Below are 57671 nucleotides of genomic sequence, written 5' to 3' on the forward strand. Positions count from 1 at the left end.
TCCAGTTATCTGATTCTCTGATATCCCGATTTTCTATTTTCCAACTTTCAGTTTTCACCAGCGGAAACGTAAAAGAGATTCACGTACGGTTATAGGTGTGGAATTCACCTTTCCCTACTCGATTTTATAATTCAATGTTTGTTACTCTATAAGAAAAATATTTATCTATCAACTTCATTGCTACATTTGAAGGCATCAATTTAAAAGCTAAGTTTCTCAATGTAGTCAGGATTGGGTTCTCAAGTTGTCCCATTTTACCCAATCTTAAACTCTCATTTACAATGTTTTCAGAGCGGGGATATTGTAGTTCTTCATATCTTTCAAAAGCCTTTTCTGTTAAACCGTATTTTTGAATTGATTTGGCTAGAATGTAAGCCCCTTCGATCGCCATACACCCACCTTGTCCTAAGTTTGGAGTTGTGGGGTGTGCAGCATCTCCCAATAATGTAATATTCCCTTTTGTCCACCCTTTGCATGGTGTTCTGTCGATCAAACTGTTTTTTAAAATTATGTCGGTCTTGTTAATTAGTTCGGAAATGGGATGATGCCAATCACCAAACAACCGATTTAATTTTACTTTTGTGTCTTCTGGGCTGTCATCTTGCATATATGCTTCGTTGCAAGTTGCCCACCAACCATAAACACCTTCTTTAATTGGTACAATTCCCACTCTTTTTCCTTTCCCAAATGTTTCACTGGCGTATCCTATGTCGAAATTTGTCTTCACTACACCCCGCCAAATATTGTATCCCCTAAAAATGGGTTCTCCGTCATTAATGATGTGTTTTCGCACTACTGAGTGTACTCCGTCTGCTCCAATTACAGCATCAAACACTTTGTTTTCTTCATTTTCAAATGACAGGCTTATTTGTCCATTTTCGAGATGAGATAAATCCTTGAGGTTATAGTTGCTGTGAAGTTTTGCTTCTAAGTTGTTCAAAAGAATGGCGTGTAGGTCTGCTCTGTGTATGCAAATTACCGGGTAGTCACTCTTGGGCTCGGATTTACTTAAAATAGTTCCATTGTTGGTTTTTAGATATACCGTTTTAAATTGTCCACTATTGTTTAGTATTTCTTCTAACAACCCTAACTTATCCATTACACACAATGCGTTTGGAAAGACGCTGATTGCAGCTCCTATTTCTCCGAAATGTTCTTTTTTCTCAAAAACATCTATTTCATAATCTTCCGTTGTAAGGCAATGGGCAAAAGTCAATCCGGCAATGCCACCACCTATGATGGCTATTTTTTTCTTCTCCGTCATTTTTGTCTAATTATGAAAGGGTCTGTTTTTAAGTTTCTGACTATCACTTTGCCAAGTAGCGAAGTCAATGGATTAGCTGTATGGTAATTAACTGCCAACTTAGATATAAGTCCGTTAATCCCAGACTAATCCCTTAAATATAGGGAGGAACGACTAGTTTTCATAAAGCAGAATTTTGATTTAATGGATACTAGTTTCGGGTTACGATTTACAAATTGGAAATAGGGAATTACGAATTAGGGGGGGATTAAAAAATTAGGCATTGAGTTTTTTTCAGGTTGTCCTGTTGTCGAAGTCTCTACTTTCAGCTTTGAGCTTTGAACTTTCAGCTTTTTCTTTGTTGTCCAGTTATCTGATTCTCTGATATCCTGATTTTCTGTTATCTGTTTTCCAACTTTCAGCTTTTTTCAGGTTGTCATGTTGTCGGGTTGTCATGTTGTAGAGGTCCCTACTTTCAGCTTTCAGCTTTGAGCTTTTTTCAGTTGTCCAGTTATCTGATTCTCTGATATCCTTTGACATTTGTCATACACTTCCGCTATGATAGGACAGGCTGTGGGCTTATAGCTTATTGTCTTCTAATCAATTGCCCACAGTGCTTCGAGTTTTGCTGTTCAATAATCCTGAATTAAAACTTCAGTGGGTATTTTTAATTGTGCATTCAATTTTCTAATCATTTCTAAAGTCAGTTTTCGTTTTTTGTTCATTATTTCGCTTACTCGACTTTTAAATCCAATCATTTCTACCAGGTCTTTTTGTTTAAGTCCCATTTGTTCCATTCTGAAATTTATGGCTGAAATAGGGTCAGGCATTCCGATAGGGAAATTTTCACTCTCATAATTATCAATTAAAATCGATAAAATTTCAAGTTCATCACCTTCTTTTGTTCCTCGTTTGGCGTCAAAAATTAACGCTAAACGTTCAAGCGCCTTTTTGTAGTCAGCTTCGTTTCTTATCGGTTTTATTTCCATCTTAAATTTCGTTTGCATTAATTTTATCGTATTCAGCGTGAGTTCCAATAAACCGAATCCAAGCAAGTTGATATTCAAAGTTGAATTTTACAATTAGTCGGTAGTCGTTACCTTTGATGTTAAACACAATTCGATCATGCTTTAAAATACTTGCATTTGGAAATTCAATTTTGAGATCATTTATGGATTTCCAGTTTGACTTTTCAGTTTCACCATACCAAGTTTTAAGTTGTAACTCACAGTCCCCGTGTTTTTCCCAAAAATCTCGTAATGTTCCTCTCGAAAATATTTTCACACCAAATTATTTGATACAAACATAATCAAAAAGTTACCAATATGATAACTTTTTCGGGTGTTTCAGCAATTAGCGTTTTCACTGTTACCCAGTTATCTGATTCTCTGATATCCTGATATCCTGATTTTCTGTTTTCCAACTTTCAGCTATTTTCAGGTTGTCATGTTGTCGGGGTCCCTGCTTTCAGCTTTGAGCTTTGAACTTTCAGCTTTTTCTTTGTTGTCCAGTTATCTGTTTCTCTGATATCCTGATTTTCTGTTATCTGTTTTCCAATTTTCAGCTTTTTTCAGGTTGTGATGTTGTCGAGGTCCCTGCTTTCAGCTTTGAGCTTTGAACTTTCAGCTTTTTCTTTGTTGTCCAGTTATCTGATTCTCTGATATCCTGATATCCTGATTTTCTGTTTTCCAACTTTCAGCTTTTTTCAGGTTGTGATGTTGTCGAGGTCCCTGCTTTCAGCTTTGAGCTTTGAACTTTCAACTTTTTCTTTGTTGTCCAGTTATCTTTTTCTCTGATATCCTGATTTTCTGTTTTCCAACTTTCAGCTTTTTTCAGGTTGTGATGTTGTCGAGGGCCCTACTTTCAGCTTTGAGCTTTGAACTTTCAGCTTTTTCTCTGTTGTCCGGTTTTCTGATTCTCTGATATCCCGATATCCTGATTTTCTGTTTTCTGTTTTTCCACCTTCAACCTTCCACCTCACACTTTTTACTTCTTTGCCAACTGATACATTTTATCTATTTTTGCAGCTGTTATGGCGAAAACGGAACAAGTGGCGGAAAATGCCCAGCTCAAAGATATCATTGCCCATGCCAAAGAGTATGGTTTTGTCTACCCCTCATCCGAGATATATGATGGCTTGCAGGCTGTTTATGACTATGGTGCTTACGGAGTAGAACTGAAAAACAACCTGAAGAGACTGTGGTGGGAAACCATGACCCGCCTCAACAGCAACATTGTGGGCATAGATGCCTCTATCTTTATGCATCCTACCACCTGGAAAGCCTCAGGACATGTGGACAGCTTCAACGATCCCATGATCGACAACAAAGACAGCAAAAAGCGTTACCGCGCCGATGTCTTGGTAGAAGAACATGCCGCAAATATCGAAAATGCCGGTGATGTGGAAAGGGCCAATTCCCTTACTGCGGCCCTGGCAAGGTTGCTGGAAGCCGAAGACTTGGCGGGGGTAAGGGACCTGATCACCAATGAAGGCATCAAATGTCCCATCAGCGGCACAAGCAACTGGACAGATGTAAGGCAGTTTAATCTGATGTTTTCCACGCAGATAGGATCTGTATCAGAAGATGCTTCCACCATCTACCTGAGACCCGAAACCGCGCAGGGGATTTTTGTCAATTTCCTCAATGTGCAGAAAACCGCCCGCATGAAGGTGCCTTTCGGCATTGCCCAGATCGGTAAGGCCTTCCGAAACGAGATTGTCGCCCGTCAGTTTATTTTCCGGATGCGGGAGTTCGAACAGATGGAGATGCAGTTTTTTGTTCGCCCCGGTTCGGAACTGGAATGGTACAAGGAATGGTCTGAAACCCGCATGAAGTGGCACAGGGCCCTTGGTATTCCGGAAAATAAGCTGAGAAGACATGACCATGAAAAGCTGGCCCACTATGCCAATGCTGCCATGGACATCGAATATCAATTTCCATTTGGCTTTAAAGAAGTGGAGGGGATTCATTCCCGAACGGACTTCGACCTGAAAAGCCACCAAGAATTTTCCAAAAAGAAACAGCAATATTTTGATCCTGAAATCAACCAGAATTATATTCCATATGTAATAGAGACCTCTATTGGTGCCGACAGGCTTTTCCTGATGACCCTCTGCAATGCATATGTCGAGGAGGAAGTAGATGGCAAACAAAGGACCTACCTCAAGTTTCATCCAGCCATTGCCCCGGTGAAAGCAGCCATCCTGCCCTTGACCAAAAAGGATGGTTTGCCGGAAAAAGCCATGGAAATCGTGGAGAATCTCAAATATGATTTCAATATCATTTACGAAGAAGCAGCCTCAATCGGCAAGCGCTATACCCGTCAGGACCTGATAGGGACCCCTTACTGTATAGCTGTGGACCATCAAACTCTGGAAGACAACACCGTCACCATCCGTCACAGGGACACCACCGAACAGGAAAGGGTGGCGATCTCAGACTTACACGGCAGATTGACTCAGGAATGTAGTTTCCGGAGGATTTTCGAAAGAATTTGATCCGCTGGTACCAAGACTAAATTTGATCAACAAAAGAGCTCTTTTCAGGGCACTTTTTTTTTGTCCTAGTTTGGTTGGCTTTCTGATTTTTGATGGTTTTTTCACTTAGCATAACCTTACTTATTGAATTAAAGGTAGTTAACTGTTTTGCCTTTTTGATTTTGGCAAATTCACCTTACTTTTTATCTCCAATAAATTATGATTATACTCATATCCAACTAACCATTTCCTATTTTTGAAAGCACTAATTTTGTATTAATTACCAGCTGATTAGACGGGTAAAGATTTAATAAATTTTTAATTTATCGTTAATACATGGATTATATTTTTGCAATAGCTTGAATCATTTGTAATAATTTTATGCGTGTTTTCCTTCAAAAATTTTGTTTTTGAGAAATAATAAAAGAATATTACATATAAAATTTAGTCCATAGCTGGAACCTTAAAAATTGTTTTTTGAATGAAAATATTTCAAAGATATCTAAATGTTGTTTGCAATTTATAAAATGAATTTTGTAATTAGCGATTGCTCAATTTATCCTCCTATGAAGAGACTGTTACTTTGTCTATTATTCTTTTTTCTACTATCTACTTCTCATCTCTTCGCAACCAGTGACCATTTTGGCTTCATTGAACCGCCAGTGGTGACCAATACGCCCGGGAAAACTATTTTCGTCTCAGGAGTAGGGGGAGTGACCATAGATCCGGGTATCACGGTATCAGATCCCGATTCGGATAATGCCTCAATGGCTACCATTTTCCTTAGTAACAGGCCTGATGGTGGAGAGGAATTTTTGTTGATCAATCCTGCCTTTGTAAACCTGGCTTTGATCAATGGCATTACAGTGACCTATAACTTCACGAGCGGGGAGTTGACCTTGACAGGGGTAGCTCCGTTTTCTGTATATCAAACTTTACTTTCTTCCTTAATTTATAACAACGTCAAACCTGTCCCTGACACCCAGGATAGGTTGGTATATTTCACTGTTTTTGACGAAGACGGCAATGAAAGCAACCAAGGGTTAAAAGTGATTGAAATCACCAATGTGATTGCTGTGATCACAGATGTAGAGGTTCCTTTGGACGGACTATATGGAATTGATGATGTCTTGGATTTTAAGGTAACTTTCAGCAGACCGGTTATTGTAGCAGGTGGTACGCCTTTTATATTACTTAATATCGGTGGGACATTGGTACGTGCCGAATATGTATCAGGTTCCGGAACCAATGAATTGGTTTTCCGATACATAGTCGAAGAAGGGGTAATTGATCTGGATGGTATTTCCATTGAGGCATGGATTGATTTGGATGGTGCCACGATAAGAGATGAAGTAAATGATGATGCCAATCTTTCCCTTTCACCTTTACCCGATACTTCTGGTATTTTGGTAGATGGAATAAGACCTTTTGTTGAAAGCATAACTTTGCCGGCGGATGGGGTTTATGGTATCTGTGAGGACGAACCCCTTGTTTTCACGCTGAATCTCAATGAAAATGTCAGTGTGGATACTGGTGCGGGTACCATGGTGCTGGAGTTACAATTGGGTTCAGAAACAGTCAATGCGACTTATGACGCTGCAGCCAGCTCCTCCAATACCCTTGTCTTTGTTTACTTGATTCAAGAATCCGATCAGGATGGAGATGGGATACAAATCAATCAACTTTTATTGAATGGAACCTTAATTACCGATCAGGCCAACAATGAATTGGTAGATACTGGTTTTGACAATACGGAAGTCTTTGACCCAAGTGGGATCATCATCGACAATACCAAACCTGAATCTCCCAGCATTACGGGCATTACAGAAGATACTGGCGTTTCAGATGAGGATGGAATTACAAGTGACCAAACCCTCATCATCAGTGGCACAAGTCCTTCAGCAGGTACTGTGATAGTTTATTTAGATGGGGTTGAAATAGGGGAGACCGATGTAGCCGGAAGTGGACCTTGGTCTTTTGATTATTCTGGAACTTCCCTGGCCGAAGGGAATTATGAGCTTAGTGCCGCTTTGGTAGATGATAGATGTAATGAATCTGAATTAAGTGCGCCTTTTGAAATCACCATTGATGTGACTGCTCCTGAGGCCATAGGTGGAGATATTACGGTTGAATTGGGTGCAGGCGGTTTGGTCAGTATCAATCCTGAGGATTTGAATAACGGCTCCACGGATAATTTCACTGCAAATGCCGATCTGATTTTTGAAGCGGATATTACCCAGTTTTCCTGTGATCAGGTGGGAGACAATGAGGTAGTACTTACTGTTACCGATCAAGCAGGAAATTCAAGCACTACAACTGTAACAGTTACCGTAGTGGATACAAATGGGCCTGAAGCTATCACTCAAAACATCACTGTAACCTTGGACGAAAACGGTGAGGCCAGTATTCTACCTGAAGACATCGATGCAGGGTCTACGGCTACTTGTGATACGGAGGCAGATTTAATCCTTTCCTTGGATAAAGACTTCTTTACCTGTGCTGACTTGGGTGAAAATACCGTTCAACTCACTGCCACCGATCAAAACGGCAATTCAGTCTCTGCACCCGCTATCGTAACGGTGGTAGACAATTTGGCTCCAACTGCGGTAGTCCAAAATTTGACATTAACCTTGGATGCTGATGGATTGGTCACAGTCAATCCAGCTGATGTGGACAATGGTTCCAGTGATAACTGTACCCCACAGGATCAATTGCAATTTGAACTGAGCCAAAATGTATTTACCTGTGATGATGCAGGCACCAATACAGTGACTTTTACGGTTAGAGATCTTTCAGGCAATGAAAGTACCGCCCAGGTTACCATTATCATTCAGGATGATGTAGCCCCGGTTGCTATCGCCCAAAATATCACTGTAGAACTTGGCGCTGACGGTACTGTTTCCGTGACCCCGAATCAGGTGAACAATGGGTCTACAGACAATTGCAGTGATGCATTGGTATTCACTTTGGATGTGGACACCTTTACTTGTGATGACCTGGGAGAAAATCCAGTGGTCTTGACAGTAACAGACCCGTCCGGTAATTCAGACACAGCGAATGCCGTTGTCACGGTTGTCAACACCGCACCACCTGTTATCGATTTAGATCCGATTACGGTTTCATTGGATGCCAATGGACAAGCCTCGATCAGTGCTGAGGATATCTCTGCCGGGATTCAAGGGGCATGTGGAATCGATGACATCACACTCAGCCAGACGGAATTTGATTGCGGAGACATAGGAAACAATGCCATCACTGTAACAGTAACGGATCTGCAAGGCAATACCACCACCGCCACCATAACGGTAACTGTGGTGGATGAATCAGGCCCTGTCCTGTCCCAGTTACCTGGAGACCAAAATGTAACCGGAGACATAAGTGCCCAGTTTACCTTGCCGGATTATTTGGCTGATATTGTGGCCGTCGATAATTGCGGATTGGCATCCATCACCCAATCACCAGCCGCGGGAACCGTATTGACAGGCTTTGATCAACCTAACCCCATTACCATCACCGCCACTGATGTCAATGGCAATGTGACCACCTACACCTTCAACGTGACCATCATTGGAAGGATCATTGAAGAAGTGATCGAGCCTGCGGTGATTACCGTACCATGGGGAACACCGATCAATACCCTTCCCTTGCCAATTAGGGTTGATGTTCGTTTTGTTTCAGGTCAAATCAGGCCTTACGTGGTCAATTGGATCATCGACAATTATGATGAGCTTGTGCCAGGAATATACCAAAACTCGGGAACTTTGGTTTTGCCGGATGATGTATTGAATCCCAATAATCTTCAACCTGTCCTTACCATCATCGTGGAAGACAAACGGCCACCGGAAGACATTCTTTTGGACAACAATACATTTAAAGCGGCTATCAGCAACAACATCTTCGTAGGGACTTTCACCACGGTAGATCCGGATGACGACATCCACTTCTACGAATTGGTAGGTACCACAGGGGATAATCAATATTTCTCGATCATTGATGATCAATTGTTCTGGACTTCTGATGAGGTGCTACCGGGTAGAACTGATTTTACCATTACGGTAAGCAGCACAGACCGTACTGGGAATACCATCACCAAATCCTTTACCATTATTAGGGAAATTCCAGGGTTGGATGAGTTGAAAATTGTCAATGTGTTCAGTCCAAATGATGATGGTGTCAATGATGTGTGGAAGCTGGATGGCCTGAGGTTTTTCAATCAGGCCAGTGTAAGGGTATTTGAAAGAAGCGGCAAATTGATCTTCTCTTCTGATGAGACATCCTTCTCATGGGACGGAACTTACAATGGCAGAGAAATGGCTGCAGGAGCTTATTACTTCGTGATCGAACTTCCGGATACCGGTGAAAGATTAAGGGGTGTCCTGACTTTATTGAGGGATTAATTGGATATGATTGGTGAATTTAGGCAGATTGTTTTTATGAGATTTAAATTATTAGGTCAAATATGAGAAAGATTTTATGCATAGCTGCGTTGTTTTTAGGACTCTGGGGGGGAGAGGCTAAGGCACAAGGCAGAAAATACATCAGTCAGTTTGGCTTTTTTAAGAACTACTACAACCCCGGTCTTACAGCTTACGAAGGCAGTACGGTAAGGGGATTTACCAGAAACCAATGGAGTGGCTTCGAAGGTGCACCACAGACCTATTTTGTAGGAACAGAATTGGATATTTCCGAATTATTGGGTGATAGGGATCCTTATGTCATGGGAAGAAATGCCATTGGGCTCAATATCATGCATGATACTTATGGACCTTTCAGAGAAACAGAGGTCATGCTAAGTTATGCGAATAGAATTAGGTTGACAGAGGTCCATAACCTCCGTTTTGGCGTAGGCGTTTCTTATTCTGCCATTCGATTGGACGGCGCTTCTCTGACACCTGATGAAGAAAATGACCCTGTTTTGAACAAATACCTTGGTGGTTTTGCCAATATGAGCATGATGGATTTCAACTTTGGCATTGCCCTGACTCATGAATTGTATTACCTCGGCTATGCCATCCATAATGCCAGCCGGGGTGGAATTACATCAGGGGATGTTTTCTTTGATGATGTTCGGCCTCATTCTGTTTTTTCCGGTGGATTTCGTCAATTGCTCAATCCAAATATCAGCTTGGTTGTCAATGGCATGTACCGTACCCAAAATGACCTTCCTGGGAATATGGAATTCAATACCAAACTGCTGTTAATGGATTCTTTTTGGATAGGCGGAGGACATAGGTTCGATTATTCAACCAACCTTCAGGTAGGTTTTTTGGTGCTCAATGACATTCTAAGAGTGGGCTACATCTATGAATTTGGAACCGGTGCCGGGCAGTTTATGCAAGGGGTAACCAATGAATTCACAGTAACCTACAACATCTTCAGGGATTACAACAGGATCAGGCAAAAGGAAGTATTGATCTGGTAAGCAGACATAAAACGCCTTTTTCGAAAGGCTTTTTTTTTGTGTCTTCGGAATTTTTAAACGCGATGTATTTCAAGTTAAATTATGAAGCCCTATCTTCGGGGCATGAAATTTTTAATCACCGGAGCAGCAGGTTTTATCGGGTATCACCTGTCGGAAAAATTGCTTGATCGTGGAGATCAAGTCATAGGCCTTGACAACATCAATGACTATTATGACCCCAGTTTGAAAGAGGAAAGACTCAGGAATTTGGGGGTCTCAAGTGCCGATTTACCCTGGCATCAATTGACACCCTCATCAAAAAACAAGGGGTTTTCATTCTTCAGGTCTAATTTGGAAGACAAAGCCGAGTTGGACGCGCTTTTTGCACGCGAAAAATTTGATGTGGTCGTTAACCTGGCTGCACAGGCAGGGGTGAGGTACTCACTAGAAAACCCTAAGGCATATATTGATGCAAATATTGTGGGATTTCTCAATATCCTCGAAGCCTGCAGAAACCATCCTGTCAAGCACTTGGTGTATGCTTCATCCAGTTCGGTTTATGGCTCCAATACCTTGATGCCGTTTTCCACCGGGCACAATGTAGATCACCCGGTCAGCCTGTATGCTGCTACTAAGAAATCCAATGAACTGATGGCCCATACTTACAGCCATCTTTTTCAAATCCCAACTACTGGATTGCGGTTCTTTACAGTTTATGGGCCATGGGGGAGACCAGATATGGCTCTTTTTCTCTTTACCAAAGCCATCACGGAAGGAAAACCAATCAAGGTTTTTAATTTCGGAGAAATGAGAAGGGATTTTACTTACATCGATGACATCGTAGAAGGGATTATTCGGGTGGCTGACCGCCCTGCCAAAGGCAGTACCTCTTGGGATAGTTCCAGCCCCAGTCCGGATACCTCCTATGCCCCTTATAAAGTTTACAATATTGGCAACAGTTCTCCGGTAAGGCTGATGGATTTTATTCATGCCATTGAAGCGGCCCTTGGCAAGAAAGCCACATTAGATCTTCTTCCCCTTCAACCGGGTGATGTGCCAGCTTCACATGCCAATGTGGATGACTTGGTCAGAGATACCGGATACAAACCAGATACCCCTATTGAAAAAGGCGTGCAGGCCTTTATTGATTGGTACGTCAAATATTACAACCCTCAAGAAAAAAAGGCATGAAATCCATTCTGATAACCGGTGGCGCTGGATTCATAGGCTCCCACGTAGTAAAGCTTTTTGTCAGGAAATACCCTGATTATAGAATCATCAATTTGGATTGCCTGACCTACGCCGGGAATCTGGAAAATCTCAAAGAAGTGGAGCATGCTTCAAATTACCATTTCTCAAAAATCAATATTTTGGATGAGGATTCACTTAGAAAGGTTTTTAATGATTTTCAGATAACCGATGTGATCCATCTGGCAGCCGAATCCCACGTAGATCGTTCCATTACCGATCCGCTGGCTTTCGTAAGGACCAATGTCATTGGCACGGTAAACCTATTGAATGCAGCCAAAAGCTTCTGGAAAAATCCGGAAGGCCATCTGTTTTACCATGTTTCTACCGATGAGGTGTATGGCTCTCTGGATGATGGAGGTTTTTTCACAGAAACCACCCCATACGATCCGCAATCACCTTATTCTGCTTCAAAGGCAGCTTCAGACCATTTCGTCAGGGCCTATGCCAATACATATAAACTGAATATGGTGATCAGTAATTGTTCCAACAATTACGGACCCAATCAATTTCCTGAAAAATTGATTCCCTTGTGTATTCACAACATCAAACACAACAAACCGCTTCCGGTATACGGTAAAGGAGAAAATATCAGGGATTGGCTGTATGTGGAAGATCATGCGACGGCAATAGATAAAGTGTTTCACCATGGCAAATCGGGAGAAACCTACAACATAGGCGGTTTCAACGAATGGAAAAACATCGATATAGTCCACCTGCTTTGTCAAAAAATGGACGAAATCCTAGGCAGGGAATCAGGAACATCCGAAAAGTTGATCACGTTCGTCAAGGATCGAGCAGGTCATGATTTGAGGTATGCAATAGATGCAAGTAAAATACAGCAGGAATTGGGTTGGGAACCCTCATTGCAGTTTGAGGAGGGTATCCACAAAACCATTCTTTGGTATTTGGAAAATGAGACTTGGCTGGAACATGTTACCTCCGGAGATTACCAAAAATACTATGAGGCCCACTACGGCCATTAAGCCACAAAATTTTATGGTTTAGGTCTGTTCCGCATCAGCTGATTGATGGGACAAAATAAATTGGTTGTATTCCTTCAGTATGGCTTCATGCATGTCTTTGCGTTGGTATTTCTGAAGGACCTCCTGATGCAGCTTTTCTGACATTTCCATCATGACATCCCTTTTTATATAAGCAAACTCCAGCGCTTCCTGCAATACTTCCGTTTTCTTGACGGGAAATACCAGACCTGTTTTTTTCTGAACAATTAAGTCAGTATTTCCCGGTATGTCTGAACAGATAACAGGCAGCTGCATTGCACCTGCTTCTAGAATAACGTTGGGGAATCCTTCCCGATGAGAAGCATGGACCAAAACGTCCGCAATGGCCATGTAATGTTCCACATGATCCGTCCAGTCCAGCTGAATGATTTTAGGGTGGTCTTCAATTTTACGCTTGATCTCTCCTGAAATCGGATTGAGATCCTGTTCAAATGCACCGAGAAGAACCAGTTTGGATTTATTGACAATTTTGGACTTCAGAAAGGCATTGACGAGGTCTTCTATACCCTTGTCAAGAACCAGACGGCCTACAGCCAAGAGGATAAACTCGTTATCACCCGGCATTACCCGCATCATGGCGGCCACCAGGTGATTTTCCTTCAAGTTGTCCCGGTTGAATTTTTCACTGTTGACTCCGTTGGATGAACCGTTACCGATGACCCTAAGCTTCTCTGATTCACAAAGTTTTTCGGAAAGGATAAATTTTTCGAGAGAGGGTGCATTGGCCCATACCTGTGTGGCAAAGCGATAAGTCAGCTTTTCCATGGCTACCAAAAGTTTCTTTTTCTGTTTCTGGGATACCACGTAAGGAAGCCCGGCTACAGTATGAATACGGACCTTTACACCTGCCAATCTTGCTGCCAGCATAGAAAGTAGCCCTGCTTTAGGCGTGTGGGAATGGACAATGTCTGGTTTTTCTTTTACAAATAGCCTGTAAAGCAACCAAAGGCAATACAGGTCTTGGAAAGGGGTGATTTTTCGGGTGAATGGTATTACATGATGTTCACAGCCTTCTCTACGGGTAATTTCATTGATTTCCCTACCATCTGCACTGACCATGACCACATCCCAACCGGCCGACTTCATGAATTTCATCTGATCGGTCAACAATAATTTTAAGGAAAGGGGGACCGTAGTGACACGGATCAATTTTGGCATTGCTGTGTTTTCATTTACTTTAAACAAATATAGGTGTTAAGTCCAAGGATTAACCTGATTGATACGCAGAAAGAAGACATGTATTGGTTAATTTCTGTTTAAAGGCAATCTGCTCCCGGAACCCATTATCGTGTCGCTGTTGAGTTGGACTCTCTCCGCCACATCTTCATAGCCTCTTTCTTTAAGTAATGGGATAAAGGTGGCAAAGTAACGGATCATTTCATATGAAACCGATGCTTCCCGGTCTAGATCTCTTCCTGTTTCCGAATAGAACTCAAGCATTTGAACAGACCTTTTTGAAATAACATCGATGATTTCAATGGCTCTTTCGTCTTCTCCGATCTCGAACAGGAGGGGAACAGACTGCCCGCTCGCCACATCATAAGGGATCGCCTCATGTGGGAAACGTTCCAAACTCATTAATTGTATTTCGGCAGCTCTTTCTAAGTCATCTTCTTGAAGCAAGGCAATCGTCAGACTGTTCAACGCACTTCTGTGGTTGGAAGTAAATCGTCTATATTCATCATCATAATACACCTCAGGGTTATCCATGCTTCGGTAAGCAAATTTTTCCGTGAAATTTTCATAGGCAATGTCCGTATCCACCAACTCTTCCATGTACTGAGGTTTTTGGATGGGCAAAAGACGATAAGTCAAACCCTCCATTACGGTATTATTGGCAAGATCCAACCCGATGGTTGCCATGGAGGTATTGTTGAAATAGATAGGCCTTTCCCAGTTATTGGAAACAATCAAATCCATTAACATGAGCGTGCCTTTGGTCACGTAGTTCCCTTTGACCCTAAGGTTCATTTGGTCTACTATCAGCCCTTCCATATGTACAGGTACAATCCCTTTAGACATGATTTCAGCAGAATCTATCTCCAGAATCAGATTCCTCGAAGGGACTAAATTGATGGAAGTCTTGAAACTGGAGGCCATTTTGAGCAGTTCACTGTCATTGCGAATCAGCTTCAGGTACTCTTTGGCTGAGATGGCTTCCAGTTGCTCCCGTACATAGAGCACATCATTGACCCCTTTTTTGAAATTCCTGTATTCCAAAGAAAACGGCAATGCAGCAGATTCGTTGACGGGTCTTGTCATTTGTTCGACATACCAGTCCGTATCGAAATAGCTGAGTACAATCACCCTTACATCAGTTCTAAAGCCTTCCACTTCCTGCACATACCAAAGAGGAAAGGTGTCGTTGTCCCCACCTGTGAAGAGAATGGCATTCTCAGCACAGGATGCAAGAAAATTTCGGGCAGAATCTACAGAGAAAAATCGGTCACTTCTGTCATGGTCATTCCAGTTTTGGAACGCCATAATGGTAGGAATAGGGAAGGTCAAAAGGGTAGCCGCAAGCGAGGCAATTACAAGATTCTTGCTAAGTTTACCTATCTGATGGGCAATCCACATCACTCCCATCCCAGCCCAAATCGCAAAGGCGTAAAACGAACCCACATAGATGTAATCCCGCTCCCTGGGCTCCACCGGAGGGGAATTGAGGTACAGTACCAAAACCACCCCCATCATGAGGAATAACATCAGCGTAACCCAAAATGACTTGGGGTCATACTTGGCCTGGAAAATCAAACCGATGATGCCCAAAATCAACGGTAGCATCCAATAGTTGTTGTGTGCTTTGTTGTCTTTGATATAATCCGGATAGTTTTTGGATAATTTATCCGTAATTCCCACCCAAGGTGCATCGGAATAATCACTTTCGCGACCTGAAAAATTCCACATAAAATAACGCCAATACATGTGACCGAGTTGATGGGAAAACATAAAGTAAATGTTGTCCCCAAAAGAAGGAACCTGCCCTTCTCTCAGGCCTAATTTGGACCTGTAGATTTGCTTATGCCGCTCTTGGGTGGAATAAATTCTGGGTAAAATGGTGGTTTGGCTTGGGTCATAAACATTCACCAGATTATAATCCACGATTTCGTATTTTTCTTCGCCTTTGGCATATACTGGAGATCCCTCTTTTTGATCCACCACCTCAGCAGTGAAATATTGACCATGAATTAGCGGTCTATACCCGTACTGTTCCCTTTTAAGATAACTTACAAAGCTGACAATGTCTTTAGGGGCATTTTCATTGATGATGGGGTCTTGGTTTGCACGAATTACAATCAGAGAATAAGAACTATAACCGATAAGGATAAAGGTCAAAGAAAGCAACACGGTATTCAGTACAACTTTTTTATGTAAAATGCTGTAGCGAAGCGCATAAACCAGTGCACCGACAAATAAAATAATAAAGAAAATGATGCCACTACCGAAAGGCAAGCCAATGCTGTTTACAAAAAAGATCTCCATAGATCCCGCAAGTCCGGGAAGTCCTGCGATGATGATGTTGTTGATGATGATAAGGGCTATTCCACCAAGGATAATGGCTATAATGGCTCCTTTCAGATTTGGATTTGGGTATTTTTTGAAATAAACAATTAAGGCCAAAGCAGGCAAGGTAACCAGATTAAGCAAGTGAACGCCGATCGATAAGCCAACGAGATAGGCAATGAAGATCATGTACTTGTTTTCAGCCTTGGGGTCTTCAATGACATCCCATTTCAGGAAAGCCCAAATAACAATTGCAGTAAAAAAAGAGGACATGGCATAGACTTCAGCCTCAACAGCGGAGAACCAAAAGCTATCTGAAAAGGTATAAATCAGTGAGCCGATGATACCGGCACCCATCAGCATGAGCGTTTGACCGCTGCTTTCCGATTCTTTTTTGATCTGAAAAAGCTTTCTTCCCAACAAGGTGATGGACCAGAAAAGGAATAAAATGGTAAAACCGGAAAACAAAGCACTTCCAATATTCATCCAATAGGCCACATTCAACCCATCTCCAAAAGCAAACATACCAAACATCCTGTAGATCAGTAAAAAGAAAGGGGCGCCTGGAGGGTGGGGTACCTGAAGTTTATAGGAAACAGCGATGAACTCTCCCGGATCCCAAAAACTGGCTGTTTCTTCGACAGTAAAAACATATACCAATGTGGCAATGACAAAAACAACCCATCCGGTGAGGTTGTTTACCTTTTTATAATCTAGCATTTTGATTAATTGGTTACGAAAGGCGAAAATAAAAAAATATTCAGGAATAATGGGGAAATTAACAGTTTTTAAAGTCATCGATGGCCATAAGTTGACGCTTTGTTTGGACAATGGCACAAAGGGTCGTTGCAAAAGAATTGCGGAAACCGACTTTCTTTAATTCTACCTGAATGCAATTTTTCATTCTAAGCTTAAGTTAGGGGTTGTGTCTACGGCATTGGACAAACATTCAAACGATCAAGGAGTTTAACTAAGGCATGCAGAATATCAATGTAGTTTGGTTCAAAAGAGACCTTAGGTTAAAAGACCATAAGGCTTTAAAGACAGCGATTGAATCTCATTTGCCTATTCTATTGCTCTATTGCTTCGAACCTTCTTTGGTTAATGCACCTCAATCTGATGACAGGCATTGGCGTTTCGTTTTTCAAAGTATCCAAGACTTAAACACACAACTACAGCCCTTTAATACCAAAATTCATGTGTTTTTTAATGAGCTTCCTGAGGTTTTTCAAATGCTCAATTCACATTTCAGTATCCAACAGGTATTTTCCCATGAAGAAACCGGGATCCTTTTGACTTTCGAAAGGGATAAACGGATGAAGGAATGGTTTTCTGAAGTTGGAATTGATTGGAATGAGTTTCCTCAAAACGGCGTGAAGAGAGGTAGAAAAAACAGAAAGGATTGGAGTGAACAGTGGTATGCATTTATGGGAGCAAAAACCGAGAACCCCATATTGGATAAGGCTGAATTTGTAAATCTACTTGGTTCAATATGCGAAGGGGAATTACCATTCTCTTGGCAGGAGTCACAGCCCAAAATGCAAAAAGGTGGGGAGTTGACCGCAAAAAGATATTTTGATTCCTTTTTCGGCGATAGGTTCAGACAGTACAACAAGTTTATCAGTAAGCCTTTGTTATCCAGAAGAAGCTGTAGTAGGCTTTCCCCATATTTGGCATGGGGGAACCTTTCCATAAGGCAGGTGTACCAAAAAGCTGAAGCGGTAAAAAAGGAAAGTAAATTCAAAGGCAATTTGAATAACTTTCAGTCAAGATTGCGTTGGCATTGTCACTTTATGCAAAAATTTGAAATGGAGTGCAGGATGGAGTTTGAAAATGTCAACAAAGGTTTTGACCACCTAAACCGGAGCCATGACCCAGCAAAATTCGATGCATGGTCAAAAGGAGAAACAGGCTTCCCTCTGATAGATGCCTGTATGCGTTGTGTCCAGCAAACCGGGTATCTCAATTTTAGGATGAGGGCAATGGTGGTGTCGTTTTTGACCCATCATCTTTGGCAGGATTGGAAGGCAGGGGCCACCTATCTTGCTAAGCAATTTTTGGATTTTGAACCCGGTATACATTACCCACAGATTCAAATGCAAGCCGGATTGACGGGCATCAATACGGTGAGAATATATAATCCGGTCAAACAATCCATAGACCATGATCCTGAGGGTTTGTTTATCAAAATGTGGGTACCGGAACTCGCAGAGGTCCCGGTTTCTTTTATCCATGAACCATGGAAAATGACGGAGATGGAACAAAGCTTGTACGGTTTTAAACTGGGGGTGGATTATCCTCTCCCTATCATTCACCTTGAGGCGGCCGGAAAATTTGCCCGGGAACATATATGGAAGGCCCAGCAAAATGCTCTAGTAAAAAAAGAAGCAAAAAGAATTTTGGATGTCCATACCACTGCCAATAGGTGGGTTTGATGAAAAACACAGCAAATGAAAAAAGAAAACCTGCCGGTAAAGACCTGTCCCGTTTGTCAAAGGCCATTCACCTGGAGAAAAAAATGGGAGAAAAACTGGGAGAATGTCAAATACTGTTCGAAAAGATGTAAAACTCAAAAGTAATTTTTTAATTGTCCTTTTAGTTTATTTATAGACTAATATATAGTAAACCAGCCAAACCAATAAAATTAAAACATAGCTCCCCAAAATCACCCAGATGCTTGTGCTTATGTTTCTTCTACTTATAGTGTGAAATCCCACGGCCAAAAAATACCAATACATCACTTCAAAGAGATTCAAAGTCTTAAGTGGATAATGGAATTTGGCAGCAACTTGGCTTGGATTGACCAAGGAAAAAAGGGAAAGAGGGTAGAAATTCTCCACTTCCCTGAAATTATCAGGGGTCTTGATGACCAAAAACCAAAGCAAACGTATGATTTCAGGAACGATGAATATCAAATAGGCCAGCATAACAAATTTCCACATGGGTCTGAATGGAATTTTATAGCCATACATAAAGGAACCTACCCAGATCAAAAAGGTAATCATGGTGATGTTCCACAAAAGTGAAAAAGGTGTCCAAAGGTAATTCAGGGTGTTTAGGATATGAAAAATGGTGAAGGTCCCTGTTTTTTCCAATTCCTCCCTTCCTGGAATCGCTTCAAGAACCAGTTCGTTGGTCAAATAACGCAATACAACAAAAAACAGAACCAAAAGAACAAAAAATAACTTACCATCGAAATTTATTAGCTCTTCTGCACGTTGTGATAATTTGGTAGGATAGGGAGACATGGTGTAAATATTTCCTTCAAATGTAGGATTTTGTTTGAATTCGGAAGTAATTTTGGAAATTAAATTGAAGAAATGCAAAAGCGTTTGAGCTGTATATTGATTGCTGTACTGCTATCGGGAGGCCTTTTCGGGCAATCCTCTATGGCCTTGCTGGAGGACATTGGCGGGGAGGAGAACCCTAAGTACTTGCTGATGGACAAGGGACTTCAATTCAGGATTACTGAAGCGGTCAACAGCATGTATAATTTTGATTTTGCCACTGCTGAACGTGGTTTTAAGGTGATGCAATACAATTATCCGGACCATCCGCTTCCTTATTTTTTGATGGGCTTGAGTGAATGGTGGAAAATCGCGATAGATACGGAAAACAAACAATTTGATGCCCGCTTTTTGGACTACATGGATCAGACCATCAACAAGGCAGAGGCCATGTACAAAAATGATCCTGAAAACAAGGAGGCTGCATTTTTTTTGGCAGGAGCTTATGGCTTTCAGGGTCGTCTTTATAGCGAGCGGAAAAGCTGGACCAAGGCTACTTTTGCCGGAAAGAATGCCTTAAAATATTTGGAACTGAGCAAGGGTGGGGAAGAGGATATGAATCCGGAATTGCTATTGGGAGATGCCCTTTTCAACTATTTTTCGGTTTGGATCCCGGAAAATTATCCCTTATTAAAACCAGTAGTTGCCTTCTTCCCAAAAGGAAACAAAGAACTGGGCTTGCGACAATTGGAAGATGTGGCCAAGAATGCATTTTATGCCAGAATCGAAGCCCAGTATTTTCTTTTTAGACTCTATGCTTCTGAAGAAAGAAAACCTTTTGAAGCCCTTGAAATCACCCAATATTTGCATCAAAAGTACCCAAACAACCCATATTTTCACCGCTTTTTTGCTAGACAGCTGTACACAGTTGGCCGAAGTGTGGAGTCTAGGGATGTTTCCTTAGAAATTCTCAGAAGGATTGATGAGAATCAATACGGATATGAAGCGAATAGCGGTAGATATGCCGCTTTCTTTGCTGCCCAATATTTTGACAAGGTAGGGCAAAGGGAAATGGCCAAAAAATATTACCTAAAAACCCTTGAATATGGTGAGGAGTCAGAAACCCAAGACAGCGGCTATTATTTGTTTGCCCTGATTCATTTAGGTAAAATGGCCAATGAGGAAGGAGATAAGGATACTGCCAAAGCTTATTTTAAAGAGGTCAAGAAGAGAGCCAAGCGAAAAGACCCAGCACATAAGGAAGCAAGAGACTTTATCAAAAAGAATAAACTTTGATTTAATCGTAACTGTTGGGAATTGTAAAATCAGCATATAATTTGAATTTTTTCAAGATCACAGCGAATTTTGCAACAAAAATTATTGATTTTCAAGAAAAAAAATAACAATATTTCGCATTTGTGCACGTTTTTTGTTGAAAATCGTTTTAAAATAATTTGAAATTATATTAACTTTGTACAACATAATATTTTGTAAAATCATCACATCATGGATAATAGCGTAAGAGTAAAATTCGACAAGATAGACAGGAAAATCCTAGAGATTCTCCAAGCTAACGCCAAGATAACCAATGCACAGCTCTCTAAAGATATAGGATTATCACCCGCACCTACTTTGGAAAGGGTCAAAAAACTGGAACAGTCAGGTATAATCAAAAGTTACCACGCCAAACTTGATCCAGAAAAAATTGGGCTCGGAGTCAGTACATTTGTGTTGGTTAGCCTCGTTGGACACAACAAAGGAAATATTGATGCTTTTATGAAAGAGATCAATACCATTCCGGAAGTGATCGAGTGTCACCACATTACGGGAACAGGTGATTTTATACTTAAAATCATTGCCAAAGACATTACTGCCTACCAAAGATTGATGTTGGAAAAAGTAAGTGAAATCAAAGAAGTGGATTCTATGCAATCCATGGTAATTTTATCTACTTTCAAAGACAGCAAAGTATTGCCTATCCCGATGTAAGCATACCATTTCTACTAAGAAGGGTGGCTGTCAGTCACCCTTTTTTTTTGTAAAATCCCGCATTTTGACTTATATACTCCTTAGATTTCTTAACGATAAATTCTAATGTAGATCTAAGTACTACTTAATCTAAAACCCGCAAAGAAATATAGACCATGAAAAAAAATCCCTGGAAGACCAAGTCCATTCAAAAGATTTACAGCAATCCCTGGATTTTGTTGGAGGAGCATCAAGTGGTCAATCCCAATGGCAAAGATGGGATTTACGGCAAGGTTCATTTTAAAAACAAAGCCATTGGAATCATTCCTCTTGATAAGGACTTGAATACCTGGATTGTGGGGCAATACCGCTATACTTTGGATGAATATACCTGGGAAATTCCTATGGGTGGAGGTCCCCTGGATATAGATTTGGTTGAAAGTGCAAAAAGAGAATTAAAGGAAGAAACTGGCTTGAGTGCTGCTAAGTGGACTTTGATTTTAAGGTTGCATACTTCCAATTCGGTTACAGATGAGGAAGCATTTGTGTTTTTGGCTGAAGAATTAACTCATGGAGAAACAGCATTTGATGAGACTGAAAAGATTGAAATCATTAAATTGCCGCTTACACAGGCCCTAGCAATGGTGGAGGAGGGTACGATCACCGATGCAATTAGTGTGGCTGGTTTACTTAAATTGGAAAAAATTAAGGGGATTTAAGTTTTTCTTTGATTTATATGTTTAAGAAAATGAATTTTCAGGAGCATTTTGGGAAGACTTTTTCTCTCGCCTACCCAGTCATGCTCAGTCAGTTGGGGCAAGTCATGGTTGGCGTTGCAGACAGCATGATGGTCGGAAGGTTGGGTCCTGAACCACTTGCAGCTGCTGCTCTAGCCAACAGTATATTTTTCGTGGTGTTGATGTTCGGTATAGGGATTTCTATGGCCATCACTCCTTTGGTAGCTGCAGCGGATGGTAATCAGAGGCATAAGCGTATTGCCCGTTTATTGAACCATGGTTTTGTGATCAATAATTCTGCTGGATTGATCTTATTTATGGTCATTATTCTTTTTTCTCCAAGTTTGTATTACATGAATCAGCCTGAAGAGGTGATTCGTTTGGCTATTCCCTATTTGGCTATCATTACTTTTTCCCTGATTCCATTTATGTTTTTTCAAACCTTCAAGCAGTTTGCAGAAGGCATGTCTCAGACCAAACAGGCCATGATCATTACCATTGGCTGTAATCTGGTGAATGTTTTCCTGAATTGGGTCTTGATTTATGGCAAATTGGGTTTCCCTGCTATGGGATTGAATGGGGCAGGTTGGGCCACCTTGATTTCCCGAATTTTGATGGCCATTGTGATGGTGTTTTATGTCTGGAACAGCAAGCGCTACCAGCCTTATAAATTGAGCTTTGGTTTCAAAAAGCTGAGCTTTCCCATGATTTCAAAAATGCTTAAAATAGGAATACCTACAGGATTTCAGTTTATTTTTGAAGTTGGCGCTTTTAGCACCGCCGCAATCATGATGGGCTGGATTGGGGTCAATGCCCTTGCTTCTCATCAAATCGCCATTAATCTGGCCTCTATCAGTTATATGATGGCTTCCGGCCTTTCAGCGGCAGCCATGGTAAGGGTTGGCAATCAATTGGGTAAAAAGGACATTGTGGCCTTACGTGAAGCCGGGTTTACGGTATTTGGTATGGTGTCCATTTTCATGGCATTCACTGCTTTGATTTTTATTCTTTTCAGGAATTTTTTGCCCACGCTGTATATAGATGATGCAGAAGTGGTACAGATGTCTGCCAGTCTTTTGGTCATAGCAGCTTTGTTTCAACTTTCAGATGGAATCCAAGTGGTTGGCCTTGGGGCGCTTCGGGGGATGGCTGACGTTAAAATTCCTACCTTAGTCACATTGGTGGCTTATTGGGTCATAGGTTTGCCTTTGGGCTACGTGTTGGCCTTTCATTTCAATTTACAGGAAAAGGGCATTTGGTATGGATTGCTCACAGGGCTTACCGTGACAGGAATCATGTTGCTTTACCGATTCCACAGACTGAGTCTGCGTTTAATCAGACCTCCTGTCGTGAAAGCTAAATTCTTTACCTGATTAGGATGTAATTTTTTTGATCAGAGAAGCTCCTATTGGGATTCAATTGCCTGTTTTGTTTTATATTAGCCAATTAGATATAAAACCGCCATGGACGAAACCCAGACCAAAGCCAAGCCTGTCAGTTTTTCTAGAACCACCATTACCGAGTTGATGATTCCAGCCTATGCCAATTTTGGGGGCAAAATACATGGGGGCATTTTACTCTCCTTAATGGATAAGGTGGCCTATGCCACTGCCACCAAGCATTGTGGTGCTTATTGTGTGACAGTTTCCGTAGACAACGTTGATTTCCTCGAACCGGTGGAAGTGGGAGAACTCGTTTCTTTGAAAGCATCCCTCAATTACGTGGGTAACAGCTCGATGGTAGTAGGCATAAAGGTGATCTCTGAAAATGTAAAAACTTCCGTAGTAAAGCATACCAACACATCGTATTTTACTATGGTAGCCAAAGGAGAGGATGACAGACCTGCACAGGTTCCAATTTTAATTTTGGAAAATGAAACTGATGTGCGACGTTTTGTGGAGTCGATTTTCAGAAAACAATACAAAAAAGATTACCGGGAAAACATGGAAGAGGCTAAAGCCCATTGGGAAGAACAAAACATAAAAAACCTACTCAAAAATGAACGCTGTATTCAACAATTCTAAACTCCTAATTCGTCCCGTCTTTTTTTTGGCCTTTGCCGTTTATTTATCATCCATTCAATTTATTCAGGCCCAACAACCCCATATTTTAAGCCAAAAGGAACAGGCAACTATTATTGATGAATGGTTACTGGATAGGATTGAAAATGTGTTGCCAGCTTTGATGCGAAGGGAAGGAATAGATTTGTGGTTGATTGTTTCCAGAGAGTATAACGAGGATCCGGTAATCAAAACATTCCTTCCCGCCACTTGGCTGGCAGCTCGGCGCACCACCATGTTGCTAATGCATGACCCGGGAGAAGGAAAAAAGATTGAAACCTTGGCAGTGGCGAGGTATGATGTGGGGAAAGCATTTTCCAAATCCTGGGACCCGGAAAAAGAGCCTGATCAATGGAAGCAACTCATTAAATTGATCCAAGAGAGAAAGCCCGATAAGATTGGCATCAACATGTCAGAAGATTATGGCCATGCGGATGGCATGAATGTATCAGACTACAATCAACTGATGGCTTATTTACCCAATGACTTAAGGGAAAAGGTGGTGTCCGCACAAAATCTTTCCGTGGGTTGGTTGGAAACCCGCACAGCAAAAGAAATGGCCAGCTATAGACACATCATGGCCATTGCCAATAAAATCATAGCTGATGGACTTTCCGAACAGGTCATTACTCCAGGAGTCACTACTACTGAAGACGTGGTATGGTGGTACAGAGAGCGTATCAAAGAGCTCAAGCTTGATACCTGGTTTCACCCCTCCGTAGACATTCAGCGGCCAGACCCAGCGGATCAAGGACATCTACGGTCTTTTGCGGTAAAGCCCGAAAGCCAGGTCATACAATATGGGGATTTATTGCATATGGATTTTGGGATTACATACCTGCGGCTGAATACGGATACACAGCAATTGGCCTATGTACTGAAACCCGGGGAGCATGAGGTTCCTGGCTTTTTAGAAGATGCGTTGAAAGTAGGGAATAAACTCCAGGATATCCTCACTGATCAATTTGTGGCAGGTCGCACTGGCAATCAAATTTTGGCAGAAGCAAGGAAGCAGGCTGCCAAAGAGGGAATCAAAGGCACCATCTATACCCATCCCATAGGCTATCACGGCCATGCCGCAGGACCTACCATTGGGATGTGGGACAATCAAGGGGATACCCCGGGTAGTGGAGACTATCCCCTTTATCCAAATACCGCATATTCAATAGAATTGAACGCTGTCGTTTTTGTGGAAGAGTGGAAAAAAGATATTAGGGTAATGTTAGAGGAAGATGCTTTTTTTGATGGAGAAAGGGTAACCTACCTCAATGGTCGGCAAACACGTATTTTACCCATACCGAGGATACAGACTTACCTAGGGAATTGACCATCAAGTAGAAGAAAATATGTTGGGATCCTTTTCAGCCTCAACCCTACTTTCAGATAAAAACTGTTTCATCATGCCACTTACTGTCAAATAGTGGCCTATGCTGGTAAAGGCAAACACTGCTGCATGCATCAGACTGTTATTCAAATATATGTCCGGACCAGTCAATAAGTCGCTTGTCAGAAATGCAAAGACACCCAACAATACAAGCACGAAACTTTTAAAGGGGACAAAAAAGCGCCTTCTGGCAGCCAAATAAAAAGCAACACAGGTAGTGATCGCATAAATGACCACTGGAATTTGGAAAACACCTAAGGTAGGTGTTAGCACATACAAGGAACCAATGAGAGTTAGAACTATAAAAAGCTCAAGCCACCCAAATCCCGGGTGCTTTTTTGGGGTTTTGTTTCTTGTGGAAAGGTAATACAAAATAGAATAACTGATCTGTGCGACTGTAAAGGTAGTTATGCCTAATATTTTGAATAAATCCTCCTCAATTTTGATCAAGAAGAAAAAGTCACCCAAAAAACTGAAAAAGATTGCGGTGAGTAAAATGGGAATCAAAGGATGCTCAATTTTTCTAAATGTCAAGATGATGCACACCACAATGATAGGAATAATACTCATTTTAAAAATATAGAATGGAACGATCCATCCCATGATACAGCTAAATACGCCCAGCATGGCAACTGCAAAATATAGCAATATGAAATGGAATTTTGTTCTAAACATTGTAAAGCCAATTTGGGAGGATTAATATAAAGTTATGGCTAATTACCAAATAAAAACAATTAAAATTCATAAATTGCTAATAATTAATTTTAAATTTTTACTATATATCATTCTATTATACTTTTTTTAAAGTATTGCATCATTGTTTCATTTTTATCACTTTTTATGTTCTTATTTTAATTCGGCTCAACTAAACTGTGGTTTTTTCTTTTTGGACAAAAACAATAGATAGAAATAGCCCAGCAAGGCACAAATGGCCCCTGAACCAAAAACCAATGGAAATCTAGTAGGATCGTTGCCATAGAGCCAACCGGACGAAAGTGCTCCTAGCCCTATTCCAGCTTCCAAGGCAATATACATAGTGGCCAATGCTTTTCCCCGGAATTTTTCGAGAGAAAGATCTATGGTCCAAGCGGTGATGGTTGGAGAATTCATCCCTACTGAACATCCAAAAACTACTCCTGAAAACAAAAGCATCTCTTTGCTGTTTGAAAACGCGATCAGAAGCATGGCAAGCACCATAGAAAGTGTCGCCGCTTTCATGACAGGTACGCGGCCGTATTTGTCAGAGGCCCTTCCTGCTATCAATCTGATGGCAAGAGATGAAATTGTAAATACAGCAAAAAAGAGTCCCTTATTTCTGATTCCCAAATGGGCTGATAAATCAGGAATGATGGTAAGCACAATACCGAAAGAAAAAACAGATAGGAATAGAACCAAAGATGGCGATAAGACCCTTTTCTCTATAATATCACCTCTATGAAGTCGAAAGTGACTTCTGGAAAGGGGTTCTTTGGTCACTAAAGTTTCTTTTAACTTCAACAAGATCAATATGGAAAGTATTGATGTAAAGGCCGCAGTGTAGAAAAGTGGATTGATGCCCCAAATTTCCGCGATATAGCCACCTAAAGCTGGGCCTGCAGCCATACCCAATGAACCAAATAGAGATTGGATTCCCATGGCTTCCCCTCTTCGGTTGAAAGGAATGATATCAGCCACATAGGCGGAGGTTCCAGTAGGAGTAAACCCAGTGGAAAAGCCATGAACAAACCGCAACAGTAAAAACCCAGCTACCGTGGTGATGATTGGATAGCAGAGGCTCACCAAAAAACAGACGGTTGCGCCAAAAATCATCACCGGGATTCTCCCAATTTTATCCGCTAATTTCCCACTGAATGGCCGGGATAGACCTGCCGTCAAGGTAAATAATGAAATGATCAAACCCTTGTAATCCTCCCCGCCCAAAGATGTCAAGTAGGAGGGGAGTTCTGGAATAATCATGTTGAAGCTTGCAAAAAAAAGAAAGGAGCTCATACAGAGCAGAAAAAAGTCAGTTGTAAAAAAGCTGGGAATGAATTTCATAGAGGCTTAAAAAAAAGAGGGGTTGGTTTTATCTAATCCAACCCCCCAGAAATCAATCTTTTTTTACCTCTTCTTCGCTTTGGGCGAGAAGGAATGCTTTAATGAAATCACCGAGATCTCCATCCAAAACAGCCTGTGTATCAGATGTTTCGTGTCCAGTACGTGCATCTTTAACCAGTTTATAGGGATGTAGTACATAGTTTCTGATCTGTGATCCAAAGTCTATCTTCAGCTTTCCAGATTCGATCTTTGCCCGTTCTGCATTTCTTTTTTCCATCTCCATCTGATAAAGTCTGGATTTTAGCATTTGCATGGCTTTTTCCCGGTTGGCCAACTGCGACCTTTCGATCTGACAAACCACCACTATTCCCGTAGGCTTATGGGTAAGTTGTACCTTGGTTTCCACCTTGTTTACATTTTGCCCTCCGGCACCGCCTGAACGGGAAGTATGCAATTCTATGTCAGCGGGATTGATGTCGATTTCGATGGTATCATCCACCACAGGATAAGCATAGACAGAAGCAAACGAAGTGTGGCGTCTGCCGCCGCTATCAAATGGTGAAATTCTGACCAATCTGTGTACACCGATTTCTGATTTCAGAAATCCATAGGCCAAAGGCCCATCAAACTCCAGTGTGACCGATTTAATTCCAGCTACCTCACCTTCCTGCAAGTCGACTTCCCGGACTTTGTATCCGTTTTTTTCGCCCCACATGATGTACATCCGCATCAGGATGGAAGCCCAGTCATTGCTTTCTGTACCTCCTGCCCCTGGGTTGATTTCCAGCATGGCACTGAGTTGATCCTCCTCACTGCTGAGCATTTTTTTCAATTCCAGGTCCTCAACAAGGGTTAAGGTTCTTCCATATTCGAGCTTGATTTCTTCTTCTGATACCTCGTCTGCGGCATAAAACTCAAACAATACCTCTAAATCCTGAAATTTGGTTTCCAGTTTTTCATAGGCACTGGTCCATGATTTTCTGGCCTGAATTTGTTTCATGGTCTTTTCGGCTTCTTCGGAATCATTCCAGAATTCCGGTTGCGTGGAGACCGCTTCTAAATCTTCTATTTCTGCTTTCTTACGATCGTAGTCAAAGATACCTCCTCAAGGCCGAAACACGGGCCTTCAAGTCTTTCAACTGGTCTGATGTCATAATTTATTTTGTTTATTGGTTCGCAAAATTGCGGAATTATTGTGTTTTAACCTAATGAAATTCAACATTGGCATGAAGCAGCAGTCGGTTTAAAATTGGAGTTAAATGCTCTTTAAACAGATGCCTGAACAGGTAATTTAGGATTTCTTCATTTTCAGATAAATCTTTGGATCCAGAATTGATCTTTCAATCAGCATCCAGATACACTATCTCAATTTTTCTCCTTCCACTTCTTTTGAAATACTTGTATTTACTTTTGGAAAGAACAAAACCTGTAGTCAACAGAGAGCCAGAAATCACCAATCCCCCGGTACTATATGACAATGAACCTTCCTGGTAGAGACTGTTGATGGTTTCAGTAGCCAATACCAATCCTCCGGCAGCAAAAGCCAGCGTACTCAGGTTTCTGATCGTACGGTTTCTTTCATCCTTGTTGCTGATGTCAATGGCAGTAATGTCTTCTGGTCTTAATATGTTCTCATTAAGCAGCAGATAATCTCTTTGGATTTCTTTGATTACATCGGTTAGAAAATAATCATAATCTTTGGTTTGATAGGTGATGATTTCACCTACCTCATATTTGATCCTTGTTTTTTGGTTGCTGCCTTTCTGCAGCAAAAGATACTTCTGTCCAAAAACCAGTTGTCCTGCGCCAAAAGTCAATAAAATCAATAATGTGGCGAAGGTTTTCTTCATGAAAATTTACAGGAATGGAAAAAAGCAGCGTTTTTTTTAAATAGAAAGTTTGAAAAAAAATCCAAGGGAATTGATTTGCGTGGATTTTCAGATTCAGACTTTGATGATCCATCCGAACGGATCTTCTGTTCTCCCATACTTAATGGCGTCCAGGGTTTCCAACACTTTCCATGAGAAAGCGCTATCTGATTTTTGAGGTAAAGTATAATCTTTGCCATTCAGGTTAATCAAAGCAATATGTGCGATTGTAGCCGCAGTACCTGTACCAAATGCTTCTTGTAACTTTCCGTTTTCCAGTGCCGATTGGAGTTCTTCAATGCTTAGAAAGCGCTCTTCCACCGGCAGACCCCAACTTCTGGCCAAAGTCAAAACGCTATCCCTTGTGATACCTTTTAGAATGGTCCCGGTGCTTACAGGGGCTGTGATCAATTTACCGTCGATCACAAACATCACATTCATGGTGCCACTTTCCTCGATATTTTTGTGGCTTTTTCCATCTGTCCAGAGCAACTGATCGTATCCCTCTTTTTGGGCGAGAAGGGCTGGATACAAGGAACCGGCATAATTTCCTGCTGCTTTGGCAAAACCTGTTCCACCCTCCGCAGCACGTGTGTAATGGGTTTCCACTTTTACTTTTACCGGTTTGGCATAATAATGGCCTACTGGGCAGGTGAAAATCATGAACTTGTAAGTCGCCGAAGGCCGAATACCCAAATAGTCATCAGTCGCAAAAATAAATGGTCTGATATATAAGGAATAGCCCGGTTTAGAAGGGATCCAATTACTATCTGTTTCCAGTAAGGTCAGCAATCCTTCCATAAACAAATCCTCTGGTACCTCAGGAATACACAAGCGTTTTGCAGATTCATTCAATCTCTTTTGGTTAGCATCTGCCCGAAAAATAAGGATCTCTCCCTGCTCATTTTTATAAGCTTTCATTCCCTCAAAAACCGATTGCCCATAATGTAGGGTGGCATTGGCCGGGTTGAGCGAAAGGGGTGCATAAGGTTCAATCCTAAAATTATCCCAGCGACCATCTTTATAGTCCGCTATAAACATGTGGTCACTGATGGTCTGGCCAAATACCAGATTATCGAAATCCGTTTGGGGCAGCTTAGAAGTAGCTGTTTTCTTTATTTTTATTTCCAAAGTTTGATTCATCATGATGCTATAATCTAGGTTCCCAAGTCACTTCTTCTATTTTCAATTCCTGTGCGATCAGCCTTCCCAAAACAAAAAGGTAATCAGAAAGTCTGTTGATGTACTTGATGATCATTTCATCTACATGCTCCAGTTCACTGAGTGCTACCACACATCTTTCGGTTCTCCGGCATACCGTTCTTGCCACATGGCAAAACGACACCACCTGATGTCCACCAGGCAAAATAAACCGAGTAAGTGGCGGAAGCGTTTTTTCCATCCGGTCTATTTCACTTTCAATTACAGTAATGTCTTCCTCGTGTAAGTCGGGCCTTTTTACTTTTTCTTTTCCAGGTACCGTCGCCAAAGTTGCTCCAATGGTAAATAACCGATCTTGAATCTCTTTGAGAAAGTCTCCTCGTTTTTCGTTGATTTCCTGATCCCTCAATAACCCTATATAGGCATTCAGTTCATCCACTGTTCCATAGGCATCGATCCTTAAGTGGGCTTTAGAAACTCTCTTGCCACCCAACAAAGACGTGGTTCCTTCATCACCGGATTTGGTATAAATTTTCATAAAAGGAAAAGCTTTGCAAAAATAATCAAAAATTGGAGAATAAATGGCATCAATGAGCCAATTCAGGCTTACCTAAATTCGGATTGGGATTGACGGTATCGGACTCCACCAGACCATCTCTTAATCTGACAATCCTATGCGCATAGTGAGCGATGTCATCTTCGTGGGTAACCATAATGATGGTATTTCCTTTTTGATGTAGGTCATGAAAAAGTCCCATAATATCATAGGAGGTTTTGGAATCCAGGTTACCGGTAGGCTCATCAGCCAAAATAATACTAGGGTCATTGACCAAAGCCCGGGCAATGGCCACACGTTGCCTTTGCCCACCGGATAATTCATTGGGTTTGTGGCTCACTCGATCCTCCAATCCCACACTTTTAAGTGCCAAAAATGCTTTATCCTGTCTATCTGATTTGTTGAAACCTGCATAGATTAGGGGAAGAGCAACATTTTCCAGACATGTGGCCCTAGGTAAAAGGTTAAAGGTCTGAAATACAAAACCAATTTCCTTGTTACGGATCTCTGCGAGCTCATTTTCAGTCATGTCGCTGACATCTTTCTGATTGAGTATGTATGTGCCCGCTGTAGGCGTATCCAAGCAACCAATGATATTCATCAAGGTAGATTTACCTGAACCTGATGGTCCCATAAAAGCTACATATTCCCCTCTATTGACAGTAATAGAAACAGATTTCAATGCTTTTACTTCCTCTAGCCCCATCCGATAAGTCTTCTGGATATCCTTGGTTTCTATAATTGTTCCCATAGCAATGTAGAATTAAGTTTAAAGTGGAATATACTACATATTCAACAATTTAGCGGATGCAAATCCTTAAATTATGTGAATGGTTTCTATTGACTTGTAATTTGCAATTTTTCCAATTCATCAGCAGGTACCCAATCCTGCATGCTGAAAATGGCCTGTGAGGCATAATTGTCCAAACCTATGTTTCGACTTGCTTTTACCAGCGCCATCCAAAGCAAGGGATCTTTATTGAATTCCGTGCTCTGCTGAGCCAGGCTATATTTTTCATCTATTGAATCAGCCCTTTCAATGGCTTCCAATACTAACGGGGTCAAATAAGGATTGTTTTCCGTAGTCCATTCTCTTTGCAACCAGTTGGAGACGTCTAGTTCAGCTTCAAGAACATGGTCTTTTCCACGTTTTATTTTTTTTACTAATTCAGTGAAAGTAGAAGGTTCCAGTGGGGTATTGGTAGCAGTCAGGTTTTGGTGACCCAGAGACAAAAGTTCATCTTCCGAAAACCAATGAGACTTATGCAAAAGGATTTTCAGAAGATAATAACCTTTCATTTCAGCATCATTTATTTGAGATATATTTTCCTCCATTTGCTTTTTGGTGGCTGGCAAAAGGGTAGACAGCCCTTTATAAAAAGTATGGGCATCTGTCGATTCTGAAGATAGCCAGACTGGCCAGTCAACTTGAAACTGTTCTGAAATTTTTTCGGCATTTTCCGCTTCTCCGCCGAAATAGAGAATGACCAAGTGATGGGGTTTGAATTCCCTGAAACCTTTCGCTGCGGCCTGAACCAGCTCTACGGCAGCTTTTTCAAAATCCAACTGATCGGCCAATATGGAGGCAGCCAAGTAATGATAATATCCGGCGGAGCCTGAAAAACCAAAAGCCAGCCCATTGAGGTAGCGCATGGAAGCATCTATGTAATCTGCCTGATAGGACCTGAACACCCTTGATTCCCTAAATGACTGCTCAGTTAATGGTACCCAGTTCTCCGCCAATACTCCATCTATATAAGTGAGGTCTTGCTCAACTTCATTTTCAGGTTCATTGGTCCAATAGTTTCGTATGGAGGCTCTTTGTAGTATTTCCGGGTTTTGTTCTTGATCTAGTTGAAAATCAAAATCTTTGACATTACCCATGAGGTTATAATAGGCCAGTTTGTTGACCAAAAATACGGGGTCATTGATATTTGAAACTTCTTGCTCTAAATCTATAAGGTGTTTGAGCTGCAAACCCAAACGGTTCGATTCCAATACTTTATCGCCTTGATATAGGTTTGTCAAGAGCTCCAAAGCTTCTTTTCCCCGGTTGTTTTTGCTGTAAAACAAAGCTAGGTTATTGGTTAGCTGGGGGTGCTTAGGATAATATTGAAGACCTTTTTCAAGGTAAAACAAGGCCTCTGTAAATCTGGCTCTTTTATGAAGAAGGTCAGTCAATAGAAGGATGTCCTTCACCACCGGTTTGTGGTCAAAACTTTCAGTCAAATGGTTAATCGCCAAGCTCGGTTGGTTAAGTTGCAACCGGAGGTGTGCGGCTGCATTCTTGGCTTTTTGGTTGTTTCTGTATTGTTCCCATGAATTTTCATACAGAATGCTGGCTTCTAGGGGTTTGTTTGCAGCAAGGTAATAATCACCGGAAAGGTTGGTGGACGCTGCAGAAAACTGTACCACTACTATGCCATCACCAAAGGCGGCAAGAATTGCCAAAGTCATGATAGCACCGATACGCATGTGAAAGTAAGCGAAAAACTGTGGCTGGTAAAGAATTTTCTCCAGAGCTGTTCCAGAATTCATCACAGGCAAGAAATTGGCAACCAGATAACCGAAAAACAAAGCAGAAAAACCAACTTGACTGTATACAAACAGATGAATCAAAAAGTCCTGCATGGGTTCATTGAGGCTAAACTGTGCTTTCCAACAAGTTAGTATAGCGATCGAAAAACCGATCCAGTAAAGTGATTTGCCGATGCGATGATCTTGAAAAGGCTGGTTTAGCTGGAGTAGTTTATACTTGAGATCCCAAATGCCCAATGCCCCGGGTACCAAAACAAACAGCATCAAGGGTTTGATAGAAAAAGGCAGGCTGAAACTTCCGGTGATTTCAAGCAGTAGGAAAATGAAAAAGGTAAAATAAAGGAGAAAAAGAACCATCAGGTGCCAGGAGATTTTCAATCCGGTTCCTTTATTTAATTGGGAAAGCAACAGGTAAATGGCTGAGATTACCGCATGGCCGGTGTATATGAAGAAAATAGAGGTTATGCCAACACCAAGCATGCTTATGTTTTCAGAAAGAAGTAATGCAGCTTGTGGCACCGTGCTAACTAACACCAAGGCTGGCAAAATCAAAAAAGCAAGCGGTAGAATGACCCAGAGTTTTTTGGACAAGGCCCATTGATCAAAAAAAACATGGATAATCCAAGATGGCACCAAGGCAAAAACCAATAACAGAATAAATGCCCAATTGCTGGAAATACCCCCAATATTCAGGGAATTAACTCCAGTTAGGAGTAGCAGCAAAATGATTCCGATGGTGACAAATACGAATGGCTTTTGTTTGAAAGTAGCGATCAAACCTATGCCCATGCTCACCAAAAACCACAATAATCCCGCATACAAGAAACTGCTCAGCGGTTTAGCAATGGGTTGAAGGGATTCAAAACTTTGAAAAAGGAGGTAATTGTCGATTTCCAATGGAAACTGCATCAATCCAACCTGCAATATATCGAGGGGTATTTTGAGGGACTCAGCAAAAATACCTGGAAGTACAGGCAAGACCTCATTTCCTGCAAAAAAAAAGGCATAAAAAAGGAGGATTCCACCCGTGACGGTGATCAGGACTGGCAGTTTAAGTAGAAAAAAGTCGAGGATTGATTTTGGTTGCTTGGATGGCATTATTCAAGCACCTTTGGTACACGGAAATAGTCTGAATCCCTTTGCGGGGCATTTTTAAGACCTCTTTCATGAGATAGGTGGCTACCCACGACATCTTCCCTAAGTACATTTTCTTCTGATGACATGGTGGTTATCGGTGCCACATCTGTTGTATCTACTTCGTTCAGTTTTTCTACCCAATCCAGAATCTGGGTCATGTCCTGGGTCATTTTCTCTGCACCTTGCTCATCAAATTCCAGTCTGGCCAAGTGGGCAATTTTTTTGAGGGTGTTTACATCTATTTTCATACTGCTTTCTCTAATATATTAGGGAAATTCCCATCGGGATTGTCCCTCCATAATTGTTCCTGGATGATGGAAAAACACCTGCTTTTGATTTCAGGAAGGTCCTTGACTGTCAATCCCTCTGTCATGATGGGGGAGTGGAACACCAATTTACCTTTCCCGAAATTCATCAACAAAGCGCCGTCATCGGGCAAAATTAAATGATTATATGATAATGTTATAGGAATGATAGGGATTTGTTTCTCAATGGCCATACTAAAGGCCCCATTCTTGAAGCTACTCAACTCGGGTGGACGAGTAGAAGTGATCCCCCCTTCAGGAAAAATCACTACACTGCTCCCTTCATCCAGGGCTTTTTTTGCTCTTGCCAAAACTTCACCTCGGCTACGCATGCTGCTCCTGTCCAGAGCAATGTGAAGGTTTTTGAAGTAATATCCAAAAAGGGGTACTTTCCGGATGGAACTTTTTCCAATAAAAACCACATCCCCAGGTACAAAACCCATCATCGCGATGTCAAGATAAGAAAAGTGGTTGGCGACAAAAATATAAGGTTGATTCTTTTGGATGTGATTTCTTCCGACTTGTTTGACGGGAAGAAAAATTAAGAAAAAGTAAACCTTTGCCCACAATCTGTTGATTTTGCGACCATAGGGTTTCATTCCCGGTATCCAGATACAGGCCAGGAAAAAAGGAAACATCAATAAAAAACTAGCCAAGTAAAGGAGGGCAACATATAGAGTATATATCCTTCGGACAAGGCGCATGTTATTGGTTGATCATGTGATTGGCAGCATTGGTAAAATATTCTTTCAGGGCATCCCTTGTGTGGATTTCCATCACGGTTTGATCAAGGGCTTTCCACATACAATTCATCCAAAAATCTCTCATGCCAGTATCAATCGGCCACTTCAGGTGACGCATACGTAATCTGGGATGTCCTCTTTTTTCCGAATAGGTCGATGGGCCTCCGAATACCTGAACCAAAAACAAAAATAGCCTTTCTTCAGCAGGGGACAAATCTTCAGGATAGTGCCTTCTCAAATCGGGGGTATTGGCCACTTCTTTATAAAAAGCCTTAACGAGTTCTTGGATCTTTTTCTCACCGAGGGTCTGATATATGGTAGCTGCTTCTGACATGCAGGTTAGTTTTATTTGGATGTAAAGGGATGGAATTGAAAATTAACCCAATAAAATATTGGAGGGTTCTTTAAGCTTGTTTAAGCTAAACCTTTTTTACTTTCAATGAGGTGCCTTCCGTGCTGATGACCTTCACAGCATCCCCCTTATCGATGAATTCTCCACGGGAATAGGCATCATAAACCTCTTCTTCAATCAGAATCTTTCCACTAGGCATCAACCGGGTATGGGCAATGCCTACTTTACCTAATAAATCAACACCATAAAGCGTAGATGTGTAGCCATCCATTCTATCTTGCGTGGTTGCCAGGGAAATGGTGCTGAATGCTTTCCATTGGTTGACCTTGGGAGCTAGGAAGAAGATCAGGCCTATGGCTACAATGGCAGAAAGCATCACGGTCAACATCGCTACAAAGAGATCCCCGGCAGGGACAAATGTAAAATCAAAAGCATCATTGGGAATCATCCCGAGAGTTAACCCAGTTAGAATGCCAAGAATTCCCAGAATTCCGAAAATCCCGAAGCCAGGCAAAACAAAAATTTCTACCGCTAAGAAAACCACGCCCAAAATAAAGATGAATATCTCCCAATTATCCGCCAAACCGGTCAAATAATAGGGGATAAAATAAAGGATCATGGCGATGACTGATGCCAATAAAGGGAAGCCTACGCCCGGTGTCTGTATCTCAAAGTAAATACCCGCAAAGATAATTAAAATCAAGAAGCCACTTACCGCTGGATTAAGGAAAAAAGCAATCACATTTTCTATGGTGGAGGTTTGATAGGCAACCAGTTCATAGGAATCGAATCCTTGTCTTTCCGCTATTTCATCCAGGCTCTTGACTTGAGCCTCACAAAATCCATTGGCAATGGCTTCTGAAACGGAAAAAGTAATAACTGTCCCAGCCTTGGAGACTCCTTCTATTTCCAGCGATTCATCAACCATCGCCTCGGCAATTTTGGGGTCTCGGCCTTTGGCTTCAGCGGTACTTCTCATCATGGACCGCATGTAGGACTGGTACTTGTCTGGAGCGGCTTCCCCACTTCCACCACCTCCCATCACTACCGTGGCTGCACCGATGCTTGCCCCTGGCGCCATATAGATGCTGTCACAAGCAATAGATATAAGTGCTCCTGCTGAGGCAGCATCTTTATCTATGAAGACATGGACTGGAATATCACTTTCCAATACCATCGTACGAATATCGTCAGCATCATTGACTGCCCCACCATAAGTATCCATGTGGATGATGATTAGGTCAGCATTCAGCTTGACAGCCTCTTCTAAACCCAAGCGGACTTTCCTGTTCATCCTTGGATCGATGTTGTCTTTGATGTCAAGGACAAACACTTTCTTTTTCACTTGAGCATCCTCTTGGGAATAAGCGGATTGAAAAGCCAACCAAATTCCTAAAAATCCGATCCATTTAATGTACTTCATAGGAGACTATTTTTTTTGAATATACCAATAAATGCAAAAAAGACCGTTAATTAAAGGATATTTATAATCATGTGGCATTAAGGTTGTAAAAGAAAAAATAAATATGAAATTTGCAGACCTATAGGTATTATGAAGATATGAAAAGAATTGCATTGATTTTCGGATTTATGGCGTTTGGAAGCCAATTGATGGCATTTGAAATGAACGCCATGGATTCGGTGGGAATAGAAAAGGTAGGTGATCAAACTTTTATCATACACCAAGTGGAACCCAAAGAGACCATGTTTGCCATTTCCAGAAGGTATCAGGCTCCCATGAATGACATCATCCAAAATAACGACCTTAAAGATGGATTAAAAATCGGGCAAAGGCTTCGGATTCCTTTTATTCCCAAAACAGCAGTGCCTCAAGGGGCTAAATTGCATAAGGTCAATTCAGGAGAAACCCTGTATTCAGTAGCCAAAAGTTATAATGTTAAGGTAGAGGACTTGATGGCTTGGAATGATCTCAAAGGAACAGACATCAGCGTTGGCCAACCATTGATCATACAGGGCGTAGCAACTCAGGAAGAAACGCCTACAGTAGCTGAAGTAAAAGAGACTGCTCAGGTAGTAAACCAACAAGTGGCTGTGGTGGAAGAGGTGATGCCTGAAACCAAATCGGCAGAATCACCCGTACCAGCATCCACTGATGAGGCAGGGGTTGTTACCATCGAAAATCCTCAGCCTGAATGGTTTACCCATACTGTAAGTCAGGGAGAAACTCTTTTTGCCATAGCCAAAAAATACGATGCCAAAATTGAAGACCTCATCAATTGGAATGCATTGACTTCCAATAATCTGGTGCAGGGTCAAAACCTTAAAGTGGGCAAAAGGGGAGGGGTAGTGCCCTCTAGGTCTACACAAACCGAACCATCTGTCAACGAGGGTTTGGTGATCAATGAATCACCGGAAAAGCCCGCTAGCACAGAATTCAAAAATATCAAAGAAATGGGACTTGCCGAAGTGATAGAAGGTACAGGCAACCATAAGAAATACCTAGTGCTTCATAGAACCGCTCCAGTAGGAACCATCATGAGGATCCGAAACGAAGAAAATGACATCACTATTTTTGCCAGGGTGGTGGGCAAAATTCCTGAAACAGGAGACAACAATCGCTTGGTCATCAAGGTCTCCAAAGCGGCCTACGATCAACTCAGGGCAGTAAACAGCCGTTTTCCCGTGGAAATTTCCTATTGATATTTCCACTTTTAAGCAAGAAACCCAGTCTATAAAAAGGCTGGGTTTTTTTAATCCATATAATTCCTGCGATCTAATTTTCCATTATCTAATCACGGTTTTCTGACTATCTGTTCTCCAATCACTGTTCTCTGATTATCTGTTTAGTAAACAGCCGTTTTCCCGTGGAAATTTCCTATTGGTATTTCCACTTTTAAGCAAGAAACACAGTCTATAAAAAAGCTGGGTTTTTTTAATCCATAAAATTCCTGCGATCTAATTTCCCATTAACTAATCACGGTTTTCTGACTATCTGTTCTCTAATCACTGTTCTCTGATTATCTGTTTGGTAAACAGCCGTTTTCCCGTGGAAATTTCCTATTGATATTTCCCCTTTTAAGCAAGAAACCCAGTCTATAAAAGGCTGGGTTTTTTAATCCAAATAATTGCTGCGATCTAATTTTCCATTAACTAATCACGGTTTTCTGACTATCTGTTCTCTAATCACTGTTCTCTGATTATCTGTTTGGTAAACAGCCGTTTTCCCGTGGAAATTTCCTATTGATATTTCCACTTTTAAGCAAGAAACCCAGTCTATAAAAAAGCTGGGTTTTTTTAATCCATATAATTCCTGCGATCTAATTTCCCGTTAACTAATCACGGTTTTCTGACTATCTGTTCTCCAATCACCGTTATCTGATTATCTGTTTTCTAATCACTGTTTCTTCAAAGAAAACACATAATTTCCTGCCAAAGCCTCGGTCCTAGTATTGGGAACGGGAACATTGAACGTCAAATTAAGGTCATTGCCTGTTTGTGTAAAAGAGATTTCTCTTCCTGCGGCAGGTTGATTGCCAGACAACTCAATTTTGTCAAAATTACTACCCACAAATGCCCAAGTACCAGAATTGTCAAAGAGGTTATTGCTGTTTTGGGTGGTGTAATTCTTATCATTGATGAATCGAATCTGGAAACTGGAAAAATCTTGGGTCACATTGTTTCCGTCTTTGGTGACAGAACCACCACCATTCACTCTCCAAGTAATGCTACTTTCACCGGCCAAAGCCTCTATGGCTCTTTCCTCCGGGGTTTTGGCTGGATCTGTGGGGCCGTTGTCATCCCCGCAGGAGATGACAAAATATCCCAAAAGCAAAAATAACAGGGGGTATAAACGTATTTTTTTCATCTTAACTAATTTTATATGCCGTAAATTTAATCATATCCATTTAAATTCAAAGTCGGGCTTTGACCTTATAATCATCCATGTTCAGAAACTGATTACAAAACCCATATTCCCGTGGATCGTTTGAACAAACCACCATTATTTTGTTTTTGCCGAATTCATTTACCGTATTAAGGTACCAATCCACCCCTGCTTGGTCTAAATTGGAAGTAGGTTCATCTAGGAGGAGGAGGGGATTGTCCGCATAAAAACAAAGTCCAAGTTTGAGCCTTTGCTTCATCCCTGAAGAGAAATTAGAAATCGCTTTGTGGCGAGCCTTCTCCAAGACCATCATCTGTATCATCTGTTCGATAGAAATGCCTGCTTGGGGAGATTTAAATTTAAAATGGAATGCCAATAATTCCACAAGAGTAAATTCTTCTGGAAGCTCCATATAAGGGGCAGAAAATGACAAGTGTTTAAAAAAATCCCCCTCTTCTAAAGGCTGGCCTTTACGAAAATAGGCTATTTCTCCCTGAGTAAGGGGAAGGACTCCTGATATGCATTTTAACAATGTGGACTTTCCTGAACCATTAGGGCCAGTCACTGCTAAAGCATCACCTGTTTTCAGTTCTAAGTCTAAAGATTTAAATACCCACTCCAGGTGGTAACGCTTAGCAGCTTGGTTTAGCGAAATTCGCAACATGCTTAATTGATGTACCCTTTCATGACTCCTCTTTCTGAAGAGCGAATGAAATTCACGATTTCATCTCTTTCTTTGGTGGCTGGAAGATTAACTTCGATTTCCTCCAGGGCACGGCTGTTGTTGAGGCTGTTCAGGAATAGGTAGCGGTATACTTCCTGTATATGGGAAATGGCTTCGGTAGAGAATCCTCTTCGCCTTAATCCAAGGGAATTGACACCGGCATAGCTGAGTGGTTCCCTCGCTGCTTTGGTGAAGGGAGGCACATCTTTTCTGACCAAAGAGCCCCCTGAAATCATGGAGTGCATGCCTACTTTTACAAATTGATGGATGGCACTGCTGCCTCCCACAATGGCCCAATCGTCAATGGACACATGTCCGGCGATCTGTACAGCATTGGCTATGATTACATTGTTACCGATCAGGCAGTCGTGGGCCACATGGACATAAGCCATCAACAGGCAATTGTTTCCGACTTTGGTAGTACGCTTGTCCATGGTGCCACGGCTGATCGTGACACATTCTCTGATGGTGGTGTTGTCTCCGATTTCTATGGTACTACTCTCTCCTTGGAATTTTAAGTCTTGGGGAATGGCAGACAACACTGCCCCCGGAAAAATTTTGCATCCCTTCCCGATCCTTGCACCAGGAAAGATGGTGACATTGGATCCTATCCAAGTGCCTTCGCCGATTTCCACATCCTCATGGACCATGGTGAAGGGGTCAATGGTCACATTTGGACCTAGCATGGTGTTTTCGTGGACTTGTGATAAATTACTGATCATGCGTCTTTTCTTACTATACTCGCTGTCATTACAGCCTCACAAACCAAGGTGTTGCCTACATAGGCTTCTCCTTTCATTTTGGCGATTCCTCTCCGAATGGGAGCGAGTAGTTCACATTTAAAAATCAATGTATCTCCTGGAAGGACCATTTTTCTGAATTTACAGCTTTCTATTCCCAAAAAATAGGTCCAATAATTCTCTGGGTCTTCTACTGTACTCAAAACCAAAATCCCTCCTGTCTGTGCCATGGCTTCAACTTGTAGAACGCCAGGCATCACAGGGTTATTAGGGAAATGTCCCATAAAAAAGGGCTCATTGATAGTGACATTCTTGACACCTGCCACCACAGTGCTATCCAAATAAATGACTTTATCCAAAAGCTGAAATGGATAACGATGTGGTAAAATATTACTTATCTGGTTGATATCCAAAACTGGGGGTAACTTAGGGTCATAGTGAGGGATATGGCTAGGTCCCAACTTCTCCATGGCCCTTTTAAGTTTTTTGGCAAAGGCAACATTGGCGGCATGTCCTGGTCTTGCGGCAAGGATCTGTGCTTTTAAAGGTCTGCCCACAAGGGCAAGATCACCCACTACATCTAAAAGTTTGTGCCTGGCAGGTTCATTTTTGTACCTTAGTTCTACATTGTTCAGAATTCCTTCTTTCCTTACCTCTACTTTAGGTTTATTGAACATTTTGGCAAGGTGGCTCAACTCCTCCTCTGCGACCACTCTGTCTACGACCACGATGGCATTGTTCAAATCCCCTCCTTTAATGAGATTTTGCTTGTATAACATTTCAAGCTCATGGAGGAAGCAAAAGGTTCTGCAAGAGGCAATTTCGTTTTTGAATTGGCTGATGTCAGTAATGGAAGCATGCTGACTACCCAAAACCGGGGAATTATAATCCACCATTACGGTAACCCTGTAATCATCTAAGGGTAGGGCTGCCATTTCCACTTCTCTGGAGGCATCCCTATAATGTATACTTTCAGGTATTTCAAAAAAACGCCTAAGTGCATTCTGCTCCTCAAGGCCTGCATCTTCTAATACAGAAATAAATTGAATGGAACTGCCATCCATGATCGGTGGCTCTGGACCGTCCAGTTCAATCAAAATATTGTCAATTTCCAATCCAACCAAGGCTGCCAATACATGTTCCACTGTGAACACCCTAGCCCCGTTTTGTTCCAAAGTGGTACCACGGGATACGTCAACTACATTGTCTACATCAGCATCCACGGTAGGTCTGCCTTCTAAATCTATTCGTTGGAATTTGTAGCCATGATTAGGTGGGGCAGGTTTGAAGCTCATATTGGCTGTCACCCCAGTATGCAATCCTACGCCTGAAACGGTAACCTGTTTGGCAATAGTGTGTTGTTTTACTTTCATTTAATCTATGTGATGATGGTATCAAAGCTACAATTGACTCCAAATTTATGGTTTTTTTTCCAGTTCCCTCAATTTATCCTGAAGCTCTGGTAGTTTTTTAAACAAGGCATAGGATTTCAAAAATTCCTTGATGTCATACCCCATGTAGCCAAGCAGCGTCTGACCCGGTTTTGTTATATTTTTGGATATGCCTGTATTCGCTCCTATGGTGGTATTATCTGCTATTTTTAGGTGTCCAACTATACCTGCTTTGCCTGCGATGACACAGTTTTTTCCGATTTCGGTTGAGCCTGAAATACCCGCTTGGGCAGCAATGACAGTGTTTTCACCAATGACGACATTGTGGGCAATCTGTACCTGATTGTCAATCTTTGCCCCTTTTTTGATGATGGTAGAACCCATGGTAGCCCGGTCAATCGTGGAATTGGCACCGATGCTGACATGGTCTTCTATGATCACATTTCCCAATTGAGGGATTGTTTTGTAGGTACCGTCTTCTTGGGGTGCATAACCAAAACCGTCGGATCCTATTACCGCCCCAGAGTGAATTTCACAATGCTTCCCGATCACAGTGCCTTCATATATTTTCGCCCCTGCGTGGATGATACTATGATCTCCTATCCTTACTCCTACGCCCAAGCTCACATGACTATGGATTTTGACATGGTCTCCTAGGATACAATTTTTGCCAATGTAGGAATAAGCCGCCCTATAGCCATCTTGTCCCATATAACTGCTATCATGGATAAATGAGGGTTCTTCTATGCCCACCAGCTGACTTTTATTAAGCTCTGCATAGGCTTCAAGCAACCTGGTGAAACCCGTGTAAGCATTTTTTACCCTGATCAGGGTGGTCTCAAAAGGTTTATTGGGTTCGAAATCCTCCGAAACGATCACTGCTGAAGCTTTGGTCTTATATAAAAACGGCTCGTACTTCATGTTGGATAAAAAAGCAATGCCACCCTTTTCCCCTTCCTGAATTTTATCCAGCCGGCTTATTTTTTCCTGTCCATCTCCTTCAACCTTTCCTCCCAGAATCTCAGCAATTTGAATGATGGTAAATTCCATTTCGTTAGCTTTTAATGATGTACTACAAATTTAAATGTTTGGCATGACAAGCATAGTACTTTTTCACGATTTTACTCATTGCTTTGATATTGGGTAAATCAGCCGCTTGTGCCACATCAATGACTTCCCCCTTCTTGGTCAAAATATAGATGCTGTCTTTTGCGACATAAGCATGATTGCTTATGGAACCTTCCGAGAAGAAAAAATCCAAATCTTCTTTTGGAATACCTAGTTTTTGGATGGTTTTGGCTTTCAGTTTTTCCAACTCGTCTTGGGAGAAGGCTATATTAACCAAGCTGATTTTGAACAAATTACGGGTAAGAAACATGTTGGAAATGTTTCTTAACACATAGTCGGTATGATTTTGCCATAGTTTAATGGCTCCCCAGATGTCATAATCGTCCACCGTAGCAAAAAGGTCCAACAATTTATCAGACGCTTTTAGGTCTTCTAGAAGGTAGTCCTTTTCCAATAATTGAGTAAGTCCAGGAGTAGCGAACAAAACGGTTCCGGATTGTTGGACTGTTTTGGCCCTTCGAATTAGATTAATCAACATTTTCTCAGCACTTACGGTGGTCTTATGTAAGTATACCTGCCAATACATCAATCTTCTGGCGCTCAAAAAGTTTTCAATGCTGTAAATGCCTTTCTCCTCCACCACCAAGCGGTCATCTTTGATGTTCATCATTTTGATGATCCTGTCTGCCCCTATGGTACCTTCAGATACCCCAGTAAAAAAGCAATCTCTTTGCAAGTAATCCAAACGATCTATGTCCAGTTGGCTCGAAACCAATTGATGAAAGAACTTTCTTTCATAATTATTCTTAAATATCCTAAGGGCTAAATTGAGTTGGCCATGGAATTGCTTATTCAATGCTTCTATCAAAAGTATGGACACGGCTTCGTGTGGAATGTCTTTCAGCAGGCTGAATTCCAAAGCATGGGAAAAGGGCCCATGACCTATATCATGAAGTAAAATGGCTATCAAAGCAGCTTCATATTCGGGACCACTTATTTCAGTACCTTTGTTTCTGAGGTTATCCAATGTGATGCTCATCAGATGCATGGCTCCCAAGGCGTGGTGGAAACGTGTATGATGTGCTCCTGGATACACAAAGTCAGTCAAACCAAGTTGTTTGATTCTCCGTAACCTTTGGAAGTATGGATGACTGATAATTTCAAAAATCAGTTCGCTTGAAATGGTGATAAAACCATAAACTGGATCATTGATGATTTTATGGCTTTTCAATTGCCCTCAAAGTTTGATAGAATCCAAAAGTAAATATAATTTTAAAAGATTTAAACCTAAGAAAATGCAAAAATTCAAAATACTTTGGGCAGATGACGAAATTTATCTCCTGAAACCACATATAATGTTTCTCGAGGAGAAAGGGTTTCAAATTACCACGGTCAACAGCGGTCTTGATGCCATAGAAAAAGTCGAGGAGGATAATTTTGATGTCATTTTTTTAGATGAAATGATGCCAGGCATGACCGGACTGGAGACCCTGCAGCAGATAAAGCAACTCAAACCACAAGTGCCGGTAATCATGATCACCAAGAGTGAGGAAGAACACATCATGGATGATGCCATAGGCGGGCAGATAGCAGATTATCTGATCAAACCCATTAACCCAAGTCAGATTTTGCTTTCCGTAAAAAAAATCCTTCAAAACAAGCAGTTGATCAGCGAAAAAACCAACAGTTCATATCAGCAGGATTTCATCAACATCAGCATGGCTTACAACGATGCGGATGATTACCAGTCATGGACTGAGATCTTCAAAAAACTTACGTACTGGGAATTGGAGATAGATAAAACTGAAAATAAAAGCATGCAAGAAGTCCTCGAAACACAAAAATCTGAGGCCAACACCAATTTTGCCAAATTTATAAAAAGAAATTATCTGGACTGGATCAATGACAGCCAATCCAACCGCCCCCTACTTTCGCCAGATGTCATGAAAGAGAAAGTCTTTCCAAAAATCAAACCGGGAAAACCTTTGTTTTTTGTGGTGATAGACAACTTGAGGCTTGATCAATGGGAGATCTTGGAACCATTGGTAAGCGAATTTTTTAATGTCGAGGAGGAAAGTACCTATTTCAGTATCCTTCCTACAACTACCGCATACGCTCGGAACGCACTATTTAGTGGTATGATGCCTTCAGAAATGGCCCGATTTCATCCGCAGCTCTGGGAAGGAGAAGACACAGATGAAGGAAAAAACAACCACGAGGAAGCTTTTTTGGAAGAACAGTTGAAGAAAAACAGACTCAATATTAAATTTTCCTACCACAAAATTCTTCAGGCTTACCAAGGAAAAAATGTTCTTGATCAATTCAATAACTTGTTAAACTTTGATCTAAATGTGTTGGTGTACAATTTTGTAGACATGATGTCTCATGCCCGAACTGACATGAAGATGATCAGAGAACTTGCTCCCAATGAGTCGGCTTACCGATCCATCACAAAAAGTTGGTTTACCCACAGTTCCTTGTTTGGCCTTTTCAAAAAGATTGGGGAAGCAGGCTTGGAGGTCGTGGTCACCACTGATCATGGCACCATTAGGGTCAATAAACCTTACAAAATCATTGGCGACCGAAACATCACCACCAATCTGAGGTACAAGCAAGGGAAAAATCTGAATTTTGAATCTGGGAAGGTTTTTGAGATCAAAAGACCGGAAGATGCCAAGCTTCCAAAATTTAATGTGTCTACCAGTTATGTTTTTGCGGTGGAAGATTATTTCTTTGCATATCCTAACAATTACAACCATTATGTGAATTTTTATAAGGATACCTTTCAACATGGAGGAGTATCTTTGGAGGAAATAATTGTTCCGATTATTCATTTGAAGCCAAAGAAATATTAGATTGTATAAAATTTATTGTAAAAGTATTGCTCAAATCTCACTGACGGCAGAGAAAATCATATCATTCGGAGCGAATGACAAGATTTGGATTTTCAAGGGAGACATGGGAGCTGGCAAAACGACACTCATCAAGGAAATTGCCCGGAAGTTGGGGGTTATTGATCCAGTCAGCAGTCCGTCATTTTCTATAGTCAACGAATATGAAGACAACTTAGGAAACACCTATTTCCATTTTGATTTTTACCGTATAGAGAATCAGGAGGAAGTCATGGAAATCGGTGTGGAGGAGTATTTTTACAGTAATAATTATTGTTGGATAGAATGGGCTGAAAAGATACCTGATTTTATTCCAGACCGGTTTTTATTGATTCATATCGTGGTAGATGAAGATAATGCGAGAATCATTACTTTAAAAGAAGTTCGCAATGAGTGCTAAGACGGCAGAAATTTCCCAAAAAGAGGGATTGTTACCCAAAGAAGCCCCTGCAAAAGTGGCCAAATCCAAACATTCAGTCCTGATAGGTCTTCCCAAAGAAGCTGCTGCCCAGGAAAAGAGAATTGTATTGACTCCAGAGTCAGTGGCTTTATTGGTCAACAACGGACAGCGGGTAAAAATCGAAACCAATGCGGGCCTGATGGCTAAATTTACAGATAAGGATTATGCTGATGCAGGAGCAAAGGTGGTGTATTCCCCTAAAGAAGCTTTTGATGCTGAAGTAGTTCTGAAAGTAGAACCGCCTACTGCCGATGAGATAGCATTCATGAGGCCTGGCGCTTGCCTTATTTCTGCACTTCAACTGGGTAAACAGCACGCTGATTACATTCACGCCCTCAACCATAAACGCGTTACCGCAGTTTCATTTGAAAATCTGGAGGACAAAGTCGGTGGCATGCCAGTGGTAAGGGCCATGAGTGAAATAGCAGGAAGTACTGTGATGTTGATAGCTTCTGAATACCTCAGTAGCGTGAATGATGGCAAAGGGCTGATTTTAGGAGGGATCACAGGGGTGCCTCCCACACAGGTGGTCATCATTGGATCTGGCACTGTGGCTGAATATGCAGCTAGAACCGCCCTAGGTTTAGGTGCCAATATCAAAATTTTTGACAACCACATCTATAAACTCAGAAGGATCAAGCAATTGCTTGGACAACAGGTGTACACTTCCACCATAGACAACTACACCCTGGGCGAGGCCTTGAAAGAAGCCGATGTGGTAATCGGTGCATTAAGAGGCGAAAAAGGTAGGGCTAAAATGGTAGTTTCAGAGGAAATGGTGGCCGCTATGATGCCTGGAAGCATCATCATCGATGTAAGTATAGATCAGGGAGGTTGCCTTGAGACTTCCGAAATGACCAGTCATGACCAACCCACATTTTTGAAGTATGATGTGATCCATTATTGTGTTCCCAACATCGCATCAAGGGTAGCGAGAACGGCTTCCGTCGCTTTGAGCAACATATTTACTCCAATCATCCTGCAGATGGCTGACCATGGAGGGGCGGAAGAAATGATTTTCAACTACAAGTGGTTCATGAAAGGAGTATATACATATAGAGGCAGCCTTACAAATGCCCATTTGGCCATGAAATTTTCCATGAACCATAAGGAGCTGCAATTGCTTTTGGCAGCTCGATATTAAGAGAGTAGATTTTGCCTGAGCAAAAACTCCAGTTGATCATTGGCCTTTAGAAGGTTATCAGTCAGGATTTTGTTTTCCTTTCGAAGTGAAAAAACCTCAAAAGCATTCTTGATTACCGTTCTCATGTAATCCTCTTCCCAAGGTTTAGTCAAATAATGATAAACCTGCCCTTTGTTGATCGCATCTATGACAGCTTGGATATCCGTATAGCCAGTCAACAATATGCGAATAGGTTCCGGATAGTAAGGGATGATCGATGCTAAAAAATCAACCCCGGTTTCATCTGGCATTCTTTGATCAGTAATGATGATATCCATCTCTTCCTCTTCCAATAAATCCCTTCCTTCTTGAGCGGATTCTGCCAAAAAAATCTTGTAATCACGTCTGAATGTAGCTTTAAATGCCTGTAAATTATTGACTTCATCGTCCACATACAAAATCCTGATTTTTATTTCGTCGTCCTCTTTCATTGCAGCATGATGTTAAAAACTTAATAAAACAATGTATCATCTAAAGATGTAAAAAAAATCAATTTACTTGGAATTTCCATATTATCAACAAAAATTAATGAGAATTTACAAGCTATCTACCTGAAGGTCATTTCAAAATTTTAAATTTATTGGACTTTATATAATTATTTTTACAATTTTTGTATGATTCTAGTTCCAAAAAATTAACTTTACAGTTATCTATCACCCATAGACACCAATTTTACAGAATGGATTTTCTAACTGATTCAAAGAAAAAGTTTGATTACAAGCCAGTTATATTTTCTGGAAATTCAGAGGAAGAGATTGAGACATTGAATTTTCTGAAAAGTGATCCCAATACCGAGGTCTTGGATGAAATCGATCTACAGCTGGCTGAACTGATCAAGTTGGATTACCCATCGGTCAAGCTTTCAGCATTAGAAATCAGGGTCAAGGTCAATGCATTTTTGGACACCCACCTGCCTGGTACTTTTTCCAACTGGGTTTACTATCCATGGCGCAGGCAACTTGTCCACATACTGAAAGAATGTGATTTTATCAAGGTAAGAACCGCTAGAAATAAGTTTAAAATCACTCAGGAAGAACAAGACACCCTACTCACCAAAAAGGTTGGAATCATAGGTTTATCAGTCGGGCAAAGTGTAGCACTGAGCATGGCCATGGAACGATCCTTTGGAGAATTGAGAATAGCGGATTTTGATACCCTGGAGTTGAGCAATATGAATAGGGTAAGAACAGGGCTCAACAACTTAGGAATTCCTAAAACCCACATCGTAGCGAGGGAAATTGCAGAAATAGATCCCTATTTAAAGGTTACTTTGTTTGACGAAGGAGTAACCCTTCAAAACATCCATGATTTTTTCTTAAAAAACGGTCCTTTGGATTTGGTCATAGAAGAATGTGACACCTTGCCTATCAAAATTGCAGCCCGCCTGGAGGCCAAAAAATTAGGAATCCCTGTCCTAATGGACACCAGTGATAAGGGAAGAATAGATATAGAACGTTTTGATTTGGACCCAGAACTCCCTATTTTTCACGGTGAATTGGCAGGATTCGGACAAGAAACCAAACTTATAGAAATGGTTGCACATCGATATCAGGAGATGATGATGGCCGTCATTAATGTAAAGGAAATATCAGATAGGGGTAAATTCAGCCTTTCTCAAATGGGTAAAACCATCAATGCATGGCCTCAATTAGGCAGTGCTGTGGTCTTTGGGGGGGGTATGTGTGCCCACTATGCAAGAAAAATATTATTGAACGAAACAACATTTTCCGGAAGGTTTTATGTTGATTTAAATGCTTATCTGTGATTGTCCATGAAAGTAAAGATTAGGGTGGCGCATGCAATTACCGATACAGTAACAACTGACCGGTACATTGACGGACATTTTAAGGTGTTGGAATCTTACGGAGTTACCAAGGTAACCTCTGCTGATAGATCGTGGGTCAACAATCCACATGTGTACCTGATTATAGTGGAATCAATAGATGGAAGTAAAATTTACGGTGGTGCCAGAATGCAGTTAAGGACTGCTGAGTTCCCATTACCACTCGAGGGGGCCATCTATGAAAAAGACAAAAGCATCGTTCAGTTTATGCAAAAATACAAAGATCTCGAGGCAGGGGAGTTTTGTGGTCTTTGGAATTCAAGAGAAATCTCAGGATATGGTATAGGCAGCATTTACCTGATCCGAATAGGCGCAGCCATATCCTCTTTTTTAAAGCTTAAGGGACTGATGGCATTTTGTTCACCCTACACCGTCAAAAACGGGCAGGCGGTAGGTTTAGACATTATCAAAAGCTTAGGTGACAATGGTTCATTTTTATATCCGAAAGAAGGATTGGTTGCTACCATCATGGAGGCTACAGACCCCGAAGTCCTAAGTCAGGCCAACGAACTGGAAAAAGAATACATTTATTCCCTCAGAGAACAACCCAAACAAATCAGACAGGAGGTTAGCGAGAAAGGACCTTTGGAAATTCATTTTGATTTAAACATTGAAGTGTTCAGCAATGAGAGCTCAATTGAAAGAAAGTAAAGCGGTTTTAATTGCTTTAACCATCATTTTGTTTATTTCTTTTCCGGTCTTTTATTACCTGAATGCTGAAAGAAACCTCAGCGAAATTGCTGTTTCTGAGTTCAAGGTGTTTGACAACAACGATATTTCCCAATTGCAACAATCCAACTTCGAAGAAATTTCCACTTCTTTTTTGATTTTTGGTTTCACCAATGATCCCTTGACTTTAGGTTTCAATTTGGCCCCCTTAATCAAAAATGAGGGTCTCCATATCTTGGAACTGAAAAACCCTAATTTTAGAGATGTATTTTTGTATAGAAAACAAAAAGAGGGTGGTTACCATTTAGTAGAGACCGCAGGAACCAATTTCGGAAAATCCAATCCTTTGTCCTATCCCAATCCTTCTTTCGAGATTGCTGAAAAGGAGGATTTCACCATGGAATATATCCTTCAGGTGAATTCAGTAGAACCGGTCAATTTTACACTTTCTCTATACGAAAAGAATTCCTTTTTAGAAAAATACAGCAAAATCATCCTTTTTGTGAGTATTTACATTGGAGTCATTTTGGCTCTTTTCCTTTACAACCTTATCCTGTATTTCATGATTAGGGATCGGGTTTATTTTTTGTATTCATTTTACATATTTTTTCTTGCGTTGGCCCAAATTACACTTTTGGGATTCACCCATGAGTTTTTATTTGATGGGGATGTTTATTTGTATGAAGTAAGCATCATTGGTTTTTCTTCCATTTCAGGAGTCTTTGGCATCTTGTTTCTGAGAAATTTCCTGAAGACACCCCATTACATTCCCCGGATTGACAAAGTCTTGATATTCAACATTGGACTTTATGTGGCCTGTTTGGTGTTCAGGCTTTTGTCCTTTGTGGAGCTCAGTTACTTCCTGACTGATATATCGGGCTTGCTGATTGCAACTTTGTTTATCATAAGCAGTTTTATCATTGCCAGAAAAGGTGTTCGAACGGCGGTTTATTTCCTAGTGGCTTTCTTGATGTTCTTTTTCGGTTTGGTGTTTTACATTCTTCAAAACCGTGGGGTAATTGAAATCGGCACCTACGCAAATTTTCCCATTTTGTTAGGAAGTGCGCTTGAGGCCATCCTCCTTTCACTGGCCTTGGCAGATCGGATCAACTTGCTCAAAAGAGAAAAGGAAATGGAACAGCTGGCCAAGTTGGATGCGCTAAGCGAGAATGAAAGGTTGATAAAAGAGCAGAATTTGATTTTGGAAGAAAAAGTCAAAACAAGGACCAATGAATTGGAACTTACCCTAAAAAACCTTCAAAATACCCAGACCCAGTTGGTAAATCAAGAAAAAATGGCGTCTTTGGGCCAACTTACTGCCGGGATCGCCCATGAGATCAATAACCCAATCAACTTTGTCAGCAGCAACATTTCTCCTTTGAAACGAGACATGAAGGATATTTTACAAGTAATTGCTGCTTACAAAGAAAAGGGTAAAATGGAATTTTCCGCAGCTACCAAGAAGGAATTGAATGAGCTTGAAGAGGAACTTGAACTGGACTATTTGATCAAAGAAATTGAACAGCTGCTAAGAGGGATGGAAGACGGTGCAAAAAGAACGGTAGAGATAGTCAAAGGTCTCCGGTTATTTTCAAGGGTGGATGAACAGGATGTGAAAAAAGTGGACATCCATGATGGGATTAACAGCACCCTAGTCCTGCTGAACAGCTCCATGTCCGGAAAAATCCAAGTTACCAAAGATTATGCTGATATCCCGATGATTGAATGCCTTGCAGGAAAAATCAATCAAGTGTTCATGAATATCATCAGCAATGCCATACATGCTTTGCTAGAACAAAACAATAAGATCACCCAGCCTGAGATTACCATCAGGACCAGGGGATGGGAGGACCACATTCAAATTGAGATCCAAGACAATGGGCCGGGGATGCCCTCCCATGTCAAAGAACGCATATTTGAACCCTTTTTCACGACAAAAGCAGTTGGAAAAGGTACTGGGCTTGGACTGTCCATTGTCTATACCATCATTGAAAACCACAAAGGTTTTCTCGAAGTAGTAACAGCCGAAAACCAGGGCACTACTTTTATCATTAAATTACCGATTTATCAAAAAACAGTTCAACATGAAGCATAAGATACATGTATTGTACCTAGACGATGAAGACAATAACCTGAACTCGTTCAAAGCGAGTTTGAGGAAAGATTTTAAAGTCTTCACAGCCATAGATGCTGAAGAGGGGTTTCGCATAGCAGGAGAAGAGGAAATCCATGTAGTGATTGCTGATCAAAGAATGCCCGGAATAACCGGGGTAGAGTTTTTTGAAAAACTGGTCAAAATCAATCCGGAACCGATTAGGATACTTCTGACCGGCTATTCAGACATTGCCAGTGTCATCGATGCCATCAACCGAGGTGAGGTTTATCGCTTTATTGATAAGCCTTGGAATTTGGAACAAATAAAAAATGCAATTAAAACTGCAGCGGATATATATTATACCCGAAAAGAGCTTAAGGACAAGAATGAAAGACTGAAAAAAATCCATTCTGAAATGAACCAGTTTGTGTACAGTCTTTCTCATGAACTGAGAGGACCCTTGATGAGCATTTCGGGGGTATCCAAATTGGCTAAGATGGAAACCAATGATCCCAATACCTTGGAATATTTCGAAATGATTGATTCAGCAACGGTCAAGTTGGATGACTTTATCTATAAAATGCTTGATTTTTACAGGTCTACCAAAATTGAAAACAAAGCCACCAAAATAATTTTTGAAGAAATTGTAGAAGAGCAATTTTCAGCTTACCGGCAAAAATGGGGTCTCAATGATGTGGAAACCTCGGTGGAAATTGACCAAAAGGAGGATTTTTATTCCGATGATGCCAAAATCAGGGTGATATTGAATAACCTGTTCAGTAATGCTTACAAATTTCAAAAAGAAAATGAAATCTATAAAAAAATACACCTTAAAATAAAAGTAGAAGGCGGCGTGTCCCTGATTGAAATCGCCGATAATGGTATAGGCATAGAAGAAAACCACCAAGGGGAAGTTTTTAACCTCTTTCACCGAGCTACACAAAAAAACGTCGGCTCTGGTTTGGGACTTTATATGGTCAAGGAATCTGTGGAACAAATGAATGGAACGATTGAGTTGGTTTCTTATGTAACGGTAGGAACTACCTTCAGAATCACATTGCCTTCCATGAGAAATTGATTTTCAGTGTCTTTGCGAGTTCTTAAAATCCCCCTCAATTCCTTTGTTCACAAATGAAATGGGCTTAATTTGCATGGCATTTAATTTTTAACCCAAATTGTTTTAAACATGATCAATCCTTGGCATGGTGTTCAAATAGGTAAAGACGCTCCTGAATATGTAATGGGCGTCATCGAAATTCCAAAAGGGAGTAAGGGCAAGTATGAACTTGACAAGAAAACAGGTATGCTGATCCTGGACAGGGTTTTGTTTTCTGCTGTCCACTATCCGGCCAATTATGGTTTTATTCCCCAAACTTTTTGTGATGACCATGATCCCTTGGATATTTTGATCATTTCTCAGATAGACATCCCTTCTATGACTTTAGTAAAAGCAAAAGTCATAGGGGTTATGCGTATGGTAGACGGCGGTGAGGCGGATGATAAAATCATTGCCGTTGCTGCTGACGACCAATCCGTCAATTACATCAACGACATAGATGAATTACCCCCTCACTTGATGAGAGAAATTCATCGATTCTTTGAAGACTATAAAAAACTGGAAAATAAAGAAGTTAAAGTGGAGGATTTTCTTGGTAAGGAAGATGCGATGCGGATCATCAATGAGAGCATAGCGCTCTATGACAGAAATTTCCGAACCTTAAAGTAATGCTGAAACCCGAAATTAATTTCGGGTTTTTTTAGAAGAATAGCAGATGAGAGGGATATTTTTTTTAATCATACTTTTGAATACCGGGGTGGTCCGAGCCCAATATTATTCTGAAAAGGAATCCCCGTTCAGTTTTGAAGGTTATGCGGAGGTGTATTACAGCTACGATTTTAACAGGCCAGATGACCACCTGAGACCTGATGTGCTTTTCAATTTCAAAAGGCACAATGAATTCAGCGTCAATCACACCTTTATCAAGGTGGCTTACAAGCAGGAAAGGGTAAGAAGTAACCTTGCTCTGATGGCAGGTACTTATTCGCAATTCAATCTGGCAGAGGAACCTCCATGGGCGCAAATGCTTTATGAGGCTTCAGTTGGGGTAAGACTGCTCGAAAAAATGTGGCTCGACGTGGGCATCATGCCTTCCCACATCGGATTTGAAAGTGCCGAAGGCATCGATTGTTGGCACCTTTCAAGAAGCTTGCTTGCCGAGAATTCCCCTTATTTTCTTACAGGGGCACGTTTGACCTACCATGCCGATGACAAACTAGACCTTACTTTCTGGCTGACCAATGGCTGGCAGAATGTACAGCGCATCAATAGAAACCAATCCATTGGAATCGGTTTGGGAATCAACCACCGACCTATCGAGGGATTGACCATCAATTACAGCAATTATTATGGAAATGAATTCCCTCAAAACCTATATCTGGCGCGATTTTTCAATAATTTCTATGCCCAATATGTTTGGGGCAATTGGGGAGTCACTATCGGTGCCGACCATGGAGTGGAAGCAAGCCTCGGAACAGAAATAAACAAATGGACCGGGCTCACAGCGTCATTAAAAAGAGACCTTTCCCCTACTTTCACTTTGGCAGGAAGAGCTGAGTATTATACTGATCCAAAGGGAGTGATTTTAGTAGAGGGCATGAAAGTAAGCGGGCTATCTCTCAATCTGGATTACAAGATCCAACCCAATGTATTGGCCCGGATAGAAGGAAGGCAGCTCTTCAGTCCTGAACCTGTATTTGATCTTCCGGCAGGCCTTTCCAGTACCGGAAACTTCGCCATGACTATGGCATTGGCTGTCAGGTTCTGACAGACCATTTGGGGCCACCGCATTTTTCAATGATTAACTGGGCCCCCAATAAAAAAAGACCCCATCAATGATGGTTTGAAAGCATAAAATAGAATTATCCCAAATCCAGAATTCAGGTGGCGGACTATAAAATCTCTTGGATCTGGTAGAAATGGCCTTTACCCATCGTGGACAGTGGCTAACCACATCCCTCGGCTTATTGGAGTTTGACAAGTGCCTCTTCCAAGGCCTTTATTTTCGCCTCGGCATCAGCTTGTTTTTTCTTTTCCGTTTCCACCACCTGAGTAGGGGCTCCCTGGACAAATCGCTCGTTCCCAAGTTTTTTGTTGACTGTTTCAAGAAAACCCTTGGTGTATTCAAGTTCTTTAAGAATATTTTGTTTTTCTTCTTCTATATCAATCTGTCCGGTGATAGGAACAAAGCATTCGTCCGATTTTACCAAGAAACTTATTCCGCTATCGGCCGGCTGACCAAAACTTATTTCACTGATGTTTGCCAGTTTTTTCAAAACCTGATCAAATCTTGCGTAGATCTCGGGCTTTTCGGTTTTGATATTTAGGAACAGAGGTTCTTTTGGTGAAAGCCCTTTGCTGGCCCTGACGTTACGTACCTGTGACACTACTTCAAAGACCTGAATGGCCTCAGCTATGATTTGGGCATCAAAGGTGGTGGGTCGAGGCCATGAAGAAATGATCAAGGCTTCAGTAGCCGGCCTGTCCTTGATCTGATGCCAAAGCTCCTCCGTGATAAAGGGCATGAATGGATGCAGGATTTTCAATACTTCCTCAAAGAAACCAATCGTCTTGTCATAAGTGAACTGATCGATGGGATGTTGGTAGGCAGGCTTGATCATTTCCAGATACCAGGAGCAGAAGTCATCCCAGACCAATTTATAGGTGCTCATAAGGGCATCAGAAATTCGGAATTTGCTAAAGTGATCTTCGATTTCTGTCAAGGCTTCCTGAAACCTATTTTCGAACCAGTTGATTGAAGCCTGATTGGATTCCCCGGAAAGCGTGGAGTCTATTTCCCAGCCTTGTACCAAGCGGAAGGCATTCCAGATTTTGTTGGAGAAATTTCTGCCCTGTTCCACCAGTTTTTCATCGAAAGGCAAATCATTGCCTGCGGGTGAACTGAACAACATGCCTGTCCTCACCCCATCTGCGCCGAAATTACGGATTAGTTCCAAGGGATCCGGAGAGTTGCCAAGTGATTTGGACATTTTACGCCCTTGTTTATCGCGTACAATGCCAGTCAGGTAAACATTTCTAAAAGGCTTTTCACCCATGTATTCGTAGCCTGAAATGATCATCCTGGCCACCCAAAAAAACAGGATTTCCGGGGCAGTTACCAGATCATTGGTGGGATAGTAATATTTCAGGTCTTCATTTTTTTCGCCGCTTTCAAAAATTTTGGTATCGAAAACAGAAATCGGCCATAGCCAAGCTGAAAACCAGGTATCCAGTACATCGTCTTCTTGTGTGAGATCATTGATGGTGTAGGCCTCATCATATCTTTCCTGGGCAATTTTTAGGGCTTCACCCTCGTTTTTGGCCACTACAAATTCCCCATTGGGTAGAAAATAGGCAGGTATGCGGTGTCCCCACCAAAGTTGTCTGGAAATGCACCAATCCCTGACATTTTCCATCCATGACCGGTACATGTTTTTAAACTTGGGTGGATACAACTGTATGACATCCTCCATCACAGCCCTTAAAGCAGGCTTTGTGATATCCTCCATCTTTAGGAACCATTGTAAAGAGAGTCTGGGTTCGATCACTGCATCTGTTCTTTCTGAATGGCCCACATTGGAGGTATATTCTTCCGTTTTTTCCAACTGCTGAATTTTTTCCAACATTTTACTGATTTTTTTTCTGGCGATAAACCGGTCTTCACCAACGAGGATTTCGGCTTTGGCATTTAAAGTACCGTCATCATTCAGAATGTCTATGACCTCGAGTTTATG

Annotated in this window: 49 protein-coding genes (1 of these 49 running past the window's edge); 23 read left to right on the forward strand and 26 right to left on the reverse strand. The window is 41.4% G+C overall.

The genetic code is table 11. From position 1 onward, the window contains the following. Positions 1 to 124: 124 nt before the first annotated feature. From H1A14_RS16680 to H1A14_RS16690, 3 genes are all read right to left on the reverse strand, one after another. On the reverse strand, positions 125 to 1264 hold the full coding sequence (locus tag H1A14_RS16680; protein ID WP_194777428.1) for an FAD-dependent monooxygenase: 1140 nt from the start codon (positions 1262 to 1264) through the stop codon (positions 125 to 127). 611 nt (positions 1265 to 1875) lie between these two features. Then, on the reverse strand, positions 1876 to 2232 hold the full coding sequence (locus H1A14_RS16685; RefSeq protein WP_194777429.1) for a helix-turn-helix domain-containing protein: 357 nt from the start codon (positions 2230 to 2232) through the stop codon (positions 1876 to 1878). 1 nt (position 2233) lies between these two features. After that, positions 2234 to 2527: a type II toxin-antitoxin system HigB family toxin gene (locus tag H1A14_RS16690; protein ID WP_194777430.1), complete on the reverse strand. Its 294-nt coding sequence runs from the start codon at positions 2525 to 2527 to the stop codon at positions 2234 to 2236. Positions 2528 to 3275: 748 nt separating this feature from the next. Here H1A14_RS16690 and H1A14_RS16695 point away from each other — a divergent pair. From H1A14_RS16695 to rfbB, 5 genes are all read left to right on the forward strand, one after another. After that, positions 3276 to 4742, forward strand: coding sequence for a glycine--tRNA ligase (locus H1A14_RS16695; protein ID WP_194777431.1), 1467 nt, complete (start codon positions 3276 to 3278; stop codon positions 4740 to 4742). A gap of 545 nt (positions 4743 to 5287) precedes the next feature. Then, positions 5288 to 9118 (forward strand): T9SS type B sorting domain-containing protein, encoded by a 3831-nt coding sequence (locus H1A14_RS16700; protein WP_194777432.1) that lies wholly within the window; start codon positions 5288 to 5290, stop codon positions 9116 to 9118. Positions 9119 to 9180: 62 nt separating this feature from the next. Next, positions 9181 to 10143, forward strand: coding sequence for a PorP/SprF family type IX secretion system membrane protein (locus H1A14_RS16705; protein ID WP_194777433.1), 963 nt, complete (start codon positions 9181 to 9183; stop codon positions 10141 to 10143). A 102-nt stretch (positions 10144 to 10245) separates the two neighbouring features. After that, entirely contained in the window at positions 10246 to 11313 is a 1068-nt protein-coding gene (locus tag H1A14_RS16710) for an NAD-dependent epimerase (protein ID WP_194777573.1), read from the forward strand. Further along, complete coding sequence (rfbB, locus tag H1A14_RS16715) at positions 11310 to 12356, forward strand: dTDP-glucose 4,6-dehydratase (RefSeq protein ID WP_194777434.1); 1047 nt, start codon at positions 11310 to 11312, stop codon at positions 12354 to 12356. Before H1A14_RS16710 ends, rfbB begins: the two co-directional genes overlap by 4 nt. 18 nt (positions 12357 to 12374) lie before the next feature. Here rfbB and H1A14_RS16720 read toward each other — a convergent pair whose 3' ends face one another. Together H1A14_RS16720 and H1A14_RS16725 are read right to left on the reverse strand one after the other, a co-directional pair. Next, entirely contained in the window at positions 12375 to 13553 is a 1179-nt protein-coding gene (locus H1A14_RS16720; protein WP_194777435.1) for a glycosyltransferase family 4 protein, read from the reverse strand. Between the two features lie 87 nt (positions 13554 to 13640). Beyond that, a complete protein-coding gene (locus tag H1A14_RS16725; protein WP_194777436.1) occupies positions 13641 to 16619 on the reverse strand; it encodes a glycosyltransferase family 117 protein in 2979 nt (992 codons plus the stop codon). Between the two features lie 257 nt (positions 16620 to 16876). Here H1A14_RS16725 and H1A14_RS16730 point away from each other — a divergent pair, with 257 nt between their 5' ends. Continuing rightward, entirely contained in the window at positions 16877 to 18334 is a 1458-nt protein-coding gene (locus tag H1A14_RS16730) for a cryptochrome/deoxyribodipyrimidine photo-lyase family protein (protein WP_194777437.1), read from the forward strand. Positions 18335 to 18349: 15 nt separating this feature from the next. Next, on the forward strand, positions 18350 to 18478 hold the full coding sequence (locus H1A14_RS16735; protein ID WP_194777438.1) for a DUF2256 domain-containing protein: 129 nt from the start codon (positions 18350 to 18352) through the stop codon (positions 18476 to 18478). A gap of 21 nt (positions 18479 to 18499) precedes the next feature. On the opposite strand, the gene H1A14_RS16740 is transcribed toward H1A14_RS16735, so the two are convergent. Further along, on the reverse strand, positions 18500 to 19147 hold the full coding sequence (locus H1A14_RS16740; RefSeq protein ID WP_194777439.1) for a sulfate ABC transporter permease: 648 nt from the start codon (positions 19145 to 19147) through the stop codon (positions 18500 to 18502). A gap of 141 nt (positions 19148 to 19288) precedes the next feature. On the opposite strand from H1A14_RS16740, the gene H1A14_RS16745 reads away from it, so the two are divergent. From H1A14_RS16745 to H1A14_RS16770, 6 genes are all read left to right on the forward strand, one after another. Next, positions 19289 to 20422 carry a tol-pal system protein YbgF gene (locus H1A14_RS16745; RefSeq protein WP_228527842.1) on the forward strand — a complete coding sequence of 378 codons (1134 nt, stop codon included), beginning with the start codon at positions 19289 to 19291 and terminating at the stop codon, positions 20420 to 20422. A gap of 210 nt (positions 20423 to 20632) precedes the next feature. After that, positions 20633 to 21115, forward strand: a complete 483-nt coding sequence (locus H1A14_RS16750) for an Lrp/AsnC family transcriptional regulator (protein WP_194777441.1) — start codon at positions 20633 to 20635, stop codon at positions 21113 to 21115. Between the two features lie 155 nt (positions 21116 to 21270). After that, the gene (locus tag H1A14_RS16755; RefSeq protein ID WP_194777442.1) at positions 21271 to 21813 is read left to right on the forward strand and encodes an NUDIX domain-containing protein; all 543 of its coding nucleotides are present in this window, start codon (positions 21271 to 21273) and stop codon (positions 21811 to 21813) included. A 17-nt stretch (positions 21814 to 21830) separates the two neighbouring features. Next, the gene (locus tag H1A14_RS16760) at positions 21831 to 23204 is read left to right on the forward strand and encodes an MATE family efflux transporter (protein WP_194777443.1); all 1374 of its coding nucleotides are present in this window, start codon (positions 21831 to 21833) and stop codon (positions 23202 to 23204) included. Between the two features lie 90 nt (positions 23205 to 23294). Beyond that, on the forward strand, positions 23295 to 23855 hold the full coding sequence (locus H1A14_RS16765) for an acyl-CoA thioesterase (RefSeq protein ID WP_194777444.1): 561 nt from the start codon (positions 23295 to 23297) through the stop codon (positions 23853 to 23855). Beyond that, complete coding sequence (locus H1A14_RS16770) at positions 23830 to 25218, forward strand: M24 family metallopeptidase (RefSeq protein WP_194777445.1); 1389 nt, start codon at positions 23830 to 23832, stop codon at positions 25216 to 25218. Before H1A14_RS16765 ends, H1A14_RS16770 begins: the two co-directional genes overlap by 26 nt. 3 nt (positions 25219 to 25221) lie before the next feature. Here H1A14_RS16770 and H1A14_RS16775 read toward each other — a convergent pair whose 3' ends face one another. From H1A14_RS16775 to H1A14_RS16830, 12 genes are all read right to left on the reverse strand, one after another. After that, the gene (locus H1A14_RS16775; RefSeq protein WP_194777446.1) at positions 25222 to 25950 is read right to left on the reverse strand and encodes a lysoplasmalogenase family protein; all 729 of its coding nucleotides are present in this window, start codon (positions 25948 to 25950) and stop codon (positions 25222 to 25224) included. Positions 25951 to 26136: 186 nt separating this feature from the next. After that, positions 26137 to 27312, reverse strand: coding sequence for an MFS transporter (locus H1A14_RS16780; RefSeq protein ID WP_194777447.1), 1176 nt, complete (start codon positions 27310 to 27312; stop codon positions 26137 to 26139). Positions 27313 to 27364: 52 nt separating this feature from the next. Then, a protein-coding gene (gene prfB, locus H1A14_RS16785) for a peptide chain release factor 2 (protein WP_194777448.1) occupies positions 27365 to 28466 on the reverse strand; the annotation gives its coding sequence in 2 pieces (ribosomal slippage) (positions 27365 to 28405 and positions 28407 to 28466; 1101 coding nt in all). A gap of 186 nt (positions 28467 to 28652) precedes the next feature. Next, the gene (locus tag H1A14_RS16790) at positions 28653 to 29162 is read right to left on the reverse strand and encodes a hypothetical protein (protein WP_194777449.1); all 510 of its coding nucleotides are present in this window, start codon (positions 29160 to 29162) and stop codon (positions 28653 to 28655) included. Positions 29163 to 29255: 93 nt separating this feature from the next. Further along, positions 29256 to 30323 carry a branched-chain amino acid aminotransferase gene (locus H1A14_RS16795; protein ID WP_194777574.1) on the reverse strand — a complete coding sequence of 356 codons (1068 nt, stop codon included), beginning with the start codon at positions 30321 to 30323 and terminating at the stop codon, positions 29256 to 29258. A 7-nt stretch (positions 30324 to 30330) separates the two neighbouring features. Beyond that, positions 30331 to 30879 carry a cob(I)yrinic acid a,c-diamide adenosyltransferase gene (locus H1A14_RS16800; RefSeq protein ID WP_194777450.1) on the reverse strand — a complete coding sequence of 183 codons (549 nt, stop codon included), beginning with the start codon at positions 30877 to 30879 and terminating at the stop codon, positions 30331 to 30333. A gap of 49 nt (positions 30880 to 30928) precedes the next feature. Continuing rightward, on the reverse strand, positions 30929 to 31648 hold the full coding sequence (locus H1A14_RS16805; RefSeq protein WP_228527831.1) for an ABC transporter ATP-binding protein: 720 nt from the start codon (positions 31646 to 31648) through the stop codon (positions 30929 to 30931). A gap of 86 nt (positions 31649 to 31734) precedes the next feature. After that, a complete protein-coding gene (locus tag H1A14_RS16810; RefSeq protein ID WP_194777451.1) occupies positions 31735 to 34533 on the reverse strand; it encodes a tetratricopeptide repeat protein in 2799 nt (932 codons plus the stop codon). Next, positions 34533 to 34820: an Asp-tRNA(Asn)/Glu-tRNA(Gln) amidotransferase subunit GatC gene (gatC, locus tag H1A14_RS16815; RefSeq protein WP_194777452.1), complete on the reverse strand. Its 288-nt coding sequence runs from the start codon at positions 34818 to 34820 to the stop codon at positions 34533 to 34535. The genes H1A14_RS16810 and gatC overlap by 1 nt, the downstream gene beginning before the upstream one ends. Then, positions 34817 to 35581, reverse strand: coding sequence for a lysophospholipid acyltransferase family protein (locus tag H1A14_RS16820; protein WP_194777453.1), 765 nt, complete (start codon positions 35579 to 35581; stop codon positions 34817 to 34819). Before H1A14_RS16820 ends, gatC begins: the two co-directional genes overlap by 4 nt. Position 35582: 1 nt before the next feature. Then, a complete protein-coding gene (locus H1A14_RS16825) occupies positions 35583 to 35954 on the reverse strand; it encodes a globin domain-containing protein (protein WP_194777454.1) in 372 nt (123 codons plus the stop codon). Positions 35955 to 36039: 85 nt separating this feature from the next. Next, positions 36040 to 37395, reverse strand: coding sequence for an NfeD family protein (locus H1A14_RS16830; protein ID WP_194777455.1), 1356 nt, complete (start codon positions 37393 to 37395; stop codon positions 36040 to 36042). A 137-nt stretch (positions 37396 to 37532) separates the two neighbouring features. Between H1A14_RS16830 and H1A14_RS16835 the strand changes: the two genes are divergently transcribed. Next, positions 37533 to 38633, forward strand: a complete 1101-nt coding sequence (locus H1A14_RS16835; protein ID WP_194777456.1) for a LysM peptidoglycan-binding domain-containing protein — start codon at positions 37533 to 37535, stop codon at positions 38631 to 38633. A 694-nt stretch (positions 38634 to 39327) separates the two neighbouring features. Here the strand turns inward: H1A14_RS16835 and H1A14_RS16840 are convergent. The 6 genes from H1A14_RS16840 to H1A14_RS16865 are packed head-to-tail and all read right to left on the reverse strand — an operon-like array spanning position 39328 to position 44970. After that, complete coding sequence (locus H1A14_RS16840; RefSeq protein ID WP_194777457.1) at positions 39328 to 39798, reverse strand: hypothetical protein; 471 nt, start codon at positions 39796 to 39798, stop codon at positions 39328 to 39330. Between the two features lie 46 nt (positions 39799 to 39844). Continuing rightward, positions 39845 to 40480, reverse strand: a complete 636-nt coding sequence (locus H1A14_RS16845; RefSeq protein WP_194777458.1) for an ABC transporter ATP-binding protein — start codon at positions 40478 to 40480, stop codon at positions 39845 to 39847. A 2-nt stretch (positions 40481 to 40482) separates the two neighbouring features. Beyond that, the gene (gene lpxA, locus H1A14_RS16850; protein WP_194777459.1) at positions 40483 to 41262 is read right to left on the reverse strand and encodes an acyl-ACP--UDP-N-acetylglucosamine O-acyltransferase; all 780 of its coding nucleotides are present in this window, start codon (positions 41260 to 41262) and stop codon (positions 40483 to 40485) included. After that, positions 41259 to 42653, reverse strand: coding sequence for a bifunctional UDP-3-O-[3-hydroxymyristoyl] N-acetylglucosamine deacetylase/3-hydroxyacyl-ACP dehydratase (locus H1A14_RS16855; protein WP_194777460.1), 1395 nt, complete (start codon positions 42651 to 42653; stop codon positions 41259 to 41261). The genes lpxA and H1A14_RS16855 overlap by 4 nt, the downstream gene beginning before the upstream one ends. A gap of 45 nt (positions 42654 to 42698) precedes the next feature. Further along, entirely contained in the window at positions 42699 to 43721 is a 1023-nt protein-coding gene (gene lpxD / locus H1A14_RS16860; RefSeq protein ID WP_194777461.1) for a UDP-3-O-(3-hydroxymyristoyl)glucosamine N-acyltransferase, read from the reverse strand. A 22-nt stretch (positions 43722 to 43743) separates the two neighbouring features. After that, positions 43744 to 44970 carry an HD domain-containing protein gene (locus tag H1A14_RS16865; RefSeq protein ID WP_194777462.1) on the reverse strand — a complete coding sequence of 409 codons (1227 nt, stop codon included), beginning with the start codon at positions 44968 to 44970 and terminating at the stop codon, positions 43744 to 43746. 64 nt (positions 44971 to 45034) lie between these two features. Here H1A14_RS16865 and porX point away from each other — a divergent pair, with 64 nt between their 5' ends. From porX to H1A14_RS16880, 3 genes are read left to right on the forward strand one after another with little or no spacing between them, the layout of a single operon-like run. Further along, positions 45035 to 46594: a T9SS response regulator signal transducer PorX gene (gene porX / locus H1A14_RS16870; RefSeq protein WP_194777463.1), complete on the forward strand. Its 1560-nt coding sequence runs from the start codon at positions 45035 to 45037 to the stop codon at positions 46592 to 46594. Position 46595: 1 nt separating this feature from the next. Next, positions 46596 to 47030, forward strand: a complete 435-nt coding sequence (tsaE, locus tag H1A14_RS16875) for a tRNA (adenosine(37)-N6)-threonylcarbamoyltransferase complex ATPase subunit type 1 TsaE (protein ID WP_194777464.1) — start codon at positions 46596 to 46598, stop codon at positions 47028 to 47030. Further along, positions 47020 to 48234 (forward strand): alanine dehydrogenase, encoded by a 1215-nt coding sequence (locus H1A14_RS16880; protein ID WP_194777465.1) that lies wholly within the window; start codon positions 47020 to 47022, stop codon positions 48232 to 48234. The genes tsaE and H1A14_RS16880 overlap by 11 nt, the downstream gene beginning before the upstream one ends. On the opposite strand, the gene H1A14_RS16885 is transcribed toward H1A14_RS16880, so the two are convergent. After that, positions 48231 to 48704: a response regulator gene (locus H1A14_RS16885; protein WP_194777466.1), complete on the reverse strand. Its 474-nt coding sequence runs from the start codon at positions 48702 to 48704 to the stop codon at positions 48231 to 48233. The two genes, H1A14_RS16880 and H1A14_RS16885, sit on opposite strands and share 4 nt — an antisense overlap. A gap of 248 nt (positions 48705 to 48952) precedes the next feature. Here H1A14_RS16885 and H1A14_RS16890 point away from each other — a divergent pair, with 248 nt between their 5' ends. The 6 genes from H1A14_RS16890 (at position 48953) to H1A14_RS16915 (ending at position 55705) form a co-directional block, all read left to right on the forward strand. Then, entirely contained in the window at positions 48953 to 50038 is a 1086-nt protein-coding gene (locus tag H1A14_RS16890; protein ID WP_194777467.1) for a ThiF family adenylyltransferase, read from the forward strand. Between the two features lie 6 nt (positions 50039 to 50044). Beyond that, positions 50045 to 50767, forward strand: a complete 723-nt coding sequence (locus H1A14_RS16895; protein WP_194777468.1) for a hypothetical protein — start codon at positions 50045 to 50047, stop codon at positions 50765 to 50767. Continuing rightward, complete coding sequence (locus H1A14_RS16900) at positions 50742 to 52880, forward strand: 7TM diverse intracellular signaling domain-containing protein (protein WP_194777469.1); 2139 nt, start codon at positions 50742 to 50744, stop codon at positions 52878 to 52880. The genes H1A14_RS16895 and H1A14_RS16900 overlap by 26 nt, the downstream gene beginning before the upstream one ends. Further along, positions 52870 to 53958, forward strand: a complete 1089-nt coding sequence (locus H1A14_RS16905; RefSeq protein ID WP_194777470.1) for a hybrid sensor histidine kinase/response regulator — start codon at positions 52870 to 52872, stop codon at positions 53956 to 53958. The genes H1A14_RS16900 and H1A14_RS16905 overlap by 11 nt, the downstream gene beginning before the upstream one ends. Before the next feature lie 108 nt (positions 53959 to 54066). After that, entirely contained in the window at positions 54067 to 54606 is a 540-nt protein-coding gene (locus tag H1A14_RS16910; RefSeq protein WP_194777471.1) for an inorganic diphosphatase, read from the forward strand. 46 nt (positions 54607 to 54652) lie between these two features. Continuing rightward, complete coding sequence (locus H1A14_RS16915; protein ID WP_194777472.1) at positions 54653 to 55705, forward strand: porin; 1053 nt, start codon at positions 54653 to 54655, stop codon at positions 55703 to 55705. A gap of 196 nt (positions 55706 to 55901) precedes the next feature. On the opposite strand, the gene H1A14_RS16920 is transcribed toward H1A14_RS16915, so the two are convergent. Next, a protein-coding gene (locus tag H1A14_RS16920) for a valine--tRNA ligase (protein ID WP_194777473.1) crosses the window boundary here: on the reverse strand, positions 55902 to 57671 show its 3' portion. Its footprint extends 864 nt past the window's final position; only the last 1770 of its 2634 coding nucleotides appear in the window; its start codon lies off the right edge, out of view; the stop codon is at positions 55902 to 55904.

This window comes from Pararhodonellum marinum, from assembly GCF_015354735.1.
Lineage (GTDB): Bacteria > Bacteroidota > Bacteroidia > Cytophagales > Cyclobacteriaceae > Pararhodonellum > Pararhodonellum marinum.

What these genes read in the sequence shown, in the direction of transcription:
- H1A14_RS16740 (WP_194777439.1), bottom strand. Translation starts at nt 19,147, where the DNA reads ATGTCTCCCTATCCTACCAAATTATCACAACGTGCAGAAGAGCTAATA.
- H1A14_RS16845 (WP_194777458.1), bottom strand. Translation starts at nt 40,480, where the DNA reads ATGTTGCGAATTTCGCTAAACCAAGCTGCTAAGCGTTACCACCTGGAG.
- H1A14_RS16900 (WP_194777469.1), top strand. Translation starts at nt 50,742, where the DNA reads ATGAGAGCTCAATTGAAAGAAAGTAAAGCGGTTTTAATTGCTTTAACC.
- H1A14_RS16915 (WP_194777472.1), top strand. Translation starts at nt 54,653, where the DNA reads ATGAGAGGGATATTTTTTTTAATCATACTTTTGAATACCGGGGTGGTC.
- H1A14_RS16830 (WP_194777455.1), bottom strand. Translation starts at nt 37,395, where the DNA reads ATGAAGTACATTAAATGGATCGGATTTTTAGGAATTTGGTTGGCTTTT.
- H1A14_RS16700 (WP_194777432.1), top strand. Translation starts at nt 5,288, where the DNA reads ATGAAGAGACTGTTACTTTGTCTATTATTCTTTTTTCTACTATCTACT.
- H1A14_RS16795 (WP_194777574.1), bottom strand. Translation starts at nt 30,323, where the DNA reads ATGAATCAAACTTTGGAAATAAAAATAAAGAAAACAGCTACTTCTAAG.
- H1A14_RS16760 (WP_194777443.1), top strand. Translation starts at nt 21,831, where the DNA reads ATGTTTAAGAAAATGAATTTTCAGGAGCATTTTGGGAAGACTTTTTCT.
- H1A14_RS16685 (WP_194777429.1), bottom strand. Translation starts at nt 2,232, where the DNA reads ATGGAAATAAAACCGATAAGAAACGAAGCTGACTACAAAAAGGCGCTT.
- H1A14_RS16835 (WP_194777456.1), top strand. Translation starts at nt 37,533, where the DNA reads ATGAAAAGAATTGCATTGATTTTCGGATTTATGGCGTTTGGAAGCCAA.
- H1A14_RS16820 (WP_194777453.1), bottom strand. Translation starts at nt 35,581, where the DNA reads ATGCGCCTTGTCCGAAGGATATATACTCTATATGTTGCCCTCCTTTAC.
- H1A14_RS16710 (WP_194777573.1), top strand. Translation starts at nt 10,246, where the DNA reads ATGAAATTTTTAATCACCGGAGCAGCAGGTTTTATCGGGTATCACCTG.
- H1A14_RS16805 (WP_228527831.1), bottom strand. Translation starts at nt 31,648, where the DNA reads ATGGGAACAATTATAGAAACCAAGGATATCCAGAAGACTTATCGGATG.
- H1A14_RS16890 (WP_194777467.1), top strand. Translation starts at nt 48,953, where the DNA reads ATGGATTTTCTAACTGATTCAAAGAAAAAGTTTGATTACAAGCCAGTT.
- porX (WP_194777463.1), top strand. Translation starts at nt 45,035, where the DNA reads ATGCAAAAATTCAAAATACTTTGGGCAGATGACGAAATTTATCTCCTG.
- H1A14_RS16755 (WP_194777442.1), top strand. Translation starts at nt 21,271, where the DNA reads ATGAAAAAAAATCCCTGGAAGACCAAGTCCATTCAAAAGATTTACAGC.
- H1A14_RS16885 (WP_194777466.1), bottom strand. Translation starts at nt 48,704, where the DNA reads ATGAAAGAGGACGACGAAATAAAAATCAGGATTTTGTATGTGGACGAT.
- H1A14_RS16855 (WP_194777460.1), bottom strand. Translation starts at nt 42,653, where the DNA reads ATGAAAGTAAAACAACACACTATTGCCAAACAGGTTACCGTTTCAGGC.
- H1A14_RS16750 (WP_194777441.1), top strand. Translation starts at nt 20,633, where the DNA reads ATGGATAATAGCGTAAGAGTAAAATTCGACAAGATAGACAGGAAAATC.
- H1A14_RS16910 (WP_194777471.1), top strand. Translation starts at nt 54,067, where the DNA reads ATGATCAATCCTTGGCATGGTGTTCAAATAGGTAAAGACGCTCCTGAA.
- H1A14_RS16790 (WP_194777449.1), bottom strand. Translation starts at nt 29,162, where the DNA reads ATGAAGAAAACCTTCGCCACATTATTGATTTTATTGACTTTTGGCGCA.
- H1A14_RS16905 (WP_194777470.1), top strand. Translation starts at nt 52,870, where the DNA reads ATGAAGCATAAGATACATGTATTGTACCTAGACGATGAAGACAATAAC.
- H1A14_RS16880 (WP_194777465.1), top strand. Translation starts at nt 47,020, where the DNA reads ATGAGTGCTAAGACGGCAGAAATTTCCCAAAAAGAGGGATTGTTACCC.
- H1A14_RS16800 (WP_194777450.1), bottom strand. Translation starts at nt 30,879, where the DNA reads ATGAAAATTTATACCAAATCCGGTGATGAAGGAACCACGTCTTTGTTG.
- H1A14_RS16725 (WP_194777436.1), bottom strand. Translation starts at nt 16,619, where the DNA reads ATGCTAGATTATAAAAAGGTAAACAACCTCACCGGATGGGTTGTTTTT.
- H1A14_RS16810 (WP_194777451.1), bottom strand. Translation starts at nt 34,533, where the DNA reads ATGCCATCCAAGCAACCAAAATCAATCCTCGACTTTTTTCTACTTAAA.
- H1A14_RS16825 (WP_194777454.1), bottom strand. Translation starts at nt 35,954, where the DNA reads ATGTCAGAAGCAGCTACCATATATCAGACCCTCGGTGAGAAAAAGATC.
- rfbB (WP_194777434.1), top strand. Translation starts at nt 11,310, where the DNA reads ATGAAATCCATTCTGATAACCGGTGGCGCTGGATTCATAGGCTCCCAC.
- H1A14_RS16780 (WP_194777447.1), bottom strand. Translation starts at nt 27,312, where the DNA reads ATGAAATTCATTCCCAGCTTTTTTACAACTGACTTTTTTCTGCTCTGT.
- H1A14_RS16730 (WP_194777437.1), top strand. Translation starts at nt 16,877, where the DNA reads ATGCAGAATATCAATGTAGTTTGGTTCAAAAGAGACCTTAGGTTAAAA.
- H1A14_RS16695 (WP_194777431.1), top strand. Translation starts at nt 3,276, where the DNA reads ATGGCGAAAACGGAACAAGTGGCGGAAAATGCCCAGCTCAAAGATATC.
- lpxD (WP_194777461.1), bottom strand. Translation starts at nt 43,721, where the DNA reads ATGGAATTTACCATCATTCAAATTGCTGAGATTCTGGGAGGAAAGGTT.
- H1A14_RS16775 (WP_194777446.1), bottom strand. Translation starts at nt 25,950, where the DNA reads ATGTTTAGAACAAAATTCCATTTCATATTGCTATATTTTGCAGTTGCC.
- H1A14_RS16840 (WP_194777457.1), bottom strand. Translation starts at nt 39,798, where the DNA reads ATGAAAAAAATACGTTTATACCCCCTGTTATTTTTGCTTTTGGGATAT.
- H1A14_RS16895 (WP_194777468.1), top strand. Translation starts at nt 50,045, where the DNA reads ATGAAAGTAAAGATTAGGGTGGCGCATGCAATTACCGATACAGTAACA.
- gatC (WP_194777452.1), bottom strand. Translation starts at nt 34,820, where the DNA reads ATGAAAATAGATGTAAACACCCTCAAAAAAATTGCCCACTTGGCCAGA.
- H1A14_RS16765 (WP_194777444.1), top strand. Translation starts at nt 23,295, where the DNA reads ATGGACGAAACCCAGACCAAAGCCAAGCCTGTCAGTTTTTCTAGAACC.
- lpxA (WP_194777459.1), bottom strand. Translation starts at nt 41,262, where the DNA reads ATGATCAGTAATTTATCACAAGTCCACGAAAACACCATGCTAGGTCCA.
- H1A14_RS16705 (WP_194777433.1), top strand. Translation starts at nt 9,181, where the DNA reads ATGAGAAAGATTTTATGCATAGCTGCGTTGTTTTTAGGACTCTGGGGG.
- H1A14_RS16745 (WP_228527842.1), top strand. Translation starts at nt 19,289, where the DNA reads ATGGCCTTGCTGGAGGACATTGGCGGGGAGGAGAACCCTAAGTACTTG.
- H1A14_RS16735 (WP_194777438.1), top strand. Translation starts at nt 18,350, where the DNA reads ATGAAAAAAGAAAACCTGCCGGTAAAGACCTGTCCCGTTTGTCAAAGG.
- H1A14_RS16770 (WP_194777445.1), top strand. Translation starts at nt 23,830, where the DNA reads ATGAACGCTGTATTCAACAATTCTAAACTCCTAATTCGTCCCGTCTTT.
- H1A14_RS16680 (WP_194777428.1), bottom strand. Translation starts at nt 1,264, where the DNA reads ATGACGGAGAAGAAAAAAATAGCCATCATAGGTGGTGGCATTGCCGGA.
- H1A14_RS16720 (WP_194777435.1), bottom strand. Translation starts at nt 13,553, where the DNA reads ATGCCAAAATTGATCCGTGTCACTACGGTCCCCCTTTCCTTAAAATTA.